69 protein-coding genes, 1 rRNA gene, 1 pseudogene and 1 other annotated feature (1 of these 72 running past the window's edge) are annotated in these 56,498 nt (G+C 46.0%); of the genes and pseudogenes, 70 read left to right on the forward strand and 1 reads right to left on the reverse strand.

The annotated features are described in order from the left end of the window. Positions 1–74 precede the first annotated feature (74 nt). From rrf to pssA, 9 genes are all read left to right on the forward strand, one after another. A 5S ribosomal RNA gene (gene rrf, locus PAHA3_RS17945) occupies positions 75–191 on the forward strand. 172 nt (positions 192–363) lie between these two features. After that, entirely contained in the window at positions 364–1,551 is a 1,188-nt protein-coding gene (locus PAHA3_RS17950; protein ID WP_235599498.1) for a GNAT family N-acetyltransferase, read from the forward strand. A gap of 460 nt (positions 1,552–2,011) precedes the next feature. Further along, complete coding sequence (locus PAHA3_RS17955) at positions 2,012–2,473, forward strand: CtsR family transcriptional regulator (protein ID WP_062836165.1); 462 nt, start codon at positions 2,012–2,014, stop codon at positions 2,471–2,473. A gap of 31 nt (positions 2,474–2,504) precedes the next feature. Further along, positions 2,505–3,029, forward strand: a complete 525-nt coding sequence (locus PAHA3_RS17960; RefSeq protein ID WP_062836166.1) for a UvrB/UvrC motif-containing protein — start codon at positions 2,505–2,507, stop codon at positions 3,027–3,029. A gap of 28 nt (positions 3,030–3,057) precedes the next feature. Next, on the forward strand, positions 3,058–4,128 hold the full coding sequence (locus PAHA3_RS17965; protein WP_062836167.1) for a protein arginine kinase: 1,071 nt from the start codon (positions 3,058–3,060) through the stop codon (positions 4,126–4,128). A gap of 184 nt (positions 4,129–4,312) precedes the next feature. Then, positions 4,313–6,775, forward strand: a complete 2,463-nt coding sequence (locus PAHA3_RS17970) for an ATP-dependent Clp protease ATP-binding subunit (RefSeq protein WP_062836200.1) — start codon at positions 4,313–4,315, stop codon at positions 6,773–6,775. Between the two features lie 260 nt (positions 6,776–7,035). Then, positions 7,036–8,403 (forward strand): DNA repair protein RadA, encoded by a 1,368-nt coding sequence (gene radA / locus PAHA3_RS17975; RefSeq protein WP_036671578.1) that lies wholly within the window; start codon positions 7,036–7,038, stop codon positions 8,401–8,403. 13 nt (positions 8,404–8,416) lie between these two features. After that, positions 8,417–9,493, forward strand: a complete 1,077-nt coding sequence (gene disA, locus PAHA3_RS17980; protein ID WP_062836168.1) for a DNA integrity scanning diadenylate cyclase DisA — start codon at positions 8,417–8,419, stop codon at positions 9,491–9,493. 45 nt (positions 9,494–9,538) lie between these two features. Then, positions 9,539–10,270, forward strand: a complete 732-nt coding sequence (gene pssA, locus PAHA3_RS17985) for a CDP-diacylglycerol--serine O-phosphatidyltransferase (RefSeq protein WP_062836169.1) — start codon at positions 9,539–9,541, stop codon at positions 10,268–10,270. Positions 10,271–10,402: 132 nt separating this feature from the next. Here pssA and PAHA3_RS17990 read toward each other — a convergent pair whose 3' ends face one another. After that, positions 10,403–10,798 (reverse strand): hypothetical protein, encoded by a 396-nt coding sequence (locus tag PAHA3_RS17990; RefSeq protein WP_017692049.1) that lies wholly within the window; start codon positions 10,796–10,798, stop codon positions 10,403–10,405. 173 nt (positions 10,799–10,971) lie between these two features. On the opposite strand from PAHA3_RS17990, the gene PAHA3_RS17995 reads away from it, so the two are divergent. The 61 genes and pseudogenes from PAHA3_RS17995 to PAHA3_RS18290 form a co-directional block, all read left to right on the forward strand. Beyond that, a complete protein-coding gene (locus tag PAHA3_RS17995; RefSeq protein WP_047841132.1) occupies positions 10,972–12,057 on the forward strand; it encodes a PIN/TRAM domain-containing protein in 1,086 nt (361 codons plus the stop codon). A gap of 102 nt (positions 12,058–12,159) precedes the next feature. Further along, positions 12,160–12,852, forward strand: a complete 693-nt coding sequence (gene ispD / locus PAHA3_RS18000; RefSeq protein WP_062836170.1) for a 2-C-methyl-D-erythritol 4-phosphate cytidylyltransferase — start codon at positions 12,160–12,162, stop codon at positions 12,850–12,852. Beyond that, positions 12,849–13,325 carry a 2-C-methyl-D-erythritol 2,4-cyclodiphosphate synthase gene (gene ispF / locus PAHA3_RS18005; RefSeq protein WP_017692052.1) on the forward strand — a complete coding sequence of 159 codons (477 nt, stop codon included), beginning with the start codon at positions 12,849–12,851 and terminating at the stop codon, positions 13,323–13,325. The genes ispD and ispF overlap by 4 nt, the downstream gene beginning before the upstream one ends. A gap of 33 nt (positions 13,326–13,358) precedes the next feature. Continuing rightward, positions 13,359–14,816, forward strand: a complete 1,458-nt coding sequence (gene gltX / locus PAHA3_RS18010) for a glutamate--tRNA ligase (RefSeq protein ID WP_062836171.1) — start codon at positions 13,359–13,361, stop codon at positions 14,814–14,816. Positions 14,817–15,352: 536 nt separating this feature from the next. After that, the gene (cysE, locus tag PAHA3_RS18015; RefSeq protein ID WP_062836172.1) at positions 15,353–16,012 is read left to right on the forward strand and encodes a serine O-acetyltransferase; all 660 of its coding nucleotides are present in this window, start codon (positions 15,353–15,355) and stop codon (positions 16,010–16,012) included. A gap of 42 nt (positions 16,013–16,054) precedes the next feature. Further along, positions 16,055–17,455 carry a cysteine--tRNA ligase gene (gene cysS, locus PAHA3_RS18020; RefSeq protein WP_062836201.1) on the forward strand — a complete coding sequence of 467 codons (1,401 nt, stop codon included), beginning with the start codon at positions 16,055–16,057 and terminating at the stop codon, positions 17,453–17,455. Continuing rightward, the gene (locus PAHA3_RS18025; RefSeq protein WP_062836173.1) at positions 17,452–17,931 is read left to right on the forward strand and encodes a Mini-ribonuclease 3; all 480 of its coding nucleotides are present in this window, start codon (positions 17,452–17,454) and stop codon (positions 17,929–17,931) included. The genes cysS and PAHA3_RS18025 overlap by 4 nt, the downstream gene beginning before the upstream one ends. A 43-nt stretch (positions 17,932–17,974) precedes the next feature. Further along, positions 17,975–18,721 (forward strand): 23S rRNA (guanosine(2251)-2'-O)-methyltransferase RlmB, encoded by a 747-nt coding sequence (gene rlmB / locus PAHA3_RS18030; protein WP_017692057.1) that lies wholly within the window; start codon positions 17,975–17,977, stop codon positions 18,719–18,721. A 5-nt stretch (positions 18,722–18,726) separates the two neighbouring features. Next, positions 18,727–19,248 (forward strand): NYN domain-containing protein, encoded by a 522-nt coding sequence (locus PAHA3_RS18035; RefSeq protein ID WP_062836174.1) that lies wholly within the window; start codon positions 18,727–18,729, stop codon positions 19,246–19,248. A gap of 172 nt (positions 19,249–19,420) precedes the next feature. Further along, positions 19,421–20,065: an RNA polymerase sporulation sigma factor SigH gene (sigH, locus tag PAHA3_RS18040; protein WP_017692059.1), complete on the forward strand. Its 645-nt coding sequence runs from the start codon at positions 19,421–19,423 to the stop codon at positions 20,063–20,065. Between the two features lie 304 nt (positions 20,066–20,369). After that, the gene (rpmG, locus tag PAHA3_RS29930; protein WP_072735843.1) at positions 20,370–20,519 is read left to right on the forward strand and encodes a 50S ribosomal protein L33; all 150 of its coding nucleotides are present in this window, start codon (positions 20,370–20,372) and stop codon (positions 20,517–20,519) included. Between the two features lie 17 nt (positions 20,520–20,536). Continuing rightward, positions 20,537–20,728, forward strand: coding sequence for a preprotein translocase subunit SecE (secE, locus tag PAHA3_RS18045; RefSeq protein ID WP_017692060.1), 192 nt, complete (start codon positions 20,537–20,539; stop codon positions 20,726–20,728). Between the two features lie 21 nt (positions 20,729–20,749). After that, positions 20,750–21,283: a transcription termination/antitermination protein NusG gene (nusG, locus tag PAHA3_RS18050; RefSeq protein WP_024633599.1), complete on the forward strand. Its 534-nt coding sequence runs from the start codon at positions 20,750–20,752 to the stop codon at positions 21,281–21,283. 68 nt (positions 21,284–21,351) lie between these two features. Continuing rightward, positions 21,352–21,777, forward strand: a complete 426-nt coding sequence (gene rplK, locus PAHA3_RS18055; protein WP_017692062.1) for a 50S ribosomal protein L11 — start codon at positions 21,352–21,354, stop codon at positions 21,775–21,777. A gap of 94 nt (positions 21,778–21,871) precedes the next feature. Continuing rightward, on the forward strand, positions 21,872–22,564 hold the full coding sequence (gene rplA / locus PAHA3_RS18060; protein ID WP_017692063.1) for a 50S ribosomal protein L1: 693 nt from the start codon (positions 21,872–21,874) through the stop codon (positions 22,562–22,564). Positions 22,565–22,632: 68 nt separating this feature from the next. Next, positions 22,633–22,779 (forward strand) — a sequence feature (ribosomal protein L10 leader region). A 24-nt stretch (positions 22,780–22,803) separates the two neighbouring features. Further along, positions 22,804–23,307, forward strand: a complete 504-nt coding sequence (gene rplJ, locus PAHA3_RS18065; RefSeq protein WP_062836175.1) for a 50S ribosomal protein L10 — start codon at positions 22,804–22,806, stop codon at positions 23,305–23,307. A gap of 72 nt (positions 23,308–23,379) precedes the next feature. Continuing rightward, entirely contained in the window at positions 23,380–23,739 is a 360-nt protein-coding gene (gene rplL, locus PAHA3_RS18070) for a 50S ribosomal protein L7/L12 (protein ID WP_062836176.1), read from the forward strand. A 96-nt stretch (positions 23,740–23,835) separates the two neighbouring features. After that, positions 23,836–24,456 carry a class I SAM-dependent methyltransferase gene (locus tag PAHA3_RS18075; RefSeq protein WP_062836177.1) on the forward strand — a complete coding sequence of 207 codons (621 nt, stop codon included), beginning with the start codon at positions 23,836–23,838 and terminating at the stop codon, positions 24,454–24,456. Between the two features lie 394 nt (positions 24,457–24,850). After that, complete coding sequence (gene rpoB / locus PAHA3_RS18080; RefSeq protein WP_062836178.1) at positions 24,851–28,396, forward strand: DNA-directed RNA polymerase subunit beta; 3,546 nt, start codon at positions 24,851–24,853, stop codon at positions 28,394–28,396. Between the two features lie 113 nt (positions 28,397–28,509). Further along, positions 28,510–32,124, forward strand: coding sequence for a DNA-directed RNA polymerase subunit beta' (rpoC, locus tag PAHA3_RS18085; protein WP_062836179.1), 3,615 nt, complete (start codon positions 28,510–28,512; stop codon positions 32,122–32,124). A 206-nt stretch (positions 32,125–32,330) separates the two neighbouring features. After that, positions 32,331–32,579 (forward strand): ribosomal L7Ae/L30e/S12e/Gadd45 family protein, encoded by a 249-nt coding sequence (locus tag PAHA3_RS18090; RefSeq protein WP_017692069.1) that lies wholly within the window; start codon positions 32,331–32,333, stop codon positions 32,577–32,579. Positions 32,580–32,733: 154 nt separating this feature from the next. Continuing rightward, entirely contained in the window at positions 32,734–33,156 is a 423-nt protein-coding gene (gene rpsL / locus PAHA3_RS18095; RefSeq protein WP_017692070.1) for a 30S ribosomal protein S12, read from the forward strand. A gap of 87 nt (positions 33,157–33,243) precedes the next feature. Next, entirely contained in the window at positions 33,244–33,714 is a 471-nt protein-coding gene (gene rpsG, locus PAHA3_RS18100) for a 30S ribosomal protein S7 (RefSeq protein ID WP_018753997.1), read from the forward strand. Positions 33,715–33,763: 49 nt separating this feature from the next. Further along, the gene (gene fusA, locus PAHA3_RS18105; protein WP_062836180.1) at positions 33,764–35,842 is read left to right on the forward strand and encodes an elongation factor G; all 2,079 of its coding nucleotides are present in this window, start codon (positions 33,764–33,766) and stop codon (positions 35,840–35,842) included. Positions 35,843–35,937: 95 nt separating this feature from the next. After that, positions 35,938–37,128, forward strand: a complete 1,191-nt coding sequence (gene tuf / locus PAHA3_RS18110; protein ID WP_062836181.1) for an elongation factor Tu — start codon at positions 35,938–35,940, stop codon at positions 37,126–37,128. 437 nt (positions 37,129–37,565) lie between these two features. Beyond that, the gene (gene rpsJ, locus PAHA3_RS18115; protein WP_017692074.1) at positions 37,566–37,874 is read left to right on the forward strand and encodes a 30S ribosomal protein S10; all 309 of its coding nucleotides are present in this window, start codon (positions 37,566–37,568) and stop codon (positions 37,872–37,874) included. A 46-nt stretch (positions 37,875–37,920) separates the two neighbouring features. Further along, on the forward strand, positions 37,921–38,544 hold the full coding sequence (gene rplC, locus PAHA3_RS18120) for a 50S ribosomal protein L3 (protein WP_024633587.1): 624 nt from the start codon (positions 37,921–37,923) through the stop codon (positions 38,542–38,544). Between the two features lie 25 nt (positions 38,545–38,569). Then, positions 38,570–39,193 (forward strand): 50S ribosomal protein L4, encoded by a 624-nt coding sequence (gene rplD, locus PAHA3_RS18125; protein ID WP_062836182.1) that lies wholly within the window; start codon positions 38,570–38,572, stop codon positions 39,191–39,193. Continuing rightward, positions 39,193–39,483, forward strand: a complete 291-nt coding sequence (gene rplW / locus PAHA3_RS18130; RefSeq protein ID WP_017692077.1) for a 50S ribosomal protein L23 — start codon at positions 39,193–39,195, stop codon at positions 39,481–39,483. The genes rplD and rplW overlap by 1 nt, the downstream gene beginning before the upstream one ends. Positions 39,484–39,513: 30 nt before the next feature. Beyond that, complete coding sequence (rplB, locus tag PAHA3_RS18135) at positions 39,514–40,344, forward strand: 50S ribosomal protein L2 (protein WP_017692078.1); 831 nt, start codon at positions 39,514–39,516, stop codon at positions 40,342–40,344. Between the two features lie 71 nt (positions 40,345–40,415). Further along, a complete protein-coding gene (gene rpsS, locus PAHA3_RS18140) occupies positions 40,416–40,694 on the forward strand; it encodes a 30S ribosomal protein S19 (protein WP_062836183.1) in 279 nt (92 codons plus the stop codon). Between the two features lie 35 nt (positions 40,695–40,729). Further along, positions 40,730–41,062 (forward strand): 50S ribosomal protein L22, encoded by a 333-nt coding sequence (gene rplV, locus PAHA3_RS18145; protein WP_024633583.1) that lies wholly within the window; start codon positions 40,730–40,732, stop codon positions 41,060–41,062. Positions 41,063–41,077: 15 nt separating this feature from the next. Beyond that, the gene (gene rpsC, locus PAHA3_RS18150) at positions 41,078–41,743 is read left to right on the forward strand and encodes a 30S ribosomal protein S3 (RefSeq protein ID WP_062836184.1); all 666 of its coding nucleotides are present in this window, start codon (positions 41,078–41,080) and stop codon (positions 41,741–41,743) included. Between the two features lie 2 nt (positions 41,744–41,745). Then, positions 41,746–42,180, forward strand: coding sequence for a 50S ribosomal protein L16 (gene rplP / locus PAHA3_RS18155; RefSeq protein ID WP_017692082.1), 435 nt, complete (start codon positions 41,746–41,748; stop codon positions 42,178–42,180). Then, positions 42,170–42,367 carry a 50S ribosomal protein L29 gene (rpmC, locus tag PAHA3_RS18160; protein WP_017692083.1) on the forward strand — a complete coding sequence of 66 codons (198 nt, stop codon included), beginning with the start codon at positions 42,170–42,172 and terminating at the stop codon, positions 42,365–42,367. Before rplP ends, rpmC begins: the two co-directional genes overlap by 11 nt. A 48-nt stretch (positions 42,368–42,415) precedes the next feature. Continuing rightward, a complete protein-coding gene (gene rpsQ, locus PAHA3_RS18165; protein WP_017692084.1) occupies positions 42,416–42,682 on the forward strand; it encodes a 30S ribosomal protein S17 in 267 nt (88 codons plus the stop codon). Between the two features lie 34 nt (positions 42,683–42,716). Then, complete coding sequence (rplN, locus tag PAHA3_RS18170) at positions 42,717–43,085, forward strand: 50S ribosomal protein L14 (protein ID WP_017692085.1); 369 nt, start codon at positions 42,717–42,719, stop codon at positions 43,083–43,085. 39 nt (positions 43,086–43,124) lie between these two features. Then, the gene (gene rplX, locus PAHA3_RS18175; protein ID WP_017692086.1) at positions 43,125–43,478 is read left to right on the forward strand and encodes a 50S ribosomal protein L24; all 354 of its coding nucleotides are present in this window, start codon (positions 43,125–43,127) and stop codon (positions 43,476–43,478) included. Positions 43,479–43,510: 32 nt separating this feature from the next. Then, the gene (rplE, locus tag PAHA3_RS18180; protein WP_062836185.1) at positions 43,511–44,053 is read left to right on the forward strand and encodes a 50S ribosomal protein L5; all 543 of its coding nucleotides are present in this window, start codon (positions 43,511–43,513) and stop codon (positions 44,051–44,053) included. Positions 44,054–44,126: 73 nt separating this feature from the next. After that, positions 44,127–44,312: a type Z 30S ribosomal protein S14 gene (locus PAHA3_RS18185; RefSeq protein ID WP_013312154.1), complete on the forward strand. Its 186-nt coding sequence runs from the start codon at positions 44,127–44,129 to the stop codon at positions 44,310–44,312. A gap of 32 nt (positions 44,313–44,344) precedes the next feature. Beyond that, positions 44,345–44,743, forward strand: coding sequence for a 30S ribosomal protein S8 (gene rpsH, locus PAHA3_RS18190; RefSeq protein WP_017692088.1), 399 nt, complete (start codon positions 44,345–44,347; stop codon positions 44,741–44,743). Between the two features lie 30 nt (positions 44,744–44,773). Next, entirely contained in the window at positions 44,774–45,316 is a 543-nt protein-coding gene (rplF, locus tag PAHA3_RS18195) for a 50S ribosomal protein L6 (RefSeq protein WP_017692089.1), read from the forward strand. 117 nt (positions 45,317–45,433) lie between these two features. Further along, a complete protein-coding gene (gene rplR, locus PAHA3_RS18200; RefSeq protein WP_062836186.1) occupies positions 45,434–45,802 on the forward strand; it encodes a 50S ribosomal protein L18 in 369 nt (122 codons plus the stop codon). Between the two features lie 27 nt (positions 45,803–45,829). Further along, entirely contained in the window at positions 45,830–46,327 is a 498-nt protein-coding gene (gene rpsE / locus PAHA3_RS18205) for a 30S ribosomal protein S5 (RefSeq protein WP_017692091.1), read from the forward strand. 13 nt (positions 46,328–46,340) lie between these two features. Next, positions 46,341–46,526, forward strand: a complete 186-nt coding sequence (gene rpmD, locus PAHA3_RS18210; protein ID WP_017692092.1) for a 50S ribosomal protein L30 — start codon at positions 46,341–46,343, stop codon at positions 46,524–46,526. Between the two features lie 43 nt (positions 46,527–46,569). After that, positions 46,570–47,010 carry a 50S ribosomal protein L15 gene (gene rplO, locus PAHA3_RS18215; RefSeq protein ID WP_062836188.1) on the forward strand — a complete coding sequence of 147 codons (441 nt, stop codon included), beginning with the start codon at positions 46,570–46,572 and terminating at the stop codon, positions 47,008–47,010. Next, positions 47,010–48,308, forward strand: coding sequence for a preprotein translocase subunit SecY (secY, locus tag PAHA3_RS18220; RefSeq protein ID WP_047841120.1), 1,299 nt, complete (start codon positions 47,010–47,012; stop codon positions 48,306–48,308). The genes rplO and secY overlap by 1 nt, the downstream gene beginning before the upstream one ends. A 90-nt stretch (positions 48,309–48,398) precedes the next feature. Continuing rightward, on the forward strand, positions 48,399–49,043 hold the full coding sequence (locus PAHA3_RS18225) for an adenylate kinase (protein ID WP_036607188.1): 645 nt from the start codon (positions 48,399–48,401) through the stop codon (positions 49,041–49,043). 3 nt (positions 49,044–49,046) lie between these two features. After that, positions 49,047–49,799, forward strand: coding sequence for a type I methionyl aminopeptidase (map, locus tag PAHA3_RS18230; protein ID WP_062836189.1), 753 nt, complete (start codon positions 49,047–49,049; stop codon positions 49,797–49,799). Positions 49,800–49,809: 10 nt separating this feature from the next. Next, complete coding sequence (locus tag PAHA3_RS18235) at positions 49,810–50,118, forward strand: KOW domain-containing RNA-binding protein (RefSeq protein WP_062836190.1); 309 nt, start codon at positions 49,810–49,812, stop codon at positions 50,116–50,118. Between the two features lie 3 nt (positions 50,119–50,121). Beyond that, positions 50,122–50,337 (forward strand): translation initiation factor IF-1, encoded by a 216-nt coding sequence (gene infA, locus PAHA3_RS18240; RefSeq protein WP_017692098.1) that lies wholly within the window; start codon positions 50,122–50,124, stop codon positions 50,335–50,337. A gap of 152 nt (positions 50,338–50,489) precedes the next feature. Then, positions 50,490–50,603, forward strand: a complete 114-nt coding sequence (gene rpmJ / locus PAHA3_RS18245) for a 50S ribosomal protein L36 (protein WP_003333770.1) — start codon at positions 50,490–50,492, stop codon at positions 50,601–50,603. Positions 50,604–50,623: 20 nt separating this feature from the next. Beyond that, the gene (rpsM, locus tag PAHA3_RS18250; RefSeq protein WP_062329455.1) at positions 50,624–50,992 is read left to right on the forward strand and encodes a 30S ribosomal protein S13; all 369 of its coding nucleotides are present in this window, start codon (positions 50,624–50,626) and stop codon (positions 50,990–50,992) included. A gap of 19 nt (positions 50,993–51,011) precedes the next feature. Continuing rightward, positions 51,012–51,407: a 30S ribosomal protein S11 gene (gene rpsK, locus PAHA3_RS18255; protein ID WP_017692100.1), complete on the forward strand. Its 396-nt coding sequence runs from the start codon at positions 51,012–51,014 to the stop codon at positions 51,405–51,407. A gap of 136 nt (positions 51,408–51,543) precedes the next feature. Continuing rightward, positions 51,544–52,488, forward strand: a complete 945-nt coding sequence (locus tag PAHA3_RS18260) for a DNA-directed RNA polymerase subunit alpha (RefSeq protein WP_017692101.1) — start codon at positions 51,544–51,546, stop codon at positions 52,486–52,488. A gap of 34 nt (positions 52,489–52,522) precedes the next feature. Beyond that, on the forward strand, positions 52,523–52,888 hold the full coding sequence (gene rplQ / locus PAHA3_RS18265; protein ID WP_017692102.1) for a 50S ribosomal protein L17: 366 nt from the start codon (positions 52,523–52,525) through the stop codon (positions 52,886–52,888). Positions 52,889–53,047: 159 nt separating this feature from the next. Next, positions 53,048–53,821, forward strand: a complete 774-nt coding sequence (gene truA, locus PAHA3_RS18270) for a tRNA pseudouridine(38-40) synthase TruA (RefSeq protein WP_062836191.1) — start codon at positions 53,048–53,050, stop codon at positions 53,819–53,821. A 205-nt stretch (positions 53,822–54,026) separates the two neighbouring features. Further along, positions 54,027–54,464, forward strand: coding sequence for a 50S ribosomal protein L13 (rplM, locus tag PAHA3_RS18275; protein ID WP_024633564.1), 438 nt, complete (start codon positions 54,027–54,029; stop codon positions 54,462–54,464). A gap of 19 nt (positions 54,465–54,483) precedes the next feature. Continuing rightward, on the forward strand, positions 54,484–54,876 hold the full coding sequence (rpsI, locus tag PAHA3_RS18280; RefSeq protein ID WP_017692105.1) for a 30S ribosomal protein S9: 393 nt from the start codon (positions 54,484–54,486) through the stop codon (positions 54,874–54,876). Between the two features lie 782 nt (positions 54,877–55,658). Continuing rightward, positions 55,659–56,351, forward strand: a complete 693-nt coding sequence (locus PAHA3_RS18285; RefSeq protein ID WP_062836192.1) for a phosphoadenylyl-sulfate reductase — start codon at positions 55,659–55,661, stop codon at positions 56,349–56,351. A gap of 22 nt (positions 56,352–56,373) precedes the next feature. After that, positions 56,374–56,498, forward strand: a pseudogene (locus tag PAHA3_RS18290) (hypothetical protein) (it continues 660 nt past the right edge of the window).

A 56,498-nucleotide genomic window follows, 5' to 3' on the forward strand; every position in this document is an offset into this window, starting at 1 on the left:
AGTTGTAATTCGCGTGTTTCGTTTCGAATCTAGTTTTCAGAGAACGATCTCTGAAATGTAAGCTAAGCTATGCGTTTGGTGGCGATGGCGGAGGGGTTCCACACGTACCCATCCCGAACACGACCGTTAAGCCCTCTAGCGCCGATGGTACTTGGACCGCAGGGTCCTGGGAGAGTAGGACGCCGCCAAGCGAAGAACCACTGCCGATGTTATTCGGTGGTGGTTTTTATTTGTTTATTTTAGGGGATGCGAAAGCATCTCTTATTTGACTTTGCAGGAATCCTCTGACACACTCATAGTGGATACATAGATGGCGTATCAGACTTTCATATTGAAAATGATCTCAACATTCTAGAGAACGGGGTGCAGGATGAGATGGAAATTCAGAAATTGACGGTAAATGATTTTGAACCAGCGATGGCACTTTCCGAATATGCTTTTCAAGTGGTAATGAGTGATGAACAAAAAGAAAAGCGGCGTACTCAATTTTCGTCACAGGATATATGGGGTGTATACGAGGATGGACAGCTAGGAGCCAAACTTCACATTATCCCTTTTCAAACCTATATTCATGGCAGATCGTTCGAGATGGGCGGGATTGCTGGTGTAGCCACCTGGCCAGAGTATAGACGCAAAGGCTGGGTAGCGGGTCTGCTAAAGCATGCGTTGGAAGAAATGAATCGTAACAAACAAAGTATATCGTTCTTGCATCCATTCTCTTTTGGTTTCTATCGGAAGTATGGATGGGAGACTTATGTTGAATTTAAACGATATAAAGTACCTACAGCTCATTTGTCTTCGAAAAAAGCGACACCTGGAACGATCCGGCGTGGCGATCCGGACCTCAGCGTACTAAAGGAAGTATACAGTGCTTACGCTGAGCGCTATAACGGAACCTTGGTCCGGGATGATGCAAGGTGGGAGAATTCAGTTCTTGTTAATGGGACTAGCCAGAGGGCTGTATATTATGATGAAGCTGATGTAGCACAAGGTTATCTTTTATATGAGGTAAAGGAAAATAAGTTTACCATTAAAGAGATCATCTATCTGAATGAAGAGGCTAGGCAAGGGCTGTGGACCTTCATTGCTAACCATGATTCCATGATCCAGGAAGTTACTTTACAGGCACCAGCCAGTGATACGCTCGCTTTCCAATTGGATAATCCACGGATTCAGCAGGAGATTGTACCTTATTTTATGGCACGCATCGTTAGTGTGGAGCAGTTTATATCTCAGTATCCATTTGCAAGCCAGGATTCACCGGTACAGATTGTTCTTCAGGTAGAAGATACCCACGCTCCGTGGAATGAAGGGGTATGGCAACTAAACGTGGCGATGAACGGAACGGCGTCCATATGGAAAACATCCGAGACAATTACTGATGATCAGACCATTAAGGTAGATATTCAAGCTCTCACGGCGGTGCTGATGGGATATCGCAGACCAACAGAAATGGCACGTATCGGAAGAATTTACGGACCAGAAGTAGCAATCAAGGCTTTGGAACAAGCGATCCCTGAACGGGAAACCTACTTGCTTGATTTCTTCTGATAACTATCCTTCTGTTTCAATCAACTTGATTAGCTTATATAGAAATACGGCGTTATCGAAAGACAAAAGGACTTCTCCAGCAATTTTGGAGAGGTTTTTTTGTGTCTGGGGAATATTTCGTGTAAAATCGTAAAAAATGAATAGTGACCCCACTTGGCAAACCCACAAAATATGCTATAATGGTTATAAAGTCAAAGAAAGTCAAAGTCAACTAAAGGTTTAATACTTAAGTAGCTTTCTTTCTACAATCTGATGGGTGATCGCCAATATACGGGATTCATTTTATCGGAGGATCAAGGAAATATTAAAGGACCTTCGTGCTTCCTTCGCTCTCCTGTTGACGTCTGTGGAAGCAAGATTCGCTGTTTTCCTGATTGGTTAAATGGGTAGAGAAGGTGTACTCTGTGGGGGCGTGTGGGTCCTTATTGACTTAACGTTTCAGACAGTGGAGGATGATTGGATGCGTAATATCTCTGATATTATCGAACGATATCTGAAGAGTATTTTGCATGAAAGTCCCGAAGGAATGGTTGAAATTCAGCGTAATGATCTGGCAGATCAATTCTCATGTGTACCTTCCCAGATCAATTATGTCATCAGCACACGTTTTACCCTCGAGAAGGGATACCTGGTAGAGAGTAAACGCGGCGGTGGTGGTTATGTTCGCATACAGCGCATTGAATTACCGGCCCAATCAGCTCTGCATAATCATTTGCATCATAGTATTGGTGATGAGATCGGGCAGACAGCTGCCGAAGGTCTGATCTATCAACTGGAAGAAGCGCGTTTCTTGAGCAAGCGGGAAGCCGGGTTGATGCGAGCAGCTGTATCTAGAGAGGTTATATTGGTCAAACTTCCTTACCGGGATCAAATTCGTGCCAGAATGTTGAAGGCGATGTTAATATCTTTGCTCGGTAAATGAAAACTATCGGGGTCAAAGGAGGTACATCAATATGCTGTGCCAAGAATGTAATAAACGTCCGGCGACACTTCATTTTACGAAGATTGTAAATGGAGAGAAGACGGAATTCCATATTTGTGAGTCATGTGCCCGTGAAAAAGGGGAGATGATCCCTGGAACAGCAGGTGGATTTTCCATTCACAACTTGTTGTCAGGATTGCTTGATTTTGATCCAGCTGGCAAGAGTGGATCGGCAGGAACACCACCTGCAAAAGCACTTCAATGTGAAGAGTGTGGTATGACGTACTCACAATTTAGCAAGATCGGTCGATTTGGCTGCAGTTCATGTTATAAATATTTTGACAGCCGTCTGGACCCTTTGTTCAAGCGGGTTCATGGCAGTACGTCCCATGTAGGTAAAGTGCCTGCAAGAGCTGGTGGTCGCATCAAGGTGAAACGGCAAATCGCCGATCTGAAGCGTGAACTCCAGGAGAGCATCGCCCAAGAGGAATTTGAAGAGGCGGCTCAGATCCGTGACCAGATCAGAGGACTTGAAAAAGGAATAGCTCAGGAGTAAAGTTTGTCATGAGTAGGAGGGATGCGTAATGCCTAATCTGCGTTTTACAGAGAAGGCGCTCAGCGACTGGATGCGCAGTGATGCGGCTGATTCCGAAATCGTCATTAGCAGCCGTGTCCGGATCGCACGCAACCTTCAGCATGTTCCGTTTCCGATGCTGGCTTCCAATGAGCAATCGGAAGAGGTGCTGAATAAGCTGAGCGAAGTACTTCAATACGATGAGGTTCATGCCTTTGGGGATTTTCATACGTTGGATCTAATCGATATTGACGAACTCGACAAACGGGTGCTGGTGGAGAAACATCTGATCAGTCCAAGTCTTGCGAATGAATCCAGGAATGGTGCAGTTATTCTCAGTGAGGATGAGTCTGTCAGTATTATGATTAATGAAGAGGATCATCTTCGTATCCAGTGCCTCTATCCGGGGTTCCAGGTGAAAGAAGCCTGGGAGAAAGCTTCCGCAATAGATGATGCTTTTGAAGCGCACGTGGATTATGCTTTTGATGATCGCAGAGGATACTTAACCAGTTGTCCTACCAATGTAGGTACAGGTGTCAGAGCATCGGTGATGATGCACCTGCCTGCCCTGGTGATGACGCAGCAGATTGGCCGCATTTTAACCGCAGTTTCCCAAGTAGGATTGACTGTAAGGGGAATTTACGGCGAAGGCAGCGAGGCCATGGGTAACCTGTTTCAGATCTCGAACCAGATTACATTGGGACAGACCGAACAGGAAGTCATCGAGAACCTGCATAGTGTTGTATTACAAATGATTGGTCATGAGCGTACAGCCAGAGAACGGTTAATTACCGACTCCAGACTTCGGATCACGGATCGTGTCATGCGTTCTTACGGTATATTGTCTCATGCAGCTATTGTTGATTCAAAGGAAGCTGCACAGCGCTTATCGGATGTACGTCTTGGCGTGGATCTCGGATTACTGGATGGATTGTCCATCACGGTAATGAATGAGTTGAATGTGATGACTCAGCCGGGATTCTTGCAGAAAACATTCGGGGAAGATATGCGCACAGATGAGCGTGACATCTATCGTGCTCAGTTGATTCGTGATACGATCAATGCAGCGAAACAGTCCTAGCTTAGCCTGATACTGTATTGAATTATGGTTTCATGCCGCATTGCGGCTTTTATATAATAGGCATGTACGAATGCCGAATGACTTTATTCGCAGCACGGCTGCAAACAAAAATGATATGAAGAATACGACGGTTATTTCATTATATGACCCTCGTTTTATCCAAAACCATGGAGGTGCAGGAGATATGATGTTTGGAAGATTTACGGAACGGGCCCAAAAGGTGCTCGCACTCGCGCAGGAAGAAGCTGTCCGTCTCGGTCATAATAACATCGGTACTGAGCATATTTTGCTCGGCCTCATTCGTGAAGGCGAAGGCATCGCAGCCAAAGCACTGATCGGCCTGGGACTCGGATTGGAAAAAATTCAGGATGAAGTAGAAACGCTGATTGGCCGTGGCCAAGAGCAACCTACCAACATTGCATATACGCCACGTGCGAAAAAAGTAATTGAACTGTCTATGGATGAAGCTCGTAAATTGGGCCATACCTATGTAGGCACAGAGCATATCCTGCTCGGATTAATTCGTGAAGGCGAGGGTGTTGCAGCACGTGTGCTCAATAACCTGGGCATCAGCCTGAACAAAGCACGTCAACAAGTGTTACAGTTGCTTGGCAGCAGTGAAGCTGTATCCAGCCATAATGGAACACCTGCCAATGTCAGCACACCAACACTGGACAGTCTGGCACGTGACCTCACGGCTTACGCCAGAGAGAATAACCTTGACCCAGTCATTGGACGTAGCAAAGAAATTGAGCGTGTCATCCAAGTGCTCAGCCGTCGTACCAAGAACAATCCGGTATTGATCGGTGAGCCAGGTGTAGGTAAAACAGCGATTGCTGAAGGCCTTGCACAAAAAATCATTGCAAATGAGATTCCGGAAACATTGCGCGACAAACGTGTAATGACCCTGGATATGGGTTCAGTAGTAGCCGGAACCAAATATCGTGGTGAGTTTGAAGATCGTCTGAAAAAAATTATGGATGAGATTCGCCAAGCAGGTAACATTGTCCTGTTTATCGACGAATTGCATACCTTGATTGGCGCAGGCGGAGCTGAAGGTGCCATCGATGCTTCTAACATTTTGAAACCAGCTCTGGCCCGTGGAGAATTGCAGTGCATTGGTGCAACAACACTGGATGAATATCGTAAATATATCGAGAAGGATGCAGCGCTTGAGCGTCGTTTCCAACCGATTACTGTAGATCAGCCTTCTCCGGAAGAAGCAATTCAAATCTTGCACGGCTTGCGTGACCGTTATGAGGCGCATCACCGCGTGAAAATTACGGACGAAGCGATTGTGCAGGCGGTTAAACTGTCTGACCGTTACATTACAGACCGTTTCCTCCCAGACAAAGCGATCGACCTGATTGATGAAGCGGGTTCCAAAGTAAGATTGAACTCTTACACGATCCCACCAAACCTGAAACAACTGGAAAGTCGTCTGGAAGATATCCGTAAGGAAAAAGACGCAGCGGTTCAAAGTCAGGAGTTCGAAAAAGCAGCAGCTCTTCGCGATACGGAACAAAAAATCCGTGAAGAACTGGATGTAACGAAGAATCAATGGAAAGAAAAACAAGGTCGCACGGATTCTGAGGTAACACCTGAGGATATCGCGCAAGTGGTAGCCAACTGGACAGGAATTCCGGTGAACAAGCTGAAAGAAGAAGAGACACAGCGTCTGATGAACCTGGAATCGATTCTGCATGAACGTGTCATTGGCCAAGATGAGGCTGTGAAGTCCGTCAGCCGTGCGGTTCGTCGTGCTCGTGCTGGATTGAAAGATCCAAAACGTCCGATGGGTTCATTCATTTTCCTTGGCCCTACAGGGGTAGGTAAAACAGAACTTGCTCGTGCTCTGGCTGAAGCGATGTTCGGCGATGAAAATGCAGTAATCCGTATTGATATGTCCGAGTATGGTGAGAAGCATTCGACTTCCCGACTCGTCGGAGCGCCTCCGGGATATGTTGGATATGAAGAAGGTGGCCAGCTGACAGAGAAAGTTCGTCGCAAACCTTATTCCGTAGTCCTGCTCGATGAAATCGAGAAAGCACATCCGGAAGTATTCAATATCTTGCTGCAAGTGCTTGAGGATGGTCGTCTCACGGATTCCAAAGGTCGCGTGGTTGACTTCCGGAATACGCTGATTATCCTGACATCCAACGTGGGTGCTGAAGCGATCAAACGTAACTCTACACTCGGCTTCACAGCAGTTGTGGATGCAGGTGCGGATTACGATAACATGAAGGGTAAAGTCATGGATGAGCTGAAGAAAAGCTTCCGTCCAGAGTTCCTTAACCGGATTGATGAAATTATCGTATTCCACTCTCTGGAACAGAAACACATTGCAGAGATTGTTACCCTCATGAGCGAGGAGCTTCGCAAACGGCTACGTGAATACGAGGTGGACTTCGAACTGACCGACAATGCCAAGGATTTCCTTGCCAAAGCCGGCTTCGATCCAGCTTACGGTGCGCGTCCGCTTCGTCGGGCGATCCAGAAGCATATCGAGGACAAATTGTCCGAAGAGTTGCTCACAGGTAACGTAACCAAAGGGGATTCATTGCTCATTGACGAGGAGAACGGTGCACTATCTGTAACGAAAAAAGACGTGGTGGTTCCTTCTAACGAGGAAATTGAAACCAAATAATATGTATCAAGCTTTGGAGTTGAACTCCAGCTTGTAGTGATCCTTAATCCTTCTCGGCTTCGGCCGGGAAGGATTTTTTGCATTTTGGACAGAAGACGGACATGATTATGTCAGGAACATGTGTAAAGTTTGCGATAATCCTTTACGAAAAATCTCAAACAATGGTAAACTTTTAGTAACCCTGCACGTCAGGGAGTTTGGGCAAAATTCGTCGAATAATGCAAAATGCTGTTATAAAACTAAATTATAGGAGTGCTGAAGTGGCCAAAGTTAAAACCAAGTTTCAATGTACGGAATGCGGCTATGAAGCCCCCAAGTGGTACGGTAAGTGTCCGGGTTGTCAGTCATGGAATTCAATGGTGGAAGAAACAGAGACGGTGGTCAAAACACAAGGGAGAAATTCTCCCCTGTTTGACAGTAAAGATAAACCGCTTCCTATCATAGATATAGATAGCGGTCAGGAACCGCGTGTGCAGACTGGAATCGGAGAGTTGAACCGGGTATTGGGTGGCGGAATTGTTCCAGGTTCCCTCGTTCTGGTGGGCGGAGATCCAGGTATCGGTAAATCAACGTTGATGTTGCAGACGTCCCATGCGTTGACGCATTCGGGTTTGCGTGTGTTATATGTTTCCGGTGAGGAATCAGTCAAGCAAACCAAATTACGGGCGGATCGTCTCGGGGCGCTCTCAGCCGAATTGTATGTGCTGTGTGAAACTAATATGGAACGTGTAGAGGAAGCGGTGGATCAGATCCAGCCGCATTTTCTTGTCATCGACTCCATTCAGACGGTATATCTTCCCGAAGTTACCAGTGCGCCAGGTAGTGTAGCACAGGTAAGGGAATGTACGTCAAGGTTCATGCGGATTGCCAAAGGCAGAGGCATTGCAACGGTTCTTGTGGGGCATGTTACCAAAGAAGGTGCCATTGCCGGTCCACGTATGTTAGAACATATGGTGGATTGCGTGCTTTATTTTGAAGGAGAACGTCATCATACGTATCGCTTGCTGCGTGCGGTGAAGAACCGTTTTGGTTCCACCAATGAGATTGGCATTTTTGAAATGGGCGAGGATGGACTTCGTGAGGTGGGCAACCCGTCCGAACTCTTTTTGTCGGAACGTCCACTAGGGGTAGCAGGTTCAACGGTAGTTGCCAGTATGGAGGGTACACGCCCTCTGCTTGTGGAATTGCAGGCGTTGATCTCGACGACCCATTTCCCTTCTCCCCGCCGTATGGCAACAGGGGTGGATCTGCATCGGTTGAATCTGATCATTGCTGTGCTGGAGAAACGAATGGGTATGTTTTTACAGACCCAAGATGCGTATCTGAATGTAGCTGGAGGAGTAAGGCTGGATGAGCCGGCTGTCGATTTGGCGGTTGCTGTCAGCATTGCATCCAGTTTGAGAGATGTACCGACCAAGCCGGATGACGTCATCTTTGGCGAGATTGGTCTGACAGGTGAGGTTCGAGCCGTATCACGGGCCGAACAACGAGTGAAGGAAGCCGCGAAGCTGGGCTTCAAGCGAGTCATTTTACCAGAAAAAAGCTTAAAGGGCTGGAAACATCCTCGCGGGATACAACTGATCGGTGTGAATACCGTGGCAGATGCACTAGCGGTTGCTTTAGATTAGGGGGCATAACAAGATGAAAGATTCGAGCCAACTGGATAATATGAATGAATTGTTGAGGCTGATCGCACCAGGTACACCTTTCCGCGAAGGTCTGGAAAATGTGCTGCGCGCCAAGACGGGCGCACTGCTTGTTGTAGGATACAGCCCTGAAGTAATGGAAGTGGTGGACGGGGGATTCTCGATTAACTGTGATTTCTCCCCGAACTATCTGTACGAACTCGCCAAGATGGATGGAGCCATTATTCTTAGTGAGGATTTGAAGCGTATTCTTTACGCCAATACCCAGTTAATCCCGGACTCTTCAATCTCTTCATCAGAGACGGGGATTCGTCACCGGACGGCAGAGCGTGTAGCGAAGCAAACGGGTAAATTGGTGGTTTCCATATCACAGCGTCGGAATATCATCACCTTGTATCAGGGAACACTTCGTTATTCCCTCAAGGAAATCGGGGTTATTTTGACCAAAGCGAATCAAGCGATTCAAACCTTGGAAAAATACAAAGCTGTATTGACACAGTCCCTTACGAATCTGAGTGCCTCTGAATTTGAGGAACTGGTAACGATTCCTGAAGTGGTTAATGTGATTCAGCGTACCGAAATGGTGATGCGGATCAAAACGGAAATCAAACGATACATTCATGAACTTGGGAATGAGGGACGACTCATCTCCATGCAAATGGAGGAGCTCGTGGGCACAACGGAAGAAGAAGCTTGGTTGCTATACAAAGACTATGCCCGTGACGACAGTGATGACAAAATCCGTGAAATTATCGTGGGACTGAAAAGGTTGTCGGATGATGAATTGCTGGATGCACATCATATTGTTCGTCTGCTCGGCTACCCTTCATCAGCGGCTACTTCGGAAGATTCGGTTGCACCTCGCGGATTCCGGGTATTAAATAAGATCCCCCGCCTGCCGAATGTCATTATCCATAACCTGGTGGATCAATTCGAACAATTGCCTCATGTCATTATGGCTACAATTGAAGAACTGGACGAAGTGGACGGTATTGGTGAAGTTCGTGCCCGGACCATTAAGGAAGGCCTCAAACGTTTGCAGGAGCAGATGTTTATCGACAGACAGATGTAAGGGTTTGCCTATATAAAGGCTTGAAATGGATGAGGTGAAACAACAATGCTAACCAGATTCATTCCGAATCTCTTTACCCTGGGTAATCTGTTTCTTGGAATGATGGCGATTTTGCTTGCGATTGATGGAAATTACAGTTTGGCTGCTATTATGGTCATTGTAGCGATGCTGCTGGACGGTCTGGATGGCCGTGTGGCACGTGCGCTCAATGCCCAAAGCGAATTCGGCAAGGAACTTGATTCCTTGTCCGACATGGTTTCCTTTGGTGCAGCACCAGCCCTGATCATATTTATGGTGTCATTTCAAGATTCGATGCCGATGCTCGCCTGGATTGCAACAGCTGCTTTTCCGATCTGTGGAGCCATTCGTCTGGCTCGGTTCAATGTTCGTCCGGGAATTCCGGGGTACTTCACAGGTCTGCCGATTCCGGCAGCCGGCGGAGTGCTGGCTACACTGTCCTTGTTTAACAAGGATATCGGTCCGATCAGCATGATGATTGCTACGTTGCTGTTATCCTACCTGATGGTGAGTTCGCTTAAGTATCCCAATTTCAAAAAGGTTGGTTTGCCGCGCAAAGCAATCTGGATTGCACCATGGGTTGTGTTATTTGCGATAGCCGTAGCCGTTATTTTCCCGGAGCAGTTATCCAAATTGATTTTTATTCCGCTGGTGTTATACGCCTTGTATGGAATGAAGCATAATGTGCGAACAGCGGCCTCGCGTAGCCGGGCTAAAAAGCGCAAAGATGAGAAATCTTCCCGTCCTTCTGATCGTTAAGTAGCACGGGGCATTGGGGACAGACACAGTACAAAGAAAGCACGTACGCTCCTGGATAGGAGAATGCGTGCTTTTTGTTATTCAGATCTATTTACGGTAAAAGAAACCCTTACGAACGACATACATATCTTCTTACGACAGATTAAACATCCCTAACGTCGAACACTTCTGTGATTCGTGATTCACGACCTCTTCCATGTTGATGTCCAGCAGATTGCAGAGAGCCGACATGTAGAACAGGTTCCGGCCCAGCTCAGAGCTGATGACCTCTCGGCAGTTCTCGCACAACTCACCTTCCACATGCGTTTCCAGCAAGCCCTTGGTTTGAGCGATATCGCTCTCCGGGGCATATTTCTGCTTGGTGGCGTGCAGCTCGATGCAGCCGCATTCGGTAATGGCTTTGGACACGGCACGGTTAACAGACGCTCCGGCTTGTCCCGTTTTGGACAGTACATCAATCAGGCTGCGATGACGCAGCAACAGTTCAGAAACTTGATCCTGGAAAGCCTGTAAACTTAGCGTACTCATTTTGCCACTCACCTCGGGATATGAATTGAATTCATTATATGCCAATAATTTACCTACTTTCAACTGACGATTGCAACATTTCCAAAAAGTTCTTGCGGATGGGATTAGCAATTCAGGAATTGGATCATACTGGATATAAAGATCAAGATACATTGAAGGAGGTGCAGGGACTAATGTGGAAAAAAGGCATTTTAACTTTTACAGGATTGTGCGGTGCATGGTTCGGCTACACGGCATATCATCTGGCAGGAAAATCGGTCCCATGGATGGCGGAGTGGATTCAGTCAGCAGGATTACTGGGAGCTGGGATATCGACGCTGCTGGGAGCTGTAATGTTTATGGCTGTATGTAACATTGGTGGTACATTGATGGCAGACAGGCTGCATAGTGGAATTGATTCATTGGCAAAAGTACCTATGAACGAACTGGCTGCAGGTGCGGCAGGTACCGTTGCAGGATTGCTCGTGGCCTTGTTGCTCTACCCTGTTGTGGGATGGATGGGGACGGCAGGAGAAGTGCTGCAAGTGGCGCTGACGGTGATTAGTGCCTATTCCGGCTACACCCTTGCCATGGCGAAGAAAGACGATCTGGGGGCCTTCTGGATGTCTGGGCGATGGGGTCATCCGGAGGTAGACGAGGATAGACGGATGGAAGAACATAAAATTCTGGATACCAGCGTTATTATCGATGGACGTATCGCTGATATATGCAAAACCGGATTCATTGAAGGCACGATCGTAATTCCCGAATTCGTTCTGGAGGAGCTGCAGCATATTGCTGATTCATCGGATCTGCTCAAGCGGAACAGAGGACGGCGTGGACTGGACATTTTGAACAAAATCCAGAAGGAACTCGATGTCAAGGTCCTGATCTACGAGGGGGATTTCGAGGAAATCTCTGAGGTAGACAGCAAATTGGTTAAACTGGCTAAAGTGCTTCAGGGTAAAGTGGTCACCAATGATTTTAACTTGAACAAAGTGTGTGAACTCCAGGGTGTATCTGTGCTGAACATTAATGATCTCGCCAATGCGGTCAAGCCAGTCGTTCTACCGGGTGAGGAGATCATGGTGCAGATCATCAAGGATGGCAAGGAACATGGTCAAGGTGTAGCTTATCTAGATGATGGCACAATGATCGTTGTGGAGGGTGGACGCGAGTACATCGGCATGATGATGGAAGTGCTGGTGACCAGTGTGCTGCAGACTTCAGCGGGACGAATGATTTTTGCCAAGCCGAAACTGTTGGAAAAAGCCCAATAAAGCGGTATGATGGGTAGTGTATCGTTGAACGAGATTTTATATCGCGGATAGATATTTTACATCTCTGAACGATAAACTGACAGACAAGGCAGGGATTGCGGCATGGATAAAGGGTGGGGCGTTGTCATTGTGGCAGCAGGTCGGGGAACCCGGATGGGGACGACCGAGAGCAAGCAGTTTCTGTTGCTGCAGGACAAGCCCGTTTTCATACATACGCTTGAGGTATTTGCTGCGCTGGACGAGGTCCACGAGATGGTGCTGGTCACAGGAGCTGCAGATGTTGAACGCTGCCAGGATTGGGTAAAAGAATACCAACTGGATTCACGTGTCCGTGTTATCCCCGGAGGGAAAGAGAGACAACATTCTGTCCATAAAGGCCTGAAGGCACTTGGGACGGATTGGGTTCTCGTTCACGACGGGGTACGTCCTTTTGTGAACCATGAGCAGATCAAGGGGTGCATGGAGGCCGCCATATCCGGTGGAGCGTCTGTACTGGCCGTTCCCGTGAAGGATACGATCAAACAAGTGAATGCGGAAGGAGTCGTTACGGCGACGCCAGACCGCAGCAGTCTGTGGAGCATTCAAACCCCGCAGGCTTTTCGTCTTTCTTCCCTGCTCTCCGCCTACGAATCAGCCGAGCAGGACGGATTTCTGGGGACAGATGACGCCATGCTGGCTGAACGTCAGGGAATGTCGGTCAAGGTTGTGGAAGGCAATTATACCAATATCAAATTAACGACGCCGGAAGATTTGGAATACGCCGCGTTTTTGCTGGGGGGAGAGAAGAAGCGATGATACGTGTAGGACAGGGATTTGATGTACATCAGCTGGTGGAGGGACGCCCGTGCATTATTGGCGGAGTAACGATTCCTTATGAAAAAGGACTGCTGGGTCACTCGGACGCAGACGTGCTGTTGCATGCGATTAGTGATGCCATTTTGGGTGCGCTGGCACTTGGGGATATTGGCAAGCACTTCCCGGATACCGATCCGGAATTCAAGGATGCCGACAGCCTGAAATTGCTGGAGCATGTATGGCAGCTTGTGAAGGATCGCGGGTATAAGCTAGGGAATATCGATTCAACGATTATTGCCCAGAAGCCAAAGATGGCTCCTTATATCCCACAGATGGCTGAGGTTATTGCCAAGGCACTGGAAGCGGATGTAACACAGGTGAACGTGAAAGCAACAACGACAGAGCAACTGGGATTCCCGGGACGGGGAGAGGGCATTGCCGCTCAATCCGTTGTTTGCCTTGTACGTGTGTGATATCATCAATCAATTCGTGACGGAGGGGATCATATGAGCACGGAAATTCGTGTGCGTTACGCGCCGAGCCCAACGGGACACCTGCATATCGGGAATGCCCGTACGGCGCTGTTTAACTATTTGTATGCCAAACATAATAACGGTAAATTCATTATTCGTATTGAAGATACGGACGTGAAACGGAATATTGCCGGTGGTGAAGAAAGCCAGCTGAAATACCTGAAATGGCTTGGAATCGAGTGGGATGAAAGTATTGACGTGGGTGGAGAATACGGACCATACCGTCAAACGGAACGTCTGGATCTCTATCGTAAATATACGCAGGAATTGCTGGATAAGGGTCTGGCTTACCGCTGCTTCTGTACGGAAGAAGAATTGGAGCAAGAGCGCGAGGAACAGTCAGCACGTGGAGAAACACCACGTTATTCGGGCAAACACCGTGACCTGACTCAAGAGCAAATTAGTGCGTTTGAAGCGGAAGGCCGCGTAGCGAGTATTCGTTTCCGTGTACCGGAAGAGCGCACATATACGTTTGATGACATGGTTAAAGGTACAATTTCATTCAACAGCAAGGAATCCGGCGACTTCGTCATTGTGAAAAAAGACGGCATTCCCACATACAACTATGCCGTTGCTGTGGATGATCACTTGATGAAGATCTCCCACGTTCTGCGCGGGGAAGATCACATCTCGAACACGCCGCGTCAACTGATGATCTATGAAGCGCTCGGCTGGGAGCCGCCGCAATTCGGTCATATGACGCTGATCGTGAATGAAAATCACAAGAAGCTGAGTAAACGGGATGAGTCCGTTATTCAGTTTATTGAGCAGTATGATCAGCTCGGCTATTTGCCTGAAGCGATGTTTAACTTCATTTCCTTACTCGGCTGGTCGCCAGAAGGGGAAGAAGAGATCTTCTCGCAAGAGCAACTGATCTCCATTTTTGATACGAAACGTCTGTCCAAAAGCCCGGCGGTATTTGATACCCACAAGCTGGCGCACTTGAACAACCACTATATCAAACATGCTGACCCGGAACGTATTGCCGAAATGGCCATTCCACATCTGCAAAAGGCTGGACGTATTTCTTCCGAGCTGTCTGCTGAACAAAAAGAATGGGCATATTCGCTGGTACACCTCTACCAGGAGCAGATGAATTCTGCCTCCGATATTGTGGAATTGTCGGAAGTGTTCTTCCGTTCCAATCTGGAGCTGGAAAGCGAAGGAGAAGCAGTACTTGCTGAGGAACAGGTGCCAACTGTACTGAAGGCATTTGCGGATAAAGTGCAGGCGAGCGAAGAGTTTACTCCAAGCAAAATGGCTGCATTGATCAAGGAAGTACAGAAAGAAACCGGCTTTAAGGGCAAACAGCTCTTTATGCCAATTCGTGTAGCCTTGACTGGACAGACGCATGGACGGGATTTGAATCAAACGATTGTGCTTCTGGGCCGTGATACGGTGATCGAACGTTTGCTTGCGCAAGTAAAATAAGCTTAATCGACGATATTCCATTAATTTGGAATCTGAACACAGTCTTATGATGTATGGATTACGTAGGAGGCTGTTGTCAGTCTGAGGCCTTTTCGCTATAATAACAACACAACGAATAATTGATATGATTTATCTAATAGAACAGCAAAGATCGGGAGGAGTAGACTGACCCGGACAGATTCAGAGAGGATGGTCCCGCAGCAAAGGAAGATTTCTTTGGTTGCGGTGGCTGTGAGCCATCCACTGTCCAGCAGTCGAAATGCGCCCGTGAGCTGCACAGCCGAATCCAGCCCCGCCTTTGTCATCTTGACATGGGAAAACGTTAGGATAGGTTGTGACGATTGGTTTCCGTTACCAAACCGCTTGAGGGCTCATTCTATTTGAGGATGAACCGAGCAGAGTGGGACCGCGATAAACGCCTCTGCAGCTAAATGCTGCAGGGGCGTTTTTTGTTTAGGCGAGTGTGCAGTACACTACCAAGGAACGCGCCGTCCGGTAAGCCGGAGGACGGGAACCTGAACAAGAGGGGAACGAGCATGTTCAAGAAGATCAGATCAGATATCCAGGTGGTGTTTGAAAACGACCCGGCGGCCAGAGGATGGTTTGAGGTGGTATTCACCTACTCAGGGCTGCATGCAATATGGGCACACCGGATCGCTCATTTTTTATACAAGCGAAGATGGTTCTCGGTTGCCCGGTTCATTTCGCAGGTTAGTCGTTTTATGACAGGAATTGAGATACACCCTGGAGCTACGATCGGAAATCGGTTGTTTATTGACCATGGAATGGGCGTCGTTATTGGAGAAACATGTGAGATTGGCGATGATGTCGTTATCTATCAGGGGGTTACCCTGGGCGGAACAGGGAAAGAAAAAGGGAAGAGACATCCGACCATTGGTAATAATGTGGTTATCTCATCCGGAGCCAAAGTGCTGGGTTCATTTAGCGTGGGGGATCAATGTAACATTGGTGCTAACTCCGTTGTACTTAAGGAAGTCCCTTCCAACAGTACCGTGGTAGGCATACCGGGTAGGATTGTTAAACAGGATGGTCGACGGGTAGATCGCCTCAGTCAACAGTTGCCCGATCCGGTCGTTGACTCCTTACGCAGTATGCAACAAGAACTCGAACGATTGCAGCAAGAGATACGTACACTGCAGAATGCCCGTGAAAATGAGACTGTGCGTGATACGTGATACAATAAATATAGGCAGTATAGGATGAAAGGATAAGTGACCATGACGCTTCAAATTTATAATACGATGAGTCGTACAAAAGAGGATTTTGTTCCCCAAGAGCCAGGGAAAGTAAAAATGTATGTGTGCGGACCAACGGTGTATGACTACATCCATATCGGGAATGCACGCCCGGTTATCTTTTTCGACACGGTTCGCGGGTACCTGGAACAGACAGGACATGAAGTGAACTATGTGGTGAACTTCACGGATGTCGACGACAAGCTGATCCGCAAAGCAGAACAACTTGGAACAGACGTACCTCATGTCGCAGAGAAGTTTATTGCGGCCTATTATGAAGACCTTGAAGGACTGGGTATTCCGAAGGCGAGCAGCAATCCGCGAGTTACAGAGAACATGCCGCTCATTATTGATTTTATCCGTGAGTTGGTTGAAAAGGGATTTGCATATGAAAATGGCGGTGACGTCTATTATCGTACAGGCAAATTCAGCGAATACGGTAAACTCTCGAAACAAAACCTGCAGGAGTTGCAATTCGGAATCCGTGTAGGCGTGGACGAGCGTAAAGAGCATCCCGAAGATTTCGTGCTCTGGAAGGCAGCTAAACCAGGTGAGATCTACTGGTCCAGTCCTTGGGGTGATGGTCGACCAGGATGGCATATTGAGTGCTCCGCCATGGCTAGGGAGTACCTTGGGGATACACTGGACATACACGGGGGCGGACAGGATCTGCAGTTCCCGCACCATGAGTGCGAATGCGCCCAATCCGAGGTATTAACAGGCAAACCGCTTGCCAACTACTGGATGCATAATGGCTTTATCCGAATCGATAACGAGAAAATGTCGAAATCGCTCGGCAATGGTGTTCTTGTAAAAGACTTGCGGAATCAATATAAACGCGAAGCGATTCGTTATTTCATGTTGTCTACCCACTATCGCAATCCATTGAACTTTACGGATGATACGATGGAGCAGGCGCAGAACAGTGTGGACCGGATTGCGAATGCTGTAGGTAACCTGAACCATCGTCTGAATGCGGTGACTGTAGATCAGGATATTTCAGCAGAGTTTGCAGCAAGACTCGACCAAATTCGTCAGCAGTATCACGAGAAGATGCAAGACGATTTCAATACACCTGATGCAATTACAGCAATGTTTGAGTGGGCAGGGGAAGCCAACCAACTGTTGCAGCAAGAAGTAGTCAATGCGGCTGACATTCGTGCGCTCCTTGAGTTGTTCAATGAACTGAATGCTGTGCTGCGCATCTATACTGACGCAGAGCCAGAACTTTTGGATGAAGAAGTAGAACGTCTGATTGAAGAACGCGTAGAAGCGCGCAAGTCCAAAAACTGGGCAAGAGCGGATGAAATCCGCGATGAATTGTCTGCACGTGGTATCTTGCTTGAGGATACGGCGCAGGGCATGAGATGGCGGCGCAAATGAGCGAAGGACATCCAAATACACCAAAACAACAGGAGCGGGTCACAGAGGGAGGATGGTTCCCGTATCCCCCTTCCAGACCTGCCAGGTTGATTCCTCCTATTGCACTGGCCTATATTGGTGATGCGGTATATGAAGTGGCTGTTCGTCAATATCTGTTGTCGAAGGCCAACATGCGTCCCAATCATTTGCACCGTAGTGCAACCGGATTGGTATCAGCGAAGGCACAGAGCCGCATACTTACAACGATTGAGGCTGAACTGACAGAAGAGGAACGGGATATTGTCCGGCAAGGGCGGAATGCCAAGTCGGGGAGTGTACCCAAAAATGCAGATGTGTTGGAGTACAGACATGCCACGGCTTTTGAATGTCTCATTGGTTACCTCTACAGTAGTGGTCATCATGATCGAATGATTGAACTGATCGGGCATGGCATTGAGCACGCGGAACAACAATCGCCATCACCGACAAAAAAATAGAAATTTCAACAAAACAACGCATTACAGAGAGGATCGAACAACGATGGAAGAAGAATGGATCGCCGGTAAACACTCCGTGACGGAGGCGCTGCGTTCAGGCCGGACCATTAATAAAATATGGATTGCCGATACAGCACAGAAACATCTGACTCAACCTATTATCTCGGAAGCTAAAAAACTCGGTATTGTCATTCAACACGTGGACAAGCGTAAGTTGGACCAAACAGTACCAGGCATTCAGCATCAAGGGGTAGTCGCACAAGCGGCACCTTATGCTTATGTAGAGGTAGAAGACATTCTTGCCGCAGCAAAAGCGAAGAATGAGCATCCTTTCCTGATCCTGTTGGATGAGATTGAAGATCCTCATAACCTGGGGTCCATTTTGCGGACAGCAGATTGCACGGGTGCGCATGGTGTCATTGTACCCAAACGTCGCTCGGCAGCGGTAACCGTGACAGTATCCAAAACGTCAGCAGGGGCCGTAGAGTATGTACCAGTGGCTCGTGTGAGTAATCTCGGCCAGACTATCGATCGCCTTAAAGAAGAAGGTGTGTGGGTTGTAGGGACAGATGTCACGGCTCATGAAGGTGTCTTTGGTAACGGAGTCTTCACTGGCCCTGTGGCATTGGTAATCGGCAATGAAAACAAGGGAATGGGACGACTCATTCGTGAGAAATGCGATGTACTGATCAAATTACCGATGCAAGGTCAGATTAATTCCCTGAATGCTTCCGTGGCAGCGGGTGTTGTCATGTATGAAGTGCTCCGCTCGCGTCAAGCGCAGGAATAGAAGGTATGGCTGATTCCCGTGATGTGCTTCTTGTAGACGGGTACAACATGATTGGTGACTGGCCGGAGTTAACCAGACTGGCTGAAAGTGGGCTCGAAGAGGCGCGTAACAGGCTTCTCTTTCGGCTCGCTGACTATCAGGCGTTCTCCGGCCGGCGGGTCATTGTTGTGTTTGACGCCTACCTCGTGCCTGGACTCGGTAAATCCTTTACACAGAGCAAAGTACAGATCTATTTTACAAAGGAAAAAGAGACGGCAGACGAATGCATTGAGAGACTCGTTCGGGAACTAAGCATGCGAAGACGCCAAATCTATGTGGCTACGAGCGACATGGTAGAGCAACATGTCATATTTGGGCAGGGAGCGCTACGCGTATCTGCAAGGGAATTGCTGATTGAAGTCGAGCAGAACGAAAAAGAATTAAAGAAACGACTGGAAGAAGATCAGGCGAAGACGACACGGAATACACTCGGGGGCAAGTTAAGTCCCGATGTATTGAAAGAGTTTGAGCGATGGCGGCGGGAATAACAGCACGCTTTTTACAATATTTAGAATATTGAAAGTCTTGACATTTATGTTATTGATGTTCTTTTTTAGGCAGAGCGTGGTTGACGGTGTGAGGTGCCATCATATATACTGATCGTATATTTCATAGAGTAGAGTAACGGGGTACCTTGCGTTGCAGCCGGAGGGATTGTCTGTGAGTGTCGACCTCAAAGATATCATGTTATCCAAGTATGATTACCAAAGTGACGAAGACATTGTCGAAGCTTTCCGTGAAGGCGAAAGCGAAGCGTTAGAGTTTTTGATTAACAAATATCGTAACTTTGTACGCGCCAAGGCAAGATCTTATTTTCTGATTGGGGCAGACCGGGAAGATATTATTCAAGAAGGAATGATTGGCCTCTACAAATCCATTCGAGATTTCAAAGGGGACAAGCTGGCTTCGTTCAAGGCTTTTGCCGAACTGTGTATTACAAGACAGATCATCACGGCGATTAAGACAGCAACACGTCAGAAGCATATTCCACTTAATTCTTATGTATCTCTGGACAAGCCTATTTATGACGAAGAGTCTGATCGTACGTTACTCGATGTGATTTGTGGAACCCAGGTCAGTGATCCGGAAGAGCTTATCATCAATCAGGAAGAGTTTGTGGGCCTGGAAGATAAAATGTCCGAGATTCTGAGTGATCTGGAACGTAAAGTATTGATGTTGTATCTGGACGGGAGATCTTATCAAGAGATTGCAGTAGATTTGGACAGACATGTGAAGTCCATTGATAATGCACTACAGCGCGTGAAGCGTAAGCTTGAAAAGTACCTGGAAGTTCGAGATAATTAAACACATGTTGTCGTTGACGGAAAAGGCTCGGTGTTTGAGTCTTTTTTTAGTGTCTCAAGTTTATAAAATCAAAGAATGTTTATACTAGTAATCGCTCGGTCCATGCAGGAGAAGAGAAAAACAGAGATGTGAAACGAGAGTACGTTGTACGGAAGTAATACCCAGTGAATGAAAGGCTATTCTTTCATTGACATGGTTATACCCTTGTGATAAAGTGTTTTAGGTAGGCCTAAATTTATGGCTTTTTTTCAGGATCAATTTAGAGACTCTGCTTGAATGTGGAAGTCTTCGGGAGGTGTACATCATGCGGGTAATTATTACTTTGGCTTGTACTAACTGCAAACAAAGAAATTACACTACGACAAAAAACAAGCGTAATCACCCCGACCGCATGGAGATGAAGAAATTTTGCAAGTTTTGTAACGAGCAGACTTCTCATCGCGAAACCAGATAGTTTTTGGAGGTGTCGGCGTGAAACGAAGTTTCAAATCTCTGATTTCCTTTTTCTCAGAAAGCTGGGCTGAACTTAAAAAAGTTCGCTGGCCTAATCGTAAAGAGCTGACCAACTACACATTGATCGTACTTGGTACTGTTGTGGTTATGACGCTGTTTTTTTGGGTCATTGACATTGGCATCTCCTTTGTGATCGAAGCGATTATTTAAGAAGGGTTCCGGTGGCTTGATATGGAAAAAAGATGGTACGTCGTTCATACCTATTCAGGGTATGAGAACAAGGTCAAAGCCAATTTGGAAAAACGCGTAGAGTCTATGGGCATGGAAGACAAGATATTCCGCGTTCTTGTTCCTATGGAAGAAGAAGTGGTAAACAAGGACGGTAAGAAAAAAACCGTTATGCGTAAAGTTTACCCTGGTTATGTCTTGGTGGAAATGGTACAGACGGATGATTCTTGGTATGTTGTTCGCAACACACCAGGTGTTACAGGATTTGTCGGTTCGACAGGTTCTGGGTCCAAACCAACTGCTTTGTTGCCTGAAGAAGTGGAACAAATTCTGAAGCACATGGGTATGGTTGAACCTAAGCCGAAAATTGAGTTCGATATTAAGGAATCCGTACGTATTAAAGTCGGTCCTTTTGCGAATTTCGTAGGCTCCGTGGAAGAAATTTTGGTAGACAAAAGCAAGTTGAAAGTGCACGTGAACATGTTTGGACGGGAAACGCCGCTTGAGTTGGAATACACGCAAGTGGAGAAGATATAGTCTCTTCAAGTTTCTTGTGGGAGGGTTGAAAAACCCGTTAACCACTATTTTGCAAGGAGGTGTCAATCATGGCGAAAAAAGTTATTAAAATGGTAAAACTGCAGATTCCAGCAGGTAAAGCAAACCCAGCACCACCAGTAGGTCCAGCTTTGGGTCAAGCAGGTGTCAACATCATGGCATTCTGTAAAGAATTCAACGCTCGTACAGCTGATCAAGCGGGATTGATTATTCCAGTTGAAATTTCTGTATTCGAGGACCGTTCCTTTACTTTCATCACTAAAACTCCACCAGCAGCAGTTCTGTTGAAAGTGGCAGCTAAAGTTGAAAAAGGATCCGGCGAACCGAACAAGAAAAAAGTTGCTACTGTTAAACGTGATGCGGTTCGTCAAATCGCAGAAACAAAAATGCCTGACCTGAATGCAGCAGACGTTGAGTCCGCTATGCGTATGGTCGAAGGTACTGCCCGCAGCATGGGTATCACCATCGAAGACTAATTTTCATAAGAAACATGGCTTCGTAAAACCGGTCGATTCGCGACCGGTTGATGTGGGAGGTATATCCGCTAACACCACAAAGGAGGAATAAAACATGGCTAAACACGGTAAAAAATACCTGGAAGCTGCTAAGCTGATTGACAGCGAAGCAACTTACGAGCCTTCAGAAGCTGTAGAGCTTGTGAAGAAGGCAGCTACTGCAAAATTCGATGAAACAATCGAAGCAGCAGTTCGTTTGGGCGTAGACCCTCGTAAGCAAGACCAGGCTGTACGTGGTGTTGTTGTCTTGCCACACGGCACAGGTAAAACACAACGCGTATTGGTATTTGCAAAAGGTGACAAAGCGAAAGAAGCGGAAGCGGCTGGCGCGGACTATGTTGGTGATGCAGACATGATCAACAAAATCCAACAAGGCTGGTTCGAATTCGACGTCTGCGTAGCGACACCAGATATGATGAGTGAAGTAGGTAAATTGGGCCGACTGCTCGGCGGTAAAGGTCTGATGCCTAACCCTAAAGCCGGAACGGTAACTTTCGATGTAACTAAGGCTGTTCAAGAAATTAAAGCCGGTAAAATCGAATATCGTCTGGATCGTGCAGGTCAAATTCATGCACCGATTGGTAAAGCTTCTTTCTCTTCTGAGCAACTCAATGAGAACTTTAAAGCTCTCATGGAAGCTCTGAATCGTGCTAAACCAGCGGCAGCAAAAGGTGTTTATCTGAAGAATGTTAGTCTTTCTTCCACGATGGGCCCTGGCGCACGCGTGAACGCAGCAGCTTTTAGATAATATCTCTTGACAGGCTTGTCCTGTTTTTGATAAGATATAAAAGTTGTGAGTCCGAGTGACTGACCGTTGACATTTGAATATGCTTGCCGTAGACAGTAGGTGCCATTTGGCTTAATTTCCTGCCGAGGTGTGATTATAGAACTTAGAACGATGCAAATCGATGATGAGTATATATCAAGCCTTCGTGATTCTACGGAGGCTTTTCTTAATGGGATAAATTTGATCAGGAGGTGTACAGATTGGCAAACGCAAAAGTGATTCAAGCAAAACAAGAGTCCGTTGATGCAGTAACAGCAAAATTGCGCGAGAGCGTTACAACTGTTGTTGTTGACTATCGCGGATTGAACGTTGCCCAAGTAACTGAGTTGCGTAAGCAACTTCGTGAAGCAGGGATCGAATTCCAAGTGCTGAAAAACTCGTTGCTTCGCCGTGCAGCTGCAGCAGCAGAACTGACAGAACTCGATAGTGTTCTTACAGGTCCTACTGCAATTGCATTCAGCGTAGATGACGTTGTGGCTCCAGCTAAAATTCTGAACGACTTCGCGAAAAAGAACGATGCACTGGAATTGAAAGGTGCAGTTGTAGAAGGTCGCGTAATCGGAGTACAGGAAGTTAAAGCATTGGCAGAACTGCCATCCCGCGATGGTCTCCTCTCCATGCTCCTCAGCGTGCTTCAAGCGCCAGTGCGCAACTTCGCGCTTGCGGTTAAAGCAGTTGCGGAAAAAGAAGAACAAGGCGCGTAAGCTACTTGATCTGAATGCTGCTTAGGTGGCAAATGAATTAAAAAAAATAATATTATATATGGAGGTTCACTCATGAGTAAAGAGCAAATCTTGGAAGCAATCAAAGGCATGACTGTACTGGAATTGAACGATCTTGTTAAAGCAATCGAAGAAGAATTCGGCGTAACTGCTGCAGCTCCAGTAGCTGCTGCAGGTGCAGTAGCTTCTGCTGAAGCTGAGCAATCCGAGTTCGACGTAATCTTGACTAACGCTGGTGCTTCCAAAATCAACGTTATCAAAGCAGTTCGCGAAATCACAGGTCTTGGCCTGAAAGAAGCAAAAGAACTGGTTGACAACGCTCCAAAAGCATTGAAAGAAAAAGTTGCTAAAGAAGAAGCAGAAGCGGTTAAAGCTAAGCTTGAAGAAGCTGGCGCTACAATCGAAGTTAAATAATTTAGCTTTTATAAGCTAGATGAACAAAACAACAAACCCCTTGACTTATATCAAGGGGTTTGTTGCTGTAATTGTAAATGGAAAGTGAGTGAGGGCATGTCCAATCATTATTATTCGGACAAACCGCAAGTAGCGCATGATCGCAGAGCAACTGAAGCGGTTCTTCGCGGATTCAGTCTGCGATTCGTGACGGACGCCGGTGTGTTTTCCAAAAATGGAATCGATTATGGCAGCAGAGTATTGATTGATGCGATAGAGTTGCCATCAGGGGCTCATGTTCTCGATGTGGGCTGTGGATACGGGCCAATGGGTCTTACAGCAGCCAAACTTGTACCGGATGGGCATGTCACCATGATCGATATCAACGAGAGAGCCGTTGAACTTTCCAGGGAAAATGCAAAAGCGAACGGAATTAACAATGTCACCGTATTACAAAGTAATCTACTGGCTGAAGTAAAAAAGCAAGATTTTGACGTTGTACTTACCAATCCGCCTATACGGGCTGGGAAAGAGACGGTTCATACTATTTTCGAACAGGCACATCGCCATCTGAAGGTAGGCGGTTCGTTGTGGATTGTCATTCAGAAGAAACAAGGGGCCCCGTCAGCAAAAGCAAAATTGGAATCTTTGTTTGGAAGAGTGGAAGAAGTGACGAAGGATAAAGGCTATCGGATTTTCAAAGCGGTGAAATTGGATGAGGTATCTACCAAAAGCTGAATCCGAGTTTGTAAAGTAAGCAGGGGAGCATTTTTTTTGCAATAGGACTATTGACTTGAAATTCAGGCCGTGGTATTATTGTAAAATGTCAGTATTAAGATGCCCTACTTGGCTTTAGCTAACTAAAAATGTCAACCTTTTTTTACGCCGAACGGGCTTATTATGCCTACGTTTGGCGTATAATATGTACATTTTGGGCAAACTGGGGATAAGAATGATTTGGAAAGACATCCGCCGATCAAAGTTGCTCTTTTTTCGAACGACATTTCGAGTAAGGGCTTTTCTTTATTTGTGGATGCATTGCTTTGCTCTGTATGTGTACCATTATAAGGTTACAAACAGAGGTTCGCAACGAAATTTTTAAAGTGAGTAGACATTGAGGGGTGAGTTTAAGTTGGCAGGACATCTTGTTCAATATGGTCGACGCACTCGGCGCAGTTATGCACGAATTAACGAGATACTCGAAGTTCCGAACCTGATTGAAATCCAACAAAAATCCTATGATTGGTTTTTGGAGGAAGGGTTGCGCGAAATGTTCCAGGATATCTCGCCGATCCAGGATTTTACAGGTAACTTGATTTTGGAATTTATCGATTACAGTCTCGGTGAACCGAAGTATACAGTAGACGACGCGAAAGAGCGTGACGTTACGTATGCAGCACCACTTCGGGTTAAAGTCCGGCTCATTAATAAGGAAACCGGCGAAGTCAAAGAGCAGGAAGTATTCATGGGAGATTTCCCGCTGATGACCAACACGGGCACATTTATTATTAATGGTGCGGAACGGGTTATTGTCAGCCAGTTGGTTCGCTCTCCTAGCGTTTACTTCAGTACCAAAGTAGATAAAAACGCCAAAAAAACGTATACCGCTACAGTTATTCCTAACCGCGGCGCTTGGTTGGAACTGGAGATGGACGCGAAGGATGTTGTTTACGTCCGGATCGACCGTACACGTAAAATACCGGTTACGGTTCTCCTGCGTTCACTTGGTTTTGGCACAGATGCTGAGATTCTGGATCTGCTCGGTAATGACGAATATATCCGCAACACACTGGACAAAGACAACACGGATTCAACGGAGAAAGCACTCATTGAAATCTATGAGCGTCTTCGTCCGGGCGAGCCGCCAACGCTTGATAATGCGAAAAGCTTGCTCGTAGCACGTTTCTTTGATCCAAAACGTTATGACCTGGCTAATGTAGGTCGTTACAAAATGAATAAAAAGCTTCACATCAAAAACCGTTTGTTTAACCAGCGTTTGGCTGAGTCACTTGTTGACGCTGAAACAGGCGAAATTATTGCTGAAGCAGGTCAAATGGTGGATCGTCGCTTGTTGGATGAAATCATGCCGTATCTTGAGAAGAGCGTTGGTTTCCGCACGTATCACGTGGGTAACGGCGTTTTGGATGCTAATGAAATCCCTATGCAAACGATTGATGTGTTCTCACCAACTGAAGACGGTAAAGTGGTCAAACTGATTGCCAATGCAAACATTGACAAGTCCGTTAAAAACGTGACTCCGGCGGATATCATTTCCTCCATCAGTTATTTCCTTAACCTTCTGCAGGGAATTGGTAGCACGGATGATATCGATCATCTGGGTAACCGTCGTTTGCGTTCGGTGGGTGAACTCCTGCAGAACCAGTTCCGTATCGGTTTGTCCCGTATGGAGCGTGTGGTTCGTGAGAGAATGTCCATTCAGGATGCTAACGTAATTACACCACAGGCATTGATCAACATACGTCCTGTTATTGCATCGATTAAAGAGTTCTTTGGTAGCTCTCAATTGTCACAGTTTATGGATCAAACGAACCCACTGGGTGAGTTGACACATAAACGTCGTTTGTCCGCACTCGGACCCGGTGGTTTGACGCGTGAGCGCGCAGGTATGGAAGTGCGTGACGTCCATCCATCCCACTATGGCCGGATGTGTCCAATCGAGACTCCAGAGGGACCAAACATCGGTTTGATCAACTCCTTGTCAACATTCGCCCGTGTAAATGAATATGGCTTCATTGAAGCTCCATATCGTTGGGTTGATCCGAAGACAGGTATTGTAACCGAACAAATTGATTACCTGACAGCGGATGAAGAGGACAACTATGTCATCGCACAAGCAAATGCGAAGTTGAACGAAGACGGTACATTTGAAGAAGAAGCGATCATTGTACGTTACAACAAACAGTCGGATAACATCCTTACGATGCCGAGTGAGCGAGTTGACTACATGGACGTATCTCCTAAACAGGTTGTATCCGTCGCTACAGCGCTGATCCCGTTCCTTGAGAACGATGACTCCAACCGTGCACTCATGGGATCAAACATGCAGCGGCAGGCGGTTCCACTCTTGATTCCTAAAGCGCCACTTGTAGGAACAGGTATGGAGCACAAAGCTGCAAAAGATTCTGGTGTATGTATTGTCTCCGATTATGACGGAATTATTGAACGTTCTTCTGCGAACGAGATTTGGCTACGTCGTGTTGAAGAAGTGGACGGTCAGGAAGTTAAAGGCGATATCGTTAAATATAAATTACACAAATTTATGCGTTCGAACCAAGGAACATGCATTAACCAGCGTCCGATTGTCAAAAGAGGTGCCGCTGTCAAAGCTGGCGATATCCTCGCTGATGGTCCTTCAACGGAAATGGGTGAATTGGCTCTGGGACGTAACGTCGTTGTTGCCTTCATGACTTGGGAAGGTTACAACTACGAGGATGCGATCTTGCTCAGTGAAAAACTTGTTAAGGAAGATGTATACACATCCATCCATATCGAGGAATATGAGTCAGAAGCACGTGATACTAAGCTCGGACCTGAAGAGATCACACGTGACATCCCTAACGTTGGGGAAGAAGCGTTGCGTAACTTGGATGAGCGCGGTATTATCCGCATCGGTGCTGAGATTAGCGCTGGCGACATTCTCGTTGGTAAAGTAACACCTAAAGGTGTGACAGAGCTGACTGCAGAAGAACGTCTCCTGCATGCGATCTTCGGTGAGAAAGCACGTGAAGTACGTGATACTTCCTTGCGTGTACCACATGGTACTGACGGTATCGTAGTAGACGTGAAAGTATTTACCCGTGAAAACGGTGATGAGCTGCCTCCAGGTGTTAACCAACTCGTTCGTGTATATATCGCTCAAAAACGGAAAATTTCCGAGGGTGATAAAATGGCCGGACGTCACGGTAACAAAGGGGTCGTGGCCCGCATCTTGCCGGAAGAAGATATGCCTTTCCTGCCAGACGGTACACCGGTTCAGATCGTTCTTAACCCACTGGGCGTACCTTCCCGGATGAATATCGGTCAAGTACTTGAGGTTCACTTGGGTATGGCGGCGATGCAACTGGGTATTCACGTAGCAACTCCTGTATTCGACGGAGCGAAGGAGTATGACGTCTTCGATACGATGGAAGAAGCAGGAATGCAACGTAATGGTAAAACCGTCCTGTATGATGGTCGTACAGGTGAAGAGTTTGAACGTGAAGTTACCGTAGGTGTCATGCACATGATCAAATTGGCACACATGGTTGATGATAAAATCCATGCCCGTTCCACGGGTCCTTACTCACTTGTTACGCAACAGCCATTGGGTGGTAAAGCCCAATTCGGTGGACAGCGTTTCGGGGAGATGGAAGTATGGGCGCTTGAGGCATACGGTGCTGCTTATACACTGCAAGAAATCTTGACTGTTAAGTCCGATGATGTTGTTGGTCGGGTTAAAACGTATGAATCCATCGTCAAAGGCGAGAATGTTCCGGAACCAGGCGTTCCTGAATCATTCAAAGTATTGATCAAAGAGCTGCAAAGCTTGGGTATGGACGTTAAGATTTTGAGTGAAGATGAGCAAGAGATTGAAATGAGAGAAATGGACGATGAAGATGACGCTGCGAGCGATAAGCTCAGCCTCAACCTTGAGGGTACAGAGGTCGGAGCGGAATAAACCGCTTCGAGCGCATGATGACCGGCGTTTTTCATCAGGCTCGCGTCTTGCTCCGGCTTCGGCCGGAGAGGGCGTAACCTAGAATACAGGAATTGGTTAAGGAGGGTTGCTCCTTGTTGGACGTCAACAATTTCGAATACATGAAGATCGGGCTTGCTTCCCCAGAGAAAATTCGTTCTTGGTCCCGCGGAGAAGTGAAAAAACCGGAAACGATCAACTATCGTACGTTGAAACCGGAAAAAGAAGGGCTGTTCTGCGAAAAGATTTTTGGCCCTACAAAAGACTGGGAATGTCATTGCGGTAAATACAAACGCGTCCGTTATAAAGGCGTTGTCTGTGATCGTTGTGGCGTTGAAGTAACACGTGCGAAAGTACGCCGCGAACGGATGGGCCATATTGAGCTCGCTGCTCCGGTATCGCATATCTGGTACTTCAAAGGTATTCCGAGCCGTATGGGTCTTGCGCTGGATATGTCTCCAAGATCACTCGAAGAGATTATTTATTTTGCATCATATGTTGTAACTGATCCAGGAGAAACTCCACTGGAGAAAAAACAGCTGTTGTCCGAGAAAGAATATCGCAGCTACCGTGAAAAATACGGATATGGTTTCCAGGCTGGCATGGGCGCAGAAGCGGTTAAAAAACTGCTCCAAGACCTTGATGTGGATAAAGAGCTTGAATTCCTGAAGGAAGAGCTCCGCACTGCACAAGGACAACGTCGTAATCGTGCAATCAAACGTCTGGAAGTTATCGAAGCATTCCGCAACTCCGGCAACAAGCCTGAGTGGATGATCATGGATGTACTTCCTGTTATCCCGCCGGAACTTCGTCCGATGGTACAGCTGGATGGTGGACGTTTTGCAACGTCTGACCTGAATGACCTGTACCGCCGTGTAATTAACCGGAATAACCGTCTGAAACGTCTGCTTGATCTTGGCGCGCCAGATATTATCGTGCAAAATGAAAAACGGATGTTGCAGGAAGCTGTTGACGCATTGATTGATAATGGTCGTCGCGGACGCCCGGTAACGGGTCCTGGTAACCGTCCTTTGAAATCCCTCAGCCACATGCTGAAAGGTAAACAAGGGCGTTTCCGTCAGAACTTGCTCGGTAAACGGGTTGACTATTCTGGTCGTTCCGTTATCGTTGTCGGACCTTACCTGAAAATGTATCAGTGTGGTCTGCCAAAAGATATGGCACTTGAATTGTTCAAGCCTTTCGTTATGAAAGAGCTTGTAAATAAAGGGCTTGCCCACAACATAAAGAGCGCGAAACGTAAAGTTGAGCGCGTAAGTCCTGAAGTATGGGATGTTCTTGAAGAAGTAATTAAGGAGCATCCGGTTCTGTTGAACCGTGCCCCTACGCTTCACAGACTCGGTATTCAAGCATTTGAACCGATTCTCGTTGAAGGTAAAGCAATTCGTCTTCACCCGCTCGTATGTACGGCATACAATGCCGACTTTGACGGTGACCAAATGGCCGTGCACGTTCCGTTGTCCGCTGAAGCTCAAGCGGAAGCACGGATCCTGATGCTTGCATCAGGTAACATTTTGAACCCGAAAGACGGTAAACCGGTTGTTACTCCTTCCCAGGATATGGTGCTTGGTTCTTACTACCTCACTATGGACAACAAGGAAGAAAAGGGCACAGGTATGATCCTGCGTACAGTTAACGAAGCTGTATCGGCATACCAACGTGGTACTGCTGGTCTGCATGCGCGTGTGGCTATTCCGGTTAAGGCGCTTGGTAAAACAAGCTTCACGGAAGAACAGCAAGAAGGAATGTTGCTGACAACCATCGGTAAAATTATCTTTAATGAAATTTTCCCGGCAAGCTTCCCGTATATCAATGACGCGACTCGTGCGAACCTGTACCAAGGTACTGCAGATCACTCATTTGTATATGAAAAAGGTGCTGATCTCAGAGAAGCTATTATGAATGCTCCTCTGGCTGGCGGTGTCGGCAAAGAATACCTCGGTTCCATCATTGCACGTTGTTTTGAAATTTATCATACAACGGAAACAGCCGTTATTTTGGATAAAATCAAACAACTTGGATTCACATACTCTACTCGTGCCGGTATTACGGTTGCGGTATCTGATGTTATCGTTCCGCCTGAGAAGTTTGAAATTCTTAGACAGTCTGAGGAAAAAGCACAAATCGTTACGAATCAGTACCGTCGTGGTCTGATTACGAATGAAGAGCGCTATGACCGTATCATTGATATCTGGTCAAAATCCAAAGATGACATCACTGAGATTCTGATGAAGTCCATGGATCGATATAACTCGATCATGATGATGGTAGACTCCAAAGCACGGGGTAACAAATCGCAAATCACCCAATTGGGCGGTATGCGTGGTCTGATGGCCAACCCGTCCGGTCGAATTATCGAACTCCCAATCAAATCGAACTTCCGTGAAGGTCTGACAGTACTCGAGTACTTTATCTCTACTCACGGAGCGCGTAAAGGTTTGGCGGATACAGCCCTGCGTACAGCCGATTCAGGTTACCTGACTCGTCGTCTCGTAGACGTAGCCCAAGACGTAATCGTGCGTGATGACGATTGTGGTACAGATAAAGGCTTTACGGTAAGTCGTATCCAGGATGGTAAAGAGGTTATCGAAGATCTCTACGACCGTATTGAAGGCAGATACTGCTTCGAGACAGTTCGTCATCCGGAAACGAAAGAAATCATTGCAGGTCGCAATGAATTGATTGACTCCGATAAAGCAGAAGCGATCATCAAAGCGGGAATCACCAAATTGCAAATCCGCTCCGTACTCAGCTGCCGTGCAAGTCATGGTGTCTGCAAGAAGTGTTACGGTCGTAACCTTGCGACAGGTAAACACGTGGAGATTGGTGAAGCGGTTGGTATTATTGCAGCACAATCCATTGGTGAGCCAGGAACACAGCTTACAATGCGTACGTTCCACACCGGCGGTGTAGCCGGAGACGATATTACGCAAGGTTTGCCGCGTATCCAAGAGTTGTTTGAAGCTCGTAATCCTAAGGGTCAAGCAACAATCAGTGAGATTGATGGTGTAGTTAAAGAGATTCGCGAAGCGAAAGATCGTCGTGAAATTGAAATTCAAGGTGAAGCGGAATCCAAAGTATACTCCGTTACCTACGGTTCCCGTGTGCGCGTAAGCGAAGGCATGGAAATTGAAGCTGGTGACGAGTTGACAGATGGTTCGATCGATCCGAAAGAAATGCTGCGCATCAAAGGCGTACGTGGCGTACAAAACTACATTTTGCAGGAAGTACAGCGCGTATACCGTAACCAAGGCGTAGAAATCAATGACAAGCACGTTGAAGTTATGATCCGCCAAATGCTGCGTAAAATCCGCATCGTAGATGCAGGAGATACAACGCTCTTGCCAGGATCGTTCGTAGATACGCATGAGTACGAAAGAGCTAACAAAATTGCGATTCTTAGTGATAAAGAGCCAGCGGTTGCTAAACCAATCCTGCTCGGTATTACGAAAGCGTCCCTGGAAACAGACTCCTTCCTCTCGGCGGCTTCGTTCCAAGAAACTACACGTGTATTGACAGATGCAGCGATCAAAGGTAAAGTCGATCAGTTGCTCGGTCTGAAGGAAAATGTAATCATCGGTAAATTGATTCCTGCAGGTACAGGTATGCACCGTTACCGCAGCATCAAATTTGCTGAACCAGAAGATGGTCAATCTTCAGTAGAAGAGCTTGAGCCAGTTTCGGTTGATTAAATAGATTTCTTCTCATATAGAGGAAAATGAAAGTTTTGTACGTCAGGAGGCGGACGCTTGTATAATACAGGTGGACGATTCCTGACGTGCGTAAACTTTTGAAAAAATGTTTTAGGATTAGCATTGACATTGCTTGCGCTAGATGCTAATATATCAAAGGTGCGTGGGCAGCTGATTGTACATGGTTCTATTCGGAGGAATGCACAATGTCTAATGAAAAAGCCTTGCAAGATGCTCATGTCAAAATTGGTACCAAACAGACCATGCGGATGGTGCAGACAGGTATGGCTTCCGAAGTCTATGTCGCAGAAGATAGTGATCCGCAGCTCACTTCCAAAATCATTGCACTGTGTGAACAGCACAATGTGAAATGCACGAAAGTGGATACAATGAAAAATCTCGGCAAGGCTTGCGGGATTGGAGTGGGAGCAGCTATGGCTGCTGTCGTAAAATGATAGTGTAAGGAACGTTTTTGTCCGAGAACTTTTTAAGGATTCTCTAAGGCAAAAACTTTTCATTTGTCTTTTTATGAACCGCCTGGGTCTGTGGACTTAGCGAAAAGAGGTTTATAAAGAAACATGAATATTTGAGGAAGGGGGTGGCAATCACATGCCAACTATTAACCAACTGGTTCGTAAAGGACGTCAAGCAAAAGTTGAGAAGTCAAAATCTCCAGCTTTGCAAAAAGGATTCAACGCTTTGAAACGTGAATCTACTAACATCAGTGCCCCACAAAAACGTGGTGTCTGCACTCGTGTAGGTACAATGACTCCACGTAAACCAAACTCTGCACTTCGTAAATATGCCCGTGTTCGTTTGACGAACCGTCTCGAGGTAACTGCTTATATCCCGGGAATCGGACATAACCTTCAAGAGCACAGTGTGGTATTGATCCGCGGAGGTAAAGTTAAAGACCTTGCAGGGGTTCGTTATCACATCGTTCGTGGAGCTCTCGATACTGCAGGCGTAAACAACCGTATGCAAGCTCGTTCGAAATACGGTGCTAAACGTCCAAAAGCTAAAAAAGCCTAAACTATTATAAGTAGAGAACCTGAGAGCCTTCTGGCTTAGGTCTGGAAGGTACAGGATCTGCTGAACAAGAAAGAAAGGGGGATATCCATGCCACGCAAAGGTCCAGTTACGAAAAGAGACGTGTTGCCAGATCCGGTATACAACAGCAAGTTGGTTACTCGTTTGATCAATCGCATCATGCTCGACGGAAAACGCGGTGTTGCTCAAAGCATTCTGTATAATGCGTTCAAGTTGATTCAAGAACGTACGGGTAATGACCCGATGGAAGTATTTGAAGCAGCAATCAAGAATATCATGCCAGTCCTGGAAGTTAAAGCTCGCCGTGTCGGCGGTGCCAACTACCAAGTACCAATCGAGGTAAAACCAGAGAGACGTACTGCTCTGGGACTACGTTGGCTCGTGAACTACTCCCGCAACCGCGGTGAGAAAACAATGGAAGAGCGTTTGGCGGCTGAGATCATCGACGCTTCCAACAACACAGGCGCTTCCGTTAAAAAACGTGAAGATACGCACAAAATGGCTGAAGCGAACAAAGCGTTTGCTCACTACCGTTGGTAGGATTCAGTTCACAATAAAAAAACTTCAATTTTGAAGGGAGACCCATTTCATGGCTAGAGAGTTCTCCTTGAAAAATACACGTAATATCGGGATCATGGCTCATATTGATGCGGGTAAAACCACGACAACTGAGCGGATCTTGTTCTACACAGGACGTACGCACAAAATCGGTGAAGTACACGAAGGCGCTGCGACAATGGACTGGATGGAACAGGAACAGGAGCGCGGAATTACGATTACTTCCGCTGCAACTACCGCTGCTTGGAAAGGCCACCGCGTTAATATTATTGATACCCCGGGACACGTTGACTTCACTGTTGAAGTTGAACGTTCCCTTCGTGTATTGGACGGAGCAGTTGGTGTATTCAGTGCGAAAGAAGGCGTTGAGCCTCAGTCCGAAACCGTATGGAGACAGGCTGACAAGTACGGCGTACCTCGTATCGCATATGTAAACAAAATGGATATCATCGGTGCTGACTTCCTGAACGTTGTATCTGACATGCGTGATCGCCTTCAAGCGAACGCTGTTGCGATTCAACTTCCAATCGGCGCTGAAAATGATTTCATCGGTATTATCGATATTGTTGAACAAAAGGCTCATATGTACAAAGATGACCTTGGTCAAAATATCGAAGAAACTGAAATTCCTGCGGAATTCAAAGAGCAAGTTGAAGAACTCCGTAACGAATTGATTGAGCGTGTTGCAGAATTGGACGAAGAATTGACAATGAAATACCTGGAAGGCGAAGAGATCACTATTGAAGAGATCAAAGGCGCTCTCCGTAAAGGTGTTGTAGATGTTAAGATCTTCCCAGTTATCTGTGGATCCTCATACCGTAACAAAGGTGTTCAACTGATGTTGGATGCTGTTATCGACTACTTGCCAGCTCCAACAGATGTACCATCAATCACTGGTCATCTTGAAGATGGAACTGAAGCAGTTCGTAAGTCCTCTGATGAAGAGCCTTTCTCCGCATTGGCATTCAAAATCATGACTGACCCTTACGTTGGTAAATTGACATTCTTCCGCGTATACTCCGGTGTTCTTCAATCCGGTTCTTATGTATTGAATGCCACTAAAAACAAACGTGAGCGTATCGGTCGTATCCTTCAAATGCACGCGAACAGCCGTCAAGAGATCACTGAAGTTTACTCCGGTGACATTGCAGCTGCCGTAGGTTTGAAAGATACGGGTACAGGTGATACACTATGTGATGAGAAAAATCCGGTTATCCTGGAGTCAATGAACTTCCCTGATCCGGTTATCGAAATCGCCGTTGAACCTAAAACCAAAGCTGACCAAGATAAAATGGGTGTTGCTCTCGGCAAGTTGACTGAAGAGGATCCAACTCTTCGTGCTCATACTGACGAAGAAACAGGTCAAACAATCTTGGCAGGTATGGGTGAGCTTCACCTTGATATCATCATCGACCGTATGCGTCGTGAGTTCAAGGTTGAAACTACTGTGGGTAAACCACAAGTAGCTTACCGTGAAACATTCCGTGCTCCAGCGCGCGTTGAAGGTAAATTCGTACGTCAATCCGGTGGTCGTGGTCAATACGGTCATGTATGGGTTGAATTCGAACCTCTCGAGCCGGGTACAGGCAGCCAGTTCGAAAGTAAGGTTGTCGGTGGTTCCGTTCCAAGAGAATACATTCAACCTGCACTGTCAGGGATTGAAGAGCAAATGAAAAACGGCGTTATTGCAGGCTTCCCGCTTGTAGACGTTAAGGCTACAATTGTAGACGGATCTTACCATGATGTCGATTCCAATGAGATGGCATTTAAAATTGCCGGATCTATGGCGCTTAAAGCGGCTAAAGACAAGTGTAAACCAGTTCTGCTTGAGCCAATCATGAAAGTAGAAGTAACAGTTCCAGAAGAGTACATGGGTGACGTAATGGGTATGTTGAACTCCCGTCGTGGCCGCATCGAAGGTATGGATTCCCGTAGTGGAGCTCAAATCATCCGTGCTAAGGTACCTTTGTCTGAAATGTTTGGTTACTCTACAACTCTTCGTTCGGGTACTCAAGGACGCGGCGTATTCTCCATGGAACTCTCCCACTATGAAGAAGTTCCTAAGAGCATCGCTGAAGAAATCGTTGCTAAAACAAAAGGCACCGAGTAGTTTTCTCACACTGGATGCAAGTGCATAAGAATTTATTTCGGAGCACTTCATTCAGTGAAAACATAAAATTATAATTTTAAGGAGGCCACGTTCAAATGGCAAAGGCTAAATACGAACGTAATAAACCCCACGTTAACATCGGTACTATCGGTCACGTCGATCACGGTAAAACAACTCTGACTGCTGCAATCACAACTGTATTGTCTAAAACTTACGGTGGTGCTGCTGTAGCATTCGACCAAATCGACAAAGCTCCAGAAGAGCGCGAGCGCGGTATCACTATCTCCACAGCACACGTTGAGTACGAAACTGACACTCGTCACTACGCTCACGTAGACTGCCCAGGTCACGCCGACTATGTTAAAAACATGATCACTGGCGCGGCACAAATGGACGGAGCTATCTTGGTAGTATCCGCAGCTGACGGCCCAATGCCACAAACTCGTGAGCATATCTTGCTCTCCCGTCAAGTAGGCGTACCTTACATTGTTGTATTCTTGAACAAATGTGACATGGTTGAAGACGAAGAGTTGTTGGAATTGGTTGAGATGGAAGTTCGCGACCTTCTTAACGAATATGAGTTCCCAGGTGACGATACTCCAATCACTCGTGGATCCGCTCGTGAAGCACTGGCAAACCCAGATGGCGAATGGGCTCAAAAAATCGTTGAGATGTTCAAAGAGATCGACACTTACATCCCACTGCCTGAGCGTCAAACTGACAAGCCTTTCTTGATGCCTGTCGAGGACGTATTCTCCATCACTGGTCGTGGTACTGTTGCTACTGGCCGTGTAGAGCGTGGTACTGTTAAAGTCGGCGAAGAGATCGAAATCGTTGGTATCACTGAAGAAACTAAAAAATCTGTTGTAACAGGCGTTGAGATGTTCCGCAAATTGCTGGATTCCGCTCAAGCTGGTGACAACATCGGAGCACTTCTTCGTGGTGTTGACCGTAACAACATCGAGCGTGGCCAAGTTTTGGCTAAACCGGGTTCTGTTAAGCCTCACACAGAATTCACAGCTCAAATCTACGTTTTGACTAAAGAAGAGGGCGGACGTCACAAACCATTCTTCACTGGTTACCGTCCACAGTTCTACTTCCGTACAACTGACGTAACAGGCATCATCAACTTGCCTGAAGGTACTGAAATGGTAATGCCTGGTGATAACATCACTGTTACTGTTTCCCTGATCTCCCCAATCGCGATTGAAGAAGGAACTAAGTTCTCCATTCGTGAAGGCGGACGTACAGTAGGTGCCGGTTCCGTAGCATCTATCCAAAAATAATTCGGCTTAACGCTGAATAAAGCATATGCAACAGTGTACTGGAACGAGTAACATTGTATTGTAACGAAGCTTCGGAAGAGTTCTTTATCCGACATCGGATAAAGAACTCTTTTATTATGTGTAAAGTTTCGGAACCTGCGTCATACGAAATGAACATCATTTACGAGTTTAGAAGGATTGGCAAGGCAGCCTGGATATTGAAGAAAAACACTGCAATAAACGAAGTCATTTCGTCAGAAAAGATAAGTTTAAATGTTTTTCTTAAATATGCTTGCAATACGCCCATCTTTTCTATATAATAATGAATGTTGTTCTGTGACGTTGCGATGATGTGAGAGGTTACTGGCACACCCGGCCCCTTTGCCATGGGACAGTGGCTAGAAAATTTTCACGGAGTATGTCCGATAAAAAATTGGGCGATAGAAGGAGGGACTAAAATGGCAAAGCAAAAAATTCGTATTCGTTTGAAAGCTTACGACCACAGAATTCTTGATCAATCCGCGGAGAAAATTGTTGAAACAGCAAAACGTTCGGGTGCAGGTGTATCCGGTCCGATTCCGCTTCCTACTGAAAAACAAATCATTACTATTCTTCGTGCGGTGCACAAGTACAAGGATTCTCGGGAGCAATTCGAACAACGCACACATAAGCGTTTGATCGACATCGTTAACCCGACTCCACAAACTGTGGATGCCTTGATGCGCTTGGATCTGCCGTCCGGTGTAGATATCGAAATTAAATTGTAATACAAGCTACAACAAAGACCATGTATAAAGGAAAAGAGGTGTCAACATGAAAGCAATCTTAGGAAAAAAACTCGGAATGACTCAAGTATTTACTCCTGAAGGTAACGTAGTTCCAGTAACGGTTATCGAAGCAGGCCCTTGTGTTGTTTTGCAAAAGAAAGACATTGAGAATGATGGCTACGAAGCGATTCAAATCGGTTATTCCGATAAGAAAGAGAAAAATGCTAACAAGCCAGAAGCAGGTCACGCTAAAAAAGCGAACACTGCCCCTAAGCGCTACGTTCGTGAAGTTCGCGGTATCAACATCGCAGAATATGAAGTTGGCCAAGAACTGAAAGCTGACATTTTCGCTGAAGGCGAATTCGTTGACGTAACGGGTATTTCTAAAGGTAAAGGTTTTGCTGGCGTTATCAAACGTTGGGGACAAAGCACTGGACCTATGTCACACGGTTCGCGTTATCACCGTGGCCCTGGTTCAATGGGTTCGATCCAAGCTAACCGCGTTCCTAAAGGCAAACGCCTGCCAGGACACATGGGACATGACACAGTTACAATTCAACGTCTTGAAGTAGTTAAAGTAGACGCTGAGCGTAACGTGTTGCTCGTGAAAGGTTCCATTCCTGGACCGAAAAACAGTCTCATTAAAGTTAAAGAAACGGTGAAAAAATAACCACTGAAGAAAGGAGGAACACAAAATGCCAAAAGTATCAGTTTACAATGTAGATGGTAGCCAAGTAGGCGAAGTTGAATTGAACGATGCGGTTTTCGGAATTGAACCGAACCAACACGTTCTGTACGATGCAGTTCTTATGCAACGCGCTTCCCTTCGTCAAGGTACCCACAAAGTAAAAGGACGTTCTGAAGTACGTGGCGGTGGACGTAAGCCTTGGAAACAAAAAGGTACAGGTCGCGCTCGTCAAGGTTCAATTCGTTCACCACAATGGAAAGGCGGCGGTATCGTATTTGGTCCAACACCACGGAGCTATGCGTACAAACTGCCTAAGAAAGTTCGCCGCTTGGCGATCAAATCAGCCCTTTCATCTAAAGTGCTTGACAATGACATTATCGTTTTGGACGCTCTCACGTTGAGCGCGCCTAAAACTAAAGAATTCGCAGCCATCTTGAGTAACCTCAAAGTGGGACGTAAAGCTTTGATCGTAGCTCCTAGCTATGATGATAATGTAGCTCTTTCCGCACGGAATATTCCAGGCGTGAAATTCGTAGCTGCTGACGGCATTAATGTTCTTGACGTGCTCTCGCACGACAAATTGATCATTACGAAAGAAGCAGTTCAGAAGGTAGAGGAGGTGCTCGCGTAATGAAGGATCCTCGTGATATTGTAAAACGTCCGATTATTACGGAACGTACTGCTGACATGATGAACGACTTGAAATATGTATTTGAAGTCGATATCCGTGCAAACAAAACCGAGATCAAAAAGGCAGTAGAAGCTATTTTCAACGTAAAAGTGAAAAACGTGAACACGCTTCGTGTTCCAGCTAAGCCAAAACGGTACGGACGTTATTCCGGATATACTAGCGAATGGAAAAAAGCGTTTGTAACGCTGACAAAAGACAGCAAAACGCTTGAGTTCTTTGAAACTGTATAATTGAATTTTTGAAGTAAGGAGGGAAACCCAGTGCCAATCAAAAAGTATAAACCAACATCCCCGGCAAGACGGAACATGTCCGTTTCTACATTTGAGGAAATCACCACAAATCAGCCGGAGAAATCGTTGTTGGCCCCGTTGAGCAAACAAGCAGGCCGCAACAACCAAGGTAAAATTACAGTTCGTCACCATGGTGGTGGACACAAACGTAAATACCGTATCATCGACTTCAAACGTACTAAAGATGGAATACCGGGCCGCGTTGCTACGATTGAGTATGACCCGAACCGTACATCTAACATCGCTCTGATTCACTACGCTGATGGTGAGAAACGTTATATCATCGCTCCTAAAGGTTTGAAAGTTGGAGATCAAGTATTCTCCGGACCTGAATCAGACATCAAAATCGGTAACGCACTGCCACTTGAAAACATTCCAGTAGGTACCGTTATCCACAACATCGAGTTGAAACCAGGTAAAGGCGGACAATTGGTTCGTGCTGCTGGTACAGAAGCTCAATTGCTTGGTAAAGAAGAAAAATACGTTTCCGTTCGTCTCTCTTCTGGAGAAGTTCGTCGTATTTTGAAAGTTTGCCGCGCGACAATCGGATCTGTTGGTAACCAAGACCACGAGCTCATCAAAATCGGTAAAGCCGGTCGTAGCCGTTGGTTGGGTAAACGTCCTGAGGTTCGTGGTGTAGTAATGAACCCTAACGATCACCCACACGGTGGTGGTGAAGGTCGTGCTCCAATCGGACGTAAATCGCCAATGTCACCATGGGGTAAACCTACTCTTGGTTACAAAACGCGTAAGAAAAATAAAGCTTCTGATAAATACATCATTCGCCGCCGCACGAAGTAATACACACTGTGCATAACTTCGTGAGGCATCTGCGGATGCATAATAGCTACGTTTGAAGGGAGGATCTCCACATGGGTCGCAGTTTGAAAAAAGGGCCATTCATTGATGGCTACATGCTCAAAAAGGTAGAAGAGATGGAAGCTTCAGGTAAGAAGAACGTAATCAAAACCTGGTCCCGTCGTTCTACAATTTTCCCACAATTCATCGGACACACATTTGGCGTTTACGATGGTCGTAAACACGTGCCAGTGTATGTAACTGAGGACATGGTTGGACACAAACTGGGTGAGTTCGCTCCAACCCGTACGTACAAAGGCCATACTGATGATGATAAGAAAACAAGAAGATAAATGAACATCTTTAATGTTTGAGAGGAGGTTACACAATGGAAGCAAAAGCACATGCTAAGTTTATCCGGATTGCTCCTCGTAAAGTTCAACTCGTTGTTGACTTGATTCGCGGCAAGCAAGTAGGTGAGGCGGTTGCCATTCTCCGTCACACTCCGAAATCCGCTTCTCCTATCGTTGAGAAGTTGCTTAACTCCGCTATTGCGAATGCGGAACATAACTATTCTTTAGATGTTAATAACTTGGTTATCTCGCAAGCTTACGTGAACCAAGGACCGACAATGAAACGTTTCCGCCCTCGTGCAATGGGACGTGCAAGTCGTATTAACAAACGTACTAGCCACATCACTTTGGTGGTATCTGAGAAGTAGAAGGAGGGGAAATGTGTGGGCCAAAAGGTAAATCCAGTCGGACTCCGTGTCGGAATTATCCGTGACTGGGAATCTAAGTGGTATGCAGGCAAAGACTTCGGTGATCTTTTGATGGAAGACGTGAAAATTCGTGAATTCCTGAAAAATAAATTGAAAGACTCCGCTTTATCTCGTGTAGAAATTGAGAGAGCGGTTAACCGCGTAAACGTAACGATTCACACTGCTAAACCAGGTATGGTTATTGGTAAGGGTGGTTCGGAAGTTGAAAATCTTCGTAACCAAATTACGAAAATTGCTGGCGGTAAAAAAGTACACATCAACATTTCTGAAATTAAGAACCAAGACCTGGACGCTGTTCTTGTAGCTGAAAGCATTGCACAACAATTGGAACGTCGCGTTTCTTTCCGTCGTGCTCTGAAACAAGCAATTCAAAGAACTATGCGCTCTGGTGCTAAAGGTATCAAAACTCAAGTAGGCGGACGTCTTGGCGGTGCTGAGATCGCACGTTCTGAAGGCTACAGCGAAGGAACTGTTCCACTGCACACACTGCGTGCTGACATTGACTATGGTACAGCAGAGGCTCATACTACTTACGGACGTATCGGCGTAAAAGTATGGATCTATCGTGGAGAGGTTCTTCCTACGGCTAAGAAACAAGCTGCTAAGGAAGGAGGCAACTAATCATGTTGGTACCAAAACGCGTAAAACACCGTAAGCAACAACGTGGACATATGAAGGGCCAAGCTAAAGGCGGAACGACTCTGAACTTTGGCGAATACGGTCTGCAAGCTACGGAACCGGCTTGGATTACGAACCGTCAGATCGAAGCGGCTCGTATTGCGATGACTCGTTACATCAAACGTGGTGGTAAAGTTTGGATCAAAATCTTCCCAGACAAACCAATCACTCAAAAGCCTCTCGAGGTTCGGATGGGTAGCGGTAAAGGTAACGTAGAAAAATGGGTTGCAGTAGTGAAACCAGGTAAGATCATGTTTGAACTTGCTGGTGTACCGGAGGAAATTGCACGCGAAGCAATGCGTCTTGCCGCTCACAAACTGCCAATCAAAACGAAGTTCGTGAAACGTGAAGAATTGGGTGGTGAAGCAAATGAAAGCTAGTGAATTTCGCAACCTAACCTCTGCTGAAATCGAGCAAAAGATTGCCGGATTTAAAGAAGAACTCTTTAACCTCCGCTTTCAATTAGCTACCGGTCAGCTGGATAACCCGACTCGCATCCGTGATGTGCGGAAAGAAATAGCTCGTGCTAAAACCATTATCCGTGAGAGAGAATTGGGAATCGGTTAATTAGGGATAGGATGTACAATCCGTCCGTAATCAGGAAGGAGGCCAACAATGAGCGAAGAACGTAACGCACGTAAAGTGCAAACTGGTAAAGTGGTCAGCGATAAAATGGACAAAACAATTGTTGTTGCTGTAGAAACTTACAAAAAACACAACTTGTACCATAAACGCATTAAGGTTACTAAAAAATTCAAAGCACATGACGAAGAAAACACTGCGAAAATCGGTGACACGGTGAAAATCATGGAGACTCGTCCGCTTTCGAAAGATAAACGCTGGAGACTTACTGAAATCGTAGAAAAAGCGGTTATCATCTAATGCTCAGCAGCACTGCTGAAAGGAGGAATACTAAATGATTCAACCATTTACACGTTTGACTGTGGCTGACAACTCCGGTGCGAAGGAACTGATGTGTATCCGCGTACTCGGCGGTACGGGACGTCGTACAGCTCAAATCGGTGATCTGATCGTTTGTTCTGTAAAACAAGCAACACCAGGCGGCGTTGTCAAAAAAGGTGATGTAGTTAGAGCGGTTGTCGTTCGTACGAAACGTTCTGTACGTCGTAAAGACGGTTCCTACATCGGTTTTGATGAAAATGCAGCGGTTGTTGTAAAAGACGACAGAAGCCCACGTGGAACACGTATTTTCGGACCAGTTGCTCGCGAACTTCGCGATAAAGACTTCATGAAAATCGTTTCCTTGGCTCCAGAAGTTATCTAAAGCTTAATCTCGTGATGTTAGAAACAGGAGGTGTACGAAATGCCAAGAGTGAAAAAAGTTCTGGAATCCCATAACAACAAACTTCACGTTAAAAAGGAAGATACGGTTATGGTGATCAGCGGTAAAGACAAAGGTAAAAAAGGCCGTGTCATCGCTGCTTATCCTCGTGAGAACCGCGTCCTTGTGGAAGGTGTTAACATGGTGAAAAAACACCAGAAGCCTAACCAGCAAAATCCGCAAGGCGGCATTATCGAGAAGGAAGCTCCGATTCACGTTTCCAACGTAATGCACATCGATCCGAAGAGCGGAAAAGTAACCCGTGTAGGTTACAAAGTTTTGGATAACGGAAAGAAAGTGCGCGTTGCTAAACGTTCCGGAGAAATTATCGACTAATTGAACCGAATGAGAAAGGAGGGCTATGATTCATGGCATCAAGAATGAAAGAACGTTACCTGCAAGAAATCGCTCCTGCTTTGATGCAGAAGTTTAACTATACAACGGTAATGCAAGTGCCGAAAATCGAGAAAATCGTTATCAACATGGGTGTGGGCGACGCTGTCCAAAACTCCAAAGTGTTGGATTCCGCAGTAAGCGATTTGCAACTGATCGCAGGTCAAAAACCTGTAATCACTCGTGCTAAAAAATCTATCGCAGGATTCAAACTGCGTGAGAATATGCCTATCGGTGTTAAAGTAACATTGCGCGGCGAGCGTATGTACTTCTTCCTCGATAAACTGTTCAACGTAACGCTTCCTCGTGTCCGCGACTTCCGCGGTGTATCGAGCAAAGCTTTCGACGGACGTGGTAACTACACACTGGGTCTGAAAGAGCAATTGATCTTCCCAGAGATCGAGTATGATAAAGTTGATAAAGTCCGCGGTATGGACATTGTCATCGTAACAACGGCGAAAACAGACGAAGAGTCCCGCGAATTGCTCACGCAAATGGGAATGCCTTTCGTTAAGTAATGTTGGCATAACGTTTCCGGGTGTCTGGAAAGACTCCCTTTTCTCCGAAATTATTTAGGAGGTGTCAGGCTAAGTGGCAAAAACTTCGATGAAAGTTAAACAACAACGTACACCAAAGTTCAAAGTACGTGCATATACACGCTGTGAGCGTTGCGGACGTCCACATTCGGTCCTGCAAAAGTTCAAAATTTGCAGAATTTGCTTCCGTGAATTAGCTTATAAAGGCCAGATCCCTGGCGTGAAAAAAGCAAGCTGGTAAAAAGTCCTGAACGGGAAGGAGGTTAACTCACAATGACTATGTCTGATCCAATTGCAGATATGCTTACTCGTATTCGTAACGCGAACACTGTTCGTCACGAAACGGTAGAAATGCCTGCTTCGACAATGAAAAAACAAATCGCCGATATCCTGAAGCGTGAAGGTTTCATCCGTGACGCTGAAGTTATCGATGATAACAAACAAGGGATTATCCGTGTTTTCCTGAAATACGGTCAAAATAACGAGCGCGTTATCACTGGTCTGAAAAGAATCAGTAAACCTGGTCTTCGTGTTTACACGAAAAGCAACGAAGTACCTCGTGTACTTGGTGGCCTGGGAATCGCGATCATCTCGACATCTAAAGGTATCATGACGGACAAAGAAGCTCGTCAATCGAAATCCGGCGGAGAAGTCGTTTGCTACGTTTGGTAATATAACGTCACAAGATAGGAGGTGCAACATATGTCTCGTATTGGTCGCAAACCAATCACAGTACCAAGTGGTGTAGACATCACCCTGGACAACACCGTTATTACGGTAAAAGGACCAAAAGGAACTTTGACTCGTGAGCTTCATAAAGACATGAAGGTTACAGTTGAAAATAACGAAATCACAGTTGTGCGTCCTTCCGATAACAAAACTCACCGTTCTTTGCACGGCACAACGCGTAGCGTTGTAAACAATATGGTGAGCGGCGTTACTGAAGGATTCGCAAAATCTCTGGAATTGGTTGGGGTCGGATATCGTGCAAGCAAATCCGGAGATAAAATCGTTCTGAACGTTGGCTACTCTCACCCGGTTGAAATTACACCGGAAGCGGGAATCGAATTCGAAGTACCTTCGAATACGAAAATCATCGTTCGCGGAATCGATAAAGAGCGTGTAGGTGCTTACGCTGCTAAAATCCGTTCCGTTCGTGAACCTGAGCCGTACAAAGGTAAAGGTATCAAATATGAAGGCGAGCGTATCATCCGTAAGGAAGGTAAAGCCGGTAAGAAGAAATAAGATTTCTCTTACCGCCTTTGCGCGGCTTTCGGCTTGCTTGCTTCGTGTGTTTCTAATATACCCCGTGGCTTCTGCTTTGAAGCCAGCGAGGTAACCTGAAAGGAGTGAATCTTTGAGATGATTACGAAACCAGATAAAAATAAAGCTCGTCTGAAAAGACACCTTCGTGTTCGTAAGAAAATCCAAGGAACGGCAACACGTCCTCGTTTGAACGTATTCCGTTCTGGTAAACATATGTATGCTCAAATCATCGATGATGTTGCTGGTGTAACAATCGCTTCCGCGTCTACCGTAGACAAAGAATTGAGCACTGACATCAAAAATGGTGCATCTGTTGAGTCAGCTCGTAAAGTTGGCGAACTCGTTGCTAAACGTGCGAAAGACAAAGGTGTTTCCAACATCGTATTTGACCGTAGTGGTTATCTGTACCATGGTCGTATCGCAGCTTTGGCTGAAGCGGCTCGTGAAGCAGGACTTGAGTTTTAAGATATTTTTCAAAAGGAGGTTAACGACTTGCGTGTAGATCCGAATACTTTGGAACTGACTGAAAGAGTTGTAAATATTAATCGCGTAGCTAAAGTAGTAAAAGGCGGACGCCGTTTCAGCTTTAGCGCACTGGTTGTAGTCGGCGACGGCAACGGCTGGGTTGGAGCTGGTATCGGTAAAGCGGGCGAAGTACCTGATGCAATTCGCAAAGGTATTGAAGACGCTAAGAAAAACCTTGTACACGTTCCACTCGTAGGAACATCGATTCCTCACTTGGTAACAGGTAAGTTCGGCGCAGGACGCGTCCTGTTGAAACCAGCATCTGAAGGTACTGGTGTTATCGCTGGTGGTCCTGTACGTGCGGTTCTCGAACTTGCTGGTGTAGGTGACATTTTGACAAAATCTCTGGGTTCTTCGAATTCCATGAACATGGTCAATGCGACTTTGGAAGGTTTGTCCCGTTTGAAGCGTGCTGAAGACGTGGCTAAACTGCGCGGAAAATCCGTCGAAGAGCTTCTGGGTTAAGGAGGGAATTCTCATGGCTAAATTAGAAATTACCCTCGTCCGCAGCTTGATCGGACGTCCGGAGACGCAAAGAACAACTGTGAAAACATTGGGTTTGCGCAAAATCAATAGCAAAGTGGTACAAAACGATAATCCTGCCATCCGTGGTATGATTAACAAAGTAAGCCACTTGGTTGCTGTTAAAGAAGTAGAAGCTTAAAAACGGGTTAATCCCACAAATCTTTAAGGAGGTGCAACGAACGATGAAGTTACATGAGCTTTCACCATCTCCTGGATCCCGCAAAGAACGTAAACGTCTTGGTCGCGGTCCAAGTAGTGGTACAGGTAAAACATCAGGTCGCGGTCACAAAGGACAAAACGCTCGTTCTGGCGGTGGAGTACGTCCAGGCTTCGAAGGTGGACAAAATCCATTGTATCGTCGCTTGCCAAAACGTGGTTTTGTAAACCCAACTCGCAAAGAATATGCAGTTGTGAATACTGAAGACCTGAACAGTTTTGCTGCGGGTACTGAAGTAACTCCAGAATTCTTGATGACGAACGGCGTAGTTAAAAACGCTAAATCCGGAATCAAAATCCTGGGTAACGGTGATGTCACTGTGAAGCTGACTGTTAAAGCTAACAAGTTTTCTCAATCTGCTATTGAGAAAATTGAAGCTGCCGGCGGTACAACTGAGGTGATTTAATGTTCAAGACCCTAAAGAATATCTGGCGGGTTGAAGATCTGCGCAAAAGGGTATTATTTACCCTTTTTGTACTGATCATTTACCGCATCGGCTCCTTTGTTCCCGTACCGGGAGTTAACAAAGATGTGTTCGAAGCGACAAATTCTGCGGGTAAAGAAGTTTTTGGACTTCTAAATACGTTCTCGGGTGGAGCGCTCTTCCAGTTCTCGATATTTGCGCTCGGGATCGTGCCTTACATCACTGCGTCTATCATAGTACAGTTGCTTTCCATGGACGTTATTCCTAAATTAGCGGAGTGGGCAAAGCAAGGTGAACAAGGTAAGAAGAAATCTGCACAGTTGACCCGTTACTTAACCATCGGGCTGGCATTGATTCAAGCGTTTGGTACGTCGATCGGATTCAACCGCTTGTACAATACAGAGATGGTGCCTAACGCTACATTTGCAGATTATATCTTGATCGCGATTGTACTTACGGCCGGTACTTCATTCCTGATGTGGCTTGGTGAGCAGATCACCGAGAAGGGCATAGGAAACGGGATTTCGATCTTGATCTTTGCGGGTATCCTATCAACGGTGCCTAATATTATCAAACAAACCATCGAATCCGACTTCATTCAACCTGACCAACTGTTTATGAATATTCTTAAAGGTGTAATCATCGCAATTGTTATTGTGCTGATCATCATAGGGGTCATTTACATTCAGCAGGCGATTCGGAAAATTCCGGTACAGTACGCTAAACGTGTCGTAGGTAACAAAATGTACGGTGGACAGAATACACATATCCCGCTGAAAATTAATGCAGCAGGTGTTATCCCTGTCATCTTCGCATCATCGCTGTTGATGTTCCCAACGATCATCGCCAACTTCTGGGCAGATCGCCTATGGGCACAGTGGATCGGACAGAACTTGACTACACACAAACCTCTCGGTATGTTGCTGTATGTCGTGATGATCTTCGGTTTCACATTCTTCTATACTTTCGTACAGATGAATCCACAGCAGATGGCTGATAATATGAAAAAGAACGGCGGTTACATCCCAGGCATTCGCCCGGGTAAAGCAACCGAGAAATATCTGACCCGTGTCATGACTCGTTTGACAATGGCCGGAGCCATCTTCTTGGCAGTCATTTCCGTTCTGCCTGTATTCTTAGGGGCACTTTCTGGTTTGCCTCAATCTGCGCAAATTGGAGGAACATCCCTCCTGATCGTTATCGGTGTTGCGCTGGATACGATGAAGCAAATCGAAAGCCAATTGATCAAACGCCACTACAAAGGTTTTATCAATAAATAGGCAATAGGTACCGGTCAAGCTAAGATTTACTTGCCGGCACCTATTGTGCTGTTTGTTGATGTAGGGTAGTCTTGGAGGGAGTGACATAACGTGAACATCCTATTCATGGGCCCTCCGGGGGCAGGAAAAGGAACGCAAGCAGACGTCATCGTGAAAGAGTTCGGTATTCCCCATATTTCAACAGGCGATGCATTTCGTCTCGCGATCAAACAGGGAACTCCCATTGGCATGAAAGCCAAGGAATATATGGATCAAGGATTGCTTGTACCAGATGATGTAACCATTGGCATCGTTGAAGAACGTTTGCAGCAGCCTGACTGCAGAGAAGGTTTCCTCTTGGACGGATTTCCAAGAACACTTTCGCAAGCAGAAGCGCTCGATGGCATTCTGGATCGATTGAACTCAGGTCTTGATCATGTAATCAACCTGAAAGTGGATCGCAACAAATTGCTCGCCCGTTTGACGGGTCGTCGAATTTGTAAGAACTGTGGTTCCACTTATCATGTGGTATTCAATCCGCCTAAGCAGGAAGGTATTTGTGATAAATGCGCCGGTGAGTTGTATCAACGCTCTGATGATAATGAAGAGAGTGTAGGTACCCGACTGGACGAGTATATCAACAAAACAGCACCACTCCTCACGTTCTATGAGACTAAAGGTCTTCTTCGTCAAATGAACGGAGAACAGGATATCGATCAAGTTTCTCAAGAAATCGTGTCCTTACTGAGAGGTTAATTGATGATCATTGGTAAGTCCGAAACGGAACTGGGCTTGATGAGGGAAGCAGGGAGAATTGTTGCGGAAACGCATCGTCTCTTGGCAGAGCATATCGCTCCCGGTATTACGACTGGAGAACTTGACCATATGGCCGATCAATACATCCGCAGTCAAGGAGCTGTGCCGTCTTTCAAAGGTTATAACGGTTTCCCTGCCAGTGTGTGCGCTTCAGTAAATGAAGAGTTGGTACATGGATTTCCCGGCAAACGCAAGTTGAACGAGGGCGATATCGTTACGTTTGACATTGGCGCGCAGTACCAGGGGTATCATGGAGATTCCGCCTGGACTTATCCGGTCGGCCGTATTTCCGAAGAAGCCCGTCGTCTTCTGGACGTTACCGAGGCTTCGTTATACGCAGGTCTGGCGCTGGTAAAACCGGACGTTCGCTTGTTTACAATATCTCATGCGATTCAGAAATATATTGAAGATGAAGGGTTCTCCGTAGTTCGTGAATATGTCGGTCACGGCATAGGCGCGGATCTGCACGAAGAACCACAGATTCCGAACTATGGTCTTCCCGATCGGGGACCACGGCTTAAAGCGGGCATGGTGCTGGCCATAGAGCCGATGGTTAACGTAGGTAGACGGTATGTGAAAACGTTGGAAGATAACTGGACTGTCGTCACAGTTGATGGAACGTTATGTGCCCACTTTGAACACACCGTAGCAGTTACACCAGATGGTATGGAAATTTTCACGAAACTGAATGCGTAGGTGATAAGGCATGAACAATCAGTCTAATCCGCAGCTCGGTCAACTTGTGAAGATCCGTAAAGGCCGCAATGCGGACCAAGCCGCAGTAATTGTTGCTATAGCGGACAGTAGGTTCGTATATATTGCGGATGGAGACAAACGTAAGTTTGATCAACCCAAGAAGAAGAATCTTCTTCATCTTGAACTCCAGCCCATGATTAGCAGCGAGGTTGTGAACAGTTTAAACGAGTGTGGTCGGGTGACAAATGGAAAGCTCCGCTATGCGGTTCATTCATTTCTGGAATCCACCAACATTCAAGCTGAAGAGAAAGGAGACTGACTAATGGCCAAGGAAGATGTCATTGAAGTGGAAGGTACGGTTCTTGAACCGCTACCGAATGCAACATTCAAGGTTGAGCTTGAGAACGGTCATCAAATTCTCGCTCACGTTTCCGGAAAACTGCGGATGCACTTTATCCGTATCCTGACTGGAGACAAAGTAGTTGTTCAGTTGTCGCCTTATGATTTAACAAAAGGTCGTATAACTTACCGTAAATAGTAGTAGACAGTTGCAATGAACTGTGAAGCTTATGAAGCGGGTTTTGCCCGGCAAAACTTGCGAAAGCTTCGAAGCCGGTTTTACAATAGTAGAACAAGGTCAATGCTTACGAAGAGGGTTTTGCTAAGCAAAACTTTGAGGAGGTAATTCACATGAAGGTAAGACCTTCGGTCAAGCCGATTTGCGAAAAATGCAAAGTCATTCGCCGCAAAGGGAATGTTATGGTTATCTGTGAAAATCCGAAACACAAACAAAAACAAGGTTAAAGAAGGGGGTGTAGCGTAAAATGGCACGTATAGCTGGTGTGGATTTGCCACGTGATAAGCGCGTTGAGATCGCCTTGACTTATATTTTCGGAATCGGTAAAACGACTTCCCAGAAAATTCTGAGCACAACAGGCATCAATCCGGACACTCGTGTTCGTGATTTGACGGAAGATGAAGTCAGCAAATTGCGTGAAAGTATCGATAAAGAGGTCAAAGTAGAAGGTGACCTGCGTCGAGAAATCTCTTTGAATATTAAACGTTTGACGGAGATCGGTTGTTACCGTGGAGTTCGTCATCGTCGTGGTCTGCCTGTTCGTGGACAACGTACGAAAACGAATGCTCGTACTCGTAAAGGTCCTCGTCGTACAGTAGCGAACAAGAAGAAATAATAAGGGGGGATAAGAGAAAATGGCTAAACCGAAAAAAGTCGTACGTACTAAACGTCGTGACCGTAAGAATATTGAATCTGGCGTGGCGCATATCCGTTCCACTTTCAATAACACTATCGTTACTATTACGGATCCTCACGGAAATGCAATTTCGTGGGCAAGCTCAGGCGGCCTCGGATTCAGAGGTTCCCGTAAATCGACTCCGTTTGCTGCACAAATGGCTGCTGAGACTGCTGCCAAAGCTGCAATGGAACATGGGATGAAAGCCGTTGAGGTTATGGTTAAAGGACCAGGCGCAGGCCGTGAAGCAGCGATCCGCTCTTTGCAAGCTGCTGGTCTTGAAGTTAACCTGATCAAAGACGTAACTCCAGTCCCGCATAACGGATGCCGTCCTCCAAAACGTCGTCGTGTCTAATGAGATTTGCCCCTGCGTGTGGTATATTTCCGGCACAATCTGCTAATAATGGTTGTTTAGGCATACTACTACATGTTTTCGCAAGAGAAGGTAAATGTTTCATAGAGGACCGACGTTTTGAAGGAGGGGTATTGCAGTGATTGAAATCGAAAAGCCGAAAATTGAGACGGTAGACGTCAACGATGATGGCACCTATGGGAAATTCGTAGTAGAACCGCTTGAGCGCGGATACGGTACGACGCTTGGAAACTCGCTTCGCCGAATCTTGCTCTCGTCACTGCCGGGTGCGGCAGTGTCTTCGGTTCAAATCGATGGCGTTCTGCATGAATTTGCTACAGTTCCTGGCGTAATGGAAGATGTTACGGAGGTTATTCTTAACCTGAAAGCTTTGTCGCTTAAGATTCATTCGGATGAGGAGAAAGTGCTCGAGATTGATGCTGAAGGCGAAGGAGCAATTACGGCTGGAGATATCCGTGCTGACTCCGATGTGGAAATCCTTAACCCGGATTTGCACATTGCTACGCTCGGACCAGGTTCGAGACTTCACATGCGTATTTTTGCCAATCGCGGTCGCGGCTACGTCCAGGCAGATCGGAATAAACGCGATGACCAGCCGATCGGCGTCATCCCAGTCGATTCCATCTTCACCCCGATCAGTCGCGTTAACTACGCTGTGGAAAATACGCGTGTCGGTCAAGTGACCAACTATGACAAGCTCACGTTGGAAGTTTGGACTGATGGAAGTATTCGTCCTGAAGAGGCTGTAAGCCTTGGCGCTAAAATTTTGACCGAGCATTTGATGCTCTTCGTGGGTCTTACAGACGAAGCGAAAGATGCAGAGATCATGGTCGAAAAAGAAGAAGACAAAAAAGAAAAAGTACTCGAAATGACGATCGAAGAGCTGGATCTCTCTGTTCGTTCCTACAACTGCCTCAAACGTGCCGGTATTAATACTGTGCAAGAGCTGACTACGAAAACGGAAGAAGACATGATGAAAGTCCGTAACCTCGGACGCAAGTCTTTGGAAGAAGTTCAAGAGAAGCTTGAGGAACTTGGTTTGGGACTCCGTACAGAAGAATAGACAGCCGAGTGCTTGAAGTGAAGGAGGGAAAACAATGGCATACCAAAAGTTGGGCCGTAATTCCAGCGCACGTAAAGCTTTGTTCCGTGACCTGGTAACCGACCTGTTCTTATACGAACGCATTCAGACAACTGAAGCGAAAGCAAAAGAGGTTCGCTCTATTGCTGAAAAACTGATCACTAAAGCGAAAAAGGGAGATCTTCATGCCCGTCGCCAAGTGGCAGCTTATGTTCGCCGCGAAACTATCGATGGTGAGCAAGATGCAATCCAAAAACTGTTTAGCGAATTGTCCGGTCGTTACGCTGAGCGTCCAGGTGGATACACTCGTATCCTGAAACTGGGACCTCGTCGTGGTGACGCAGCGCCAATGGTTTACTTGGAACTGGTAGACCGCGCGTAAAACAGATGAGATGAGGAAAGGGGACAGAATCAACGATTCTGGATTAACCCTTTTTTTCTCTTCATTTCGGAATTCGTGCTGTAATAGAAGCTCCGTAAGGGGCTTCTTTTGCTGTTCGGGATAGGGATATGTATAGTATGGAACAAAGGTGTGGTAATAATGCGGAACTTATGTATGACGTTAACTTATGATGGCACTGCCTATTACGGCTTCCAAGTACAGCCGGGAGGGAATACCATTCAGGACCATCTTGAAGATGCGATTCGTGCTTTGACCGGTGAGACTGTTAAAATTACAGGTTCAGGCCGAACAGATGCAGGTGTTCACGCTCGCAGACAGATCTTCAATTTTCCTACGGAGTCCCAGATCCCAATTGAACGTTGGTGTATTGCACTCAACTCCAGACTACCATCTGATATTGTCGTTATTGATGCGATTGAAGTTTCGGCTGATTTTCATTCTCGCTATGCAGCGAAAAAGAAAACGTATCGTTATACAGTCAATGCGAATCAATTTCCGGATGTATTCAACAGAAGATTGCAGTATCATCATCATGCGAAGCTGGACGTTAGGGCAATGCAGGAGGGCTTGCGTCATTTCATAGGGACGTATGACTTTACCTCTTTTGCTTCACGCAAGTCCCAGAAAGAGAATCACGTACGTTCGGTATACGAAGCATGGATGGAAGTGGACCGATCAATGTGCAGAGACCATCCGCGCGATCAGGGTGTCATTCACATTTATGTGAGTGGTAACGGCTTTTTGCAGCATATGGTTCGTATTATTGTAGGGACACTGCTGGAGATCGGAGAGGGCAAACGGGAAGCCTCTGAGGTACCGAATATGATTGCTGCATGTAATCGTTCTGCTGCAGGACCTACTGCAGTTAGCTGCGGTTTAATGCTCTGGGATCTTGAATACAAAAAAGATTAAATTTGGTGAGTGAAAAGCTTAATTAACACTTGCGATTTAATCGCCTATCATGTAATATAAAAGTTGTGTTTTCTTAATGGCTTTCCCACAGCCCCAATTAAGAGGTTCACATCGAATTTACAATCCATCAACACCTAAAGTTATAACTTAACGAACGAAGATAAATGAAAATGATGATTTTGAACATTTTAAGGAGGAACTTTTCATGCGTACTACGTACATGGCTAAGCCTAACGAAGTTGAGCGCCAATGGCACATCATTGATGCTGAAGGCAAAACCCTCGGACGTTTGGCGAGCGAAGCAGCTGCTTTGATTCGCGGTAAACACAAGCCACAATTCACTCCACATGTGGACACTGGCGATTTCGTTGTTATCATCAATGCTGAGAAAATCGTATTGACTGGTAAGAAAATGCAAGGTAAAAAATACTACCGTCACTCAATGCACCCAGGTGGTTTGAAAGTAACTACAGCTGAAGAGATGGTTAAAAACAAACCTGAGCGTATGTTGGAATTGGCTGTTCGCGGTATGCTTCCAAAAACTCGCATGGGCGAGAAAATGAAGTTGAGACTTAAAGCGTACAGAGGCACTGAGCATCCACATGCAGCACAAAAACCAGAAGTTTACGAACTTCGCGGTTAATTAAAAGGAGGACAGTTTCATGGCACAAGTACAATACTATGGGACAGGTCGTCGTAAACATTCGGTAGCACGTGTTCGCCTTGTACCGGGTGAAGGACGCATTGTCATCAATAAACGTGATATTAATGAATACTTCGGTTTGGAAACACTCAAACTGATCGTAAAACAACCACTGAACTTGACAGAAACGCTTAACAACTATGACGTTCTTGTTATTGCTCATGGTGGCGGAATCTCCGGTCAAGCCGGCGCAATCCGTCATGGTATCTCCCGCGCTCTGTTGAAAGCAGATCCGGAATACCGTGCATCCCTGAAAAAAGCAGGATTCCTGACTCGTGACCCACGTATGAAAGAGCGTAAAAAATACGGTCTTAAAGCAGCTCGTCGCGCACCTCAGTTCTCCAAACGTTAATATTAAAAGCCTTTGGCCTCGGTCAAAGGCTTTTTTATATATTCATGACTACTCACCTTATACTGCATCAGTTGGTGTAATATAGCTCTCATATCTCTCCACATGCTTGTACTTTGTCCCTTCATTGCTTTTGTCGAATCCGCTTAATGTTTCTCAATACAATGCTTTAGTATGTGTGAATACATCTTAAAGAACCTCCCTAAATCCGTTTTACATTATTCGATTTACTCTTATCGATCTTTCACCTCTACTTTCTATAATAGCTCCTTATATGATCATCTATGGGGACTCACGCTGTATTCACTGAATGCATTCGGTATGCTGTATTGCACTTCATTCTCTGTTCTAAGGCTCATCAATATTTCTTATGGAAACGATAAAAGTCCCTTACATATCAATTACTATATGTTGCAATCCTGCTCACCTTAAAACTTGTTCTTCTCTTTCTTCATTTTCAATCAACTGGCGCTATATTGATTCTGCTTATGTAGACATGGACTGTGGAAACCCAACAGCAACAAAGGTTTTCAAGGGTATGTAATCTATTTTGATCTACCCGGTAACTTGGAGCAGTAGGATTGTTTTTATCTGAAAAACAGAGAAATGCGTAAACTGTACCAAAATAATGTTTGCGAGTGGCTTTTAATGTGGGCAAAAACTGATTTATTTTACCATATGGCAGGCATTGACATCCCCAATGAAAGTTTTATACTAAACATAATTCATATTAGATTAGTCGGTTTTAGAATGTATTGAAATGCAGAATGGGGGGGAATTCACAGATGAACTTGTTGGAGAAAGAAGAATTGGCACGGACTAAGGCAGAAGAACTGGAACATGCGAGTCCAGAGGATATTATTCGGTATGCGATTGAGACATTTCCAAATATCACTTTTGCATGTAGTTTTGGTGCAGAAGATGTTGTACTTGTAGATATGCTACAAAAGATCAGCCCATCCACAGATATTTTTTATCTGGATACGGATTTTCACTTTAAGGAAACATACGAAACACGTGACAAGATGCAGGAGAACTATAATCTTGATTTTGTACGTGTATCACCTAAGATTACGCCTGAAGAGCAGGCAGCTCAACATGGTGAAGAGATGTGGAAGTCTGACCCCAACGGATGTTGCAATATCCGCAAAGTCGAGCCACTGACACGTATTCTTTCACAGTACGATGCATGGATTACAGGTATCCGTAGAGATCAAGCGCCAACCCGTGCAAATTCGAAAAAGATTGAATATGACTCAAAATTCGGATTGATGAAATTTAATCCAATTGCGCATTGGACGACGGAAGATGTATGGCAATATATTCGTGACAATAACGTTGTATATAACCCGCTTCATGATCAGAACTACCCGAGTATTGGTTGTGAGCATTGCACACGTCAAGTTATGCCTGGCGAGGACCCACGTGCTGGACGCTGGTCTGGTAATGATAAAACGGAATGTGGCCTTCATAAATAATAGATAAACAAGGAGCTGCAAGATGACATCGATTCTGCTTCATGGAGGTACGCTGGTGCAGCGTATCCTACAAGGAGAAGAACGGGAGCAGTTGTTGCAAGACCAGTATGAATATATCCTCTTAGCGTATTAATACTTGGACGATAT

It is taken from the genome of Paenibacillus amylolyticus (assembly GCF_001570725.1).
Taxonomy (GTDB): Bacteria; Bacillota; Bacilli; order Paenibacillales; family Paenibacillaceae; genus Paenibacillus; species Paenibacillus amylolyticus_A.

Excerpts from the sequence above, each read along its gene's own strand:
- PAHA3_RS17955 (WP_062836165.1), top strand. The coding sequence starts at position 2,012 with ATGCGTAATATCTCTGATATTATCGAACGATATCTGAAGAGTATTTTG.
- PAHA3_RS17960 (WP_062836166.1), top strand. The coding sequence starts at position 2,505 with ATGCTGTGCCAAGAATGTAATAAACGTCCGGCGACACTTCATTTTACG.
- PAHA3_RS17965 (WP_062836167.1), top strand. The coding sequence starts at position 3,058 with ATGCCTAATCTGCGTTTTACAGAGAAGGCGCTCAGCGACTGGATGCGC.
- PAHA3_RS17970 (WP_062836200.1), top strand. The coding sequence starts at position 4,313 with ATGATGTTTGGAAGATTTACGGAACGGGCCCAAAAGGTGCTCGCACTC.
- disA (WP_062836168.1), top strand. The coding sequence starts at position 8,417 with ATGAAAGATTCGAGCCAACTGGATAATATGAATGAATTGTTGAGGCTG.
- pssA (WP_062836169.1), top strand. The coding sequence starts at position 9,539 with ATGCTAACCAGATTCATTCCGAATCTCTTTACCCTGGGTAATCTGTTT.
- PAHA3_RS17990 (WP_017692049.1), bottom strand. The coding sequence starts at position 10,798 with ATGAGTACGCTAAGTTTACAGGCTTTCCAGGATCAAGTTTCTGAACTG.
- PAHA3_RS17995 (WP_047841132.1), top strand. The coding sequence starts at position 10,972 with ATGTGGAAAAAAGGCATTTTAACTTTTACAGGATTGTGCGGTGCATGG.
- ispD (WP_062836170.1), top strand. The coding sequence starts at position 12,160 with ATGGATAAAGGGTGGGGCGTTGTCATTGTGGCAGCAGGTCGGGGAACC.
- ispF (WP_017692052.1), top strand. The coding sequence starts at position 12,849 with ATGATACGTGTAGGACAGGGATTTGATGTACATCAGCTGGTGGAGGGA.
- gltX (WP_062836171.1), top strand. The coding sequence starts at position 13,359 with ATGAGCACGGAAATTCGTGTGCGTTACGCGCCGAGCCCAACGGGACAC.
- cysE (WP_062836172.1), top strand. The coding sequence starts at position 15,353 with ATGTTCAAGAAGATCAGATCAGATATCCAGGTGGTGTTTGAAAACGAC.
- cysS (WP_062836201.1), top strand. The coding sequence starts at position 16,055 with ATGACGCTTCAAATTTATAATACGATGAGTCGTACAAAAGAGGATTTT.
- PAHA3_RS18025 (WP_062836173.1), top strand. The coding sequence starts at position 17,452 with ATGAGCGAAGGACATCCAAATACACCAAAACAACAGGAGCGGGTCACA.
- rlmB (WP_017692057.1), top strand. The coding sequence starts at position 17,975 with ATGGAAGAAGAATGGATCGCCGGTAAACACTCCGTGACGGAGGCGCTG.
- PAHA3_RS18035 (WP_062836174.1), top strand. The coding sequence starts at position 18,727 with ATGGCTGATTCCCGTGATGTGCTTCTTGTAGACGGGTACAACATGATT.
- rpmG (WP_072735843.1), top strand. The coding sequence starts at position 20,370 with ATGCGGGTAATTATTACTTTGGCTTGTACTAACTGCAAACAAAGAAAT.
- nusG (WP_024633599.1), top strand. The coding sequence starts at position 20,750 with ATGGAAAAAAGATGGTACGTCGTTCATACCTATTCAGGGTATGAGAAC.
- rplK (WP_017692062.1), top strand. The coding sequence starts at position 21,352 with ATGGCGAAAAAAGTTATTAAAATGGTAAAACTGCAGATTCCAGCAGGT.
- rplA (WP_017692063.1), top strand. The coding sequence starts at position 21,872 with ATGGCTAAACACGGTAAAAAATACCTGGAAGCTGCTAAGCTGATTGAC.
- rplL (WP_062836176.1), top strand. The coding sequence starts at position 23,380 with ATGAGTAAAGAGCAAATCTTGGAAGCAATCAAAGGCATGACTGTACTG.
- PAHA3_RS18075 (WP_062836177.1), top strand. The coding sequence starts at position 23,836 with ATGTCCAATCATTATTATTCGGACAAACCGCAAGTAGCGCATGATCGC.
- PAHA3_RS18090 (WP_017692069.1), top strand. The coding sequence starts at position 32,331 with ATGTCTAATGAAAAAGCCTTGCAAGATGCTCATGTCAAAATTGGTACC.
- rpsL (WP_017692070.1), top strand. The coding sequence starts at position 32,734 with ATGCCAACTATTAACCAACTGGTTCGTAAAGGACGTCAAGCAAAAGTT.
- rpsG (WP_018753997.1), top strand. The coding sequence starts at position 33,244 with ATGCCACGCAAAGGTCCAGTTACGAAAAGAGACGTGTTGCCAGATCCG.
- fusA (WP_062836180.1), top strand. The coding sequence starts at position 33,764 with ATGGCTAGAGAGTTCTCCTTGAAAAATACACGTAATATCGGGATCATG.
- tuf (WP_062836181.1), top strand. The coding sequence starts at position 35,938 with ATGGCAAAGGCTAAATACGAACGTAATAAACCCCACGTTAACATCGGT.
- rpsJ (WP_017692074.1), top strand. The coding sequence starts at position 37,566 with ATGGCAAAGCAAAAAATTCGTATTCGTTTGAAAGCTTACGACCACAGA.
- rplC (WP_024633587.1), top strand. The coding sequence starts at position 37,921 with ATGAAAGCAATCTTAGGAAAAAAACTCGGAATGACTCAAGTATTTACT.
- rplD (WP_062836182.1), top strand. The coding sequence starts at position 38,570 with ATGCCAAAAGTATCAGTTTACAATGTAGATGGTAGCCAAGTAGGCGAA.
- rplW (WP_017692077.1), top strand. The coding sequence starts at position 39,193 with ATGAAGGATCCTCGTGATATTGTAAAACGTCCGATTATTACGGAACGT.
- rpsS (WP_062836183.1), top strand. The coding sequence starts at position 40,416 with ATGGGTCGCAGTTTGAAAAAAGGGCCATTCATTGATGGCTACATGCTC.
- rplV (WP_024633583.1), top strand. The coding sequence starts at position 40,730 with ATGGAAGCAAAAGCACATGCTAAGTTTATCCGGATTGCTCCTCGTAAA.
- rplP (WP_017692082.1), top strand. The coding sequence starts at position 41,746 with ATGTTGGTACCAAAACGCGTAAAACACCGTAAGCAACAACGTGGACAT.
- rpmC (WP_017692083.1), top strand. The coding sequence starts at position 42,170 with ATGAAAGCTAGTGAATTTCGCAACCTAACCTCTGCTGAAATCGAGCAA.
- rpsQ (WP_017692084.1), top strand. The coding sequence starts at position 42,416 with ATGAGCGAAGAACGTAACGCACGTAAAGTGCAAACTGGTAAAGTGGTC.
- rplN (WP_017692085.1), top strand. The coding sequence starts at position 42,717 with ATGATTCAACCATTTACACGTTTGACTGTGGCTGACAACTCCGGTGCG.
- rplX (WP_017692086.1), top strand. The coding sequence starts at position 43,125 with ATGCCAAGAGTGAAAAAAGTTCTGGAATCCCATAACAACAAACTTCAC.
- rplE (WP_062836185.1), top strand. The coding sequence starts at position 43,511 with ATGGCATCAAGAATGAAAGAACGTTACCTGCAAGAAATCGCTCCTGCT.
- rpsH (WP_017692088.1), top strand. The coding sequence starts at position 44,345 with ATGACTATGTCTGATCCAATTGCAGATATGCTTACTCGTATTCGTAAC.
- rplF (WP_017692089.1), top strand. The coding sequence starts at position 44,774 with ATGTCTCGTATTGGTCGCAAACCAATCACAGTACCAAGTGGTGTAGAC.
- rplR (WP_062836186.1), top strand. The coding sequence starts at position 45,434 with ATGATTACGAAACCAGATAAAAATAAAGCTCGTCTGAAAAGACACCTT.
- rpmD (WP_017692092.1), top strand. The coding sequence starts at position 46,341 with ATGGCTAAATTAGAAATTACCCTCGTCCGCAGCTTGATCGGACGTCCG.
- rplO (WP_062836188.1), top strand. The coding sequence starts at position 46,570 with ATGAAGTTACATGAGCTTTCACCATCTCCTGGATCCCGCAAAGAACGT.
- secY (WP_047841120.1), top strand. The coding sequence starts at position 47,010 with ATGTTCAAGACCCTAAAGAATATCTGGCGGGTTGAAGATCTGCGCAAA.
- map (WP_062836189.1), top strand. The coding sequence starts at position 49,047 with ATGATCATTGGTAAGTCCGAAACGGAACTGGGCTTGATGAGGGAAGCA.
- PAHA3_RS18235 (WP_062836190.1), top strand. The coding sequence starts at position 49,810 with ATGAACAATCAGTCTAATCCGCAGCTCGGTCAACTTGTGAAGATCCGT.
- infA (WP_017692098.1), top strand. The coding sequence starts at position 50,122 with ATGGCCAAGGAAGATGTCATTGAAGTGGAAGGTACGGTTCTTGAACCG.
- rpmJ (WP_003333770.1), top strand. The coding sequence starts at position 50,490 with ATGAAGGTAAGACCTTCGGTCAAGCCGATTTGCGAAAAATGCAAAGTC.
- rpsM (WP_062329455.1), top strand. The coding sequence starts at position 50,624 with ATGGCACGTATAGCTGGTGTGGATTTGCCACGTGATAAGCGCGTTGAG.
- rpsK (WP_017692100.1), top strand. The coding sequence starts at position 51,012 with ATGGCTAAACCGAAAAAAGTCGTACGTACTAAACGTCGTGACCGTAAG.
- rplQ (WP_017692102.1), top strand. The coding sequence starts at position 52,523 with ATGGCATACCAAAAGTTGGGCCGTAATTCCAGCGCACGTAAAGCTTTG.
- truA (WP_062836191.1), top strand. The coding sequence starts at position 53,048 with ATGCGGAACTTATGTATGACGTTAACTTATGATGGCACTGCCTATTAC.
- rplM (WP_024633564.1), top strand. The coding sequence starts at position 54,027 with ATGCGTACTACGTACATGGCTAAGCCTAACGAAGTTGAGCGCCAATGG.
- rpsI (WP_017692105.1), top strand. The coding sequence starts at position 54,484 with ATGGCACAAGTACAATACTATGGGACAGGTCGTCGTAAACATTCGGTA.
- PAHA3_RS18285 (WP_062836192.1), top strand. The coding sequence starts at position 55,659 with ATGAACTTGTTGGAGAAAGAAGAATTGGCACGGACTAAGGCAGAAGAA.